The following is a 57671-nucleotide window of genomic DNA, read 5'->3' as shown; positions in this document are numbered from 1 at the left end:
ACCAGATCGCCCAGCGTCATCGTGCCCTGCACCACGCCATCGGCCGCCATCCACACCAGCGCAGTTACGCCCAGCGCAATAATCGAGGCTTGTCCGGCATTCAGAAACGACAGCGACACCTGATTTTTTACCGCGGCCGATTCCCACTTGGCCAGGCTGCGGTCATAACGCTCGGCTTCCCAGCGCTCGTTGCCAAAGTATTTCACCGTTTCGTAATTGATCAGGCTATCAATCGCCCGGGTGTTGGCCTTGGAATCCAGATCATTCATTTCGCGGCGAAAGTGCATCCGCCACTCGGTCACCCCCAAGGTAAAGCCGATGTAGAGCACGATGGTGCCAAAGGTGACCGCGGCGAAGGTCCAGTGATATTTGCCCAGCAAGATCGCCGCTACGAGGCCAATCTCCACCAGGGTGGGCAAAATATTAAACAGGGTGAAATTGAGCAAAAAGGCAATGCCTTTGGTGCCGCGATCAATATCGCGGCTCATGCCGCCGGTTTGCCGCTCAAGATGAAAGCGCAGCGAGAGACGATGCAAATGCTCGAAGACCTGCAGCGCAATTTTACGGATTGCGCCTTGGGTCACTTTGGCAAACACCGCATCGCGCATTTCGCCCAATACCGACGAGGCCAGCCGCAAGGCGCCATAGCCCAAAATCAGCGTCACCGGCAGCACCAGCGCCTGCTGCTCCGGGCCCAGCTGATCAACAATATCTTTCAGTACCAAAGGCACCGCCACATTGGCAAGCTTAGCCGCCACCAAAAGGCTCAGCGCCAAAATCACCCGCAATTTGTATTGCCACAGATAGGGCAATAAAGAGCGCAAAGTGGCCAATTGATTACGCTGCGTGGGGGCAGTCTGGGTTGGGGCGACATCCGCTGCCGCGGCACTAGCCGGCCGCATTAATGCAAAGTCCGTGGCATGGCCAACACAAATGAGGGGATTTCGGCCTCAAACTCGGTGCCGTCGGCGGCGATCATCTGATAAGTGCCGCGCATGGTGCCCACTGGTGTATTCAGCGTCACGCCGCTGGTGTATTCGAAAGTTTCACCGGGGGCGAGCTCAGGGTGCTCACCGACTACGCCCAGACCGCGCACTTCCTGCTGCTTGCCGCTGGCGTCTTCGATAATCCAGTGCCGGGCGATGAGTTTGGCGGTGATCGAGCCAGTGTTTTCGATGGTGATCTGATAAGCAAAGGTGTATTGCTCTTCTTTTTCATCCGACTGCTCGGCCAGATAAAACGGCCGGGCCAGTACTTTGATCTGATAACTGTGTTCCATGCGGTATCTCCAGCGCATTTGTTTTGTCAGACAGATGAGGGCAAGCTGGCATTTTGCCACTCCCTGCCCGGCTTTTTTTCGCAAATTTGCGCCGTATCAGGGCAGCGACCCGCCAGCGCGCTACACTGGGCGGCAAACTGGCATAATACCTGCAAGCTATTTACGGAGCTCGTCATGACTTATCGCATCGCCCCCAGCATCTTGTCTGCCGATTTCGCCCGTCTGGGTGAAGAGGTGAAAAACGTGATCGCCGCCGGTGCCGACATTGTGCACTTTGACGTGATGGATAATCACTACGTCCCCAATCTCACCATCGGCCCGCTAGTCTGTGATGCAATCCGCCCGTGCACCGACGCACCGATTGATGTGCACCTGATGGTTAAACCCGTAGATCGCATCATCCCTGATTTTGCCAAAGCTGGCGCCAATATCATCACCTTTCACCCTGAGGCTTCCGAGCACATCGACCGCTCGCTGGGCCTGATTAAAGACTGCGGCTGCAAAGCGGGCCTGGTGTTTAATCCCGCCACACCACTGCATTACCTTGATTACGTGATGGATAAAATCGACATGATTTTGCTGATGTCGGTAAACCCGGGCTTTGGCGGGCAGGCATTTATTCCGGCTACGCTAGATAAAGCCCGCCAGGCGCGCGCACTGATCGATGCCTACACCGCTCGCACCGGGCGCGAAATCTGGCTGGAAATCGATGGCGGGGTCAAAGTAGATAATATCGCGCAAATCGCAGCCGCAGGGGTCGATACCTTTGTGGCCGGTTCGGCCATTTACAGCCAGCCAGATTACAAAGCCGTGATTGACCAGATGCGCGCGGAGCTGGCCAAGGTAAAATAAGCGTTTCCCTGCTTTGGATACGCGCCATGCAACTACTGCACAATCCACGCTGCAGCAAAAGTCGTGAAGCCCTCGCCGCTCTGGAAGCGGCTGGGCAGCAACCGCAAGTGCGGCTGTACTTGCAAGAGCCGCTCAGTGCGGCAGAAATTGGCACTCTCTTAGCGCAACTGGGTCTGCCCGCCTTGGGGCTGGTTCGCCAGAAAGAAGCACTGTGGGCCGAGCTCACCCGCGACGGCGTACCTGATGAGGCGGGCATCATCGCCCTACTGGCCGCCCACCCCAAGCTGATTGAACGCCCGGTGCTAATTCACCGGGGCCGCGCCGCCATCGGCCGCCCCTTGGCGCAAATCCTGGCGCTGCTGGACTAAGCCGCGCGCAGGCCTTATTCAAGCACTCAAGCAGATACCCACTGCCGTATCATCCGCTAAGGCTTTATGATTAAGTCTTAGTGACACATACCCCTTTACTGGAGCCCCCCCATGACGATTCAAGCGTTGGCTTTTGATCTCGATGGCACCCTTGTCGATTCACTCCAAGATCTGGCCCGCGCCGCCAATGCCGTGCGCGGCGATCTGCAGCTGGCGCCACTAGCCGCCGCCGTGGTGGAAAGCTATGTCGGCGATGGCGCCGCCAGCCTGGTGGCCCGGGTACTGGCCGATGATCACGCCGCCGAATTCACCGGCAGCCCGCTGCAGCAGCAAGGGATGGAATTATTCAACCAGCACTATCGCGCTGGGCTGACACTGGCTACCCGCTTTTACCCCAAAGTGCAGGAAACCCTGCATGCATTGCACGAACGCGGCCTGCCGCTGGCGATAATTACCAATAAGCCCGAGCGCTTTACCCTGCCGCTACTGCGTGAGCTTGGGGTATTCGAGCATTTTGAAGTGATTGTCGCCGGCGATACCCTGCCCGAGCGTAAACCGTCGGCTCTGCCCCTGAACTACACCGCCGAACGGCTGGGCGTGGCGGTGGAACAGCTGCTGATGGTGGGCGACTCGAAAAACGATATCCTGGCCGCCCGCGCCGCCGGCGCCCCGAATATTCTGGTGAGCTATGGCTATGGCGATAATCTGGAGGGGATCGGCGCCGATGCCATCATTCATCGCTTTGATGAGCTGCTGGCGTTTCTGGATGAATAAAGCAAGGATTTAGCCACTGGCGAGCGCCAAGAAGTCTAGATCTTTCATCATGCTGCCATCGGCTTGTAGCAAAGCGCCGGTATTGTGCCGGCTGTTGTGCTGCTTGCCGGAAGATTTATGCTCACCACGTGGCTACGTGTTTTTTTTGAAGTCACCCGCCAAGGCGGCGTCATGGCTGCCGCCCGCCATCTGAATCTTAGTCAGCCCAGCATTACCAGCCAGCTGCGCAAGCTGGAAGAACACTACCAAATTGAGCTTTTCAGCCGCCGCAATGGGCGGCTGGTGCTCACCGATACCGCCATCCAGCTACTCCCCAAAGTAGAGCGCCTACTCCAGCAAGAAGCCGAGCTGGAATTTGAGCTGCGCCAGCAAAGCGAACGCCAAGCCGGCCAGCTGCGCATCGGTGCCACCGGGCCATTTTATCTGCTGCCGCTACTCGCCCGCCTGCGCACCGCTCAGCCAGCGCTGCAAGTGGATGTGCAGTTTGGCAATTCGGCGGTAATGCTCGAAGCCCTGCTGAATTATCAGGTTGATCTGGCCGTCACCTCGCAAACGCTGGACGATCCCCGTCTGATGTGTCGCCCGCTGGCCAGCAGCCCGCTGGTATTGCTGGTGCCCAGTAGCGATCCTCTCGCTCATCACAAGTCAGTGCTTTGCCAGCAATTACACGGCGCCACCCTGCTCACGCGGGAAGCCGGCTCGGTCACCCAGCAGGCCGTCGATACCTTGCTGGCCGATCATCAAATCCGCCTGCAACGCCGGCTGCAGCTCGGTAGCCGCGAAGCCGTGCGCGAAGGCGTAGCGCAGGGTCTGGGCTGGGCCTTGATGGCCGCCGGCGAGGTGGGCGAACATCCGCGCCTGCGCGCACTACAGCTCAGCGATAGTCAGGTGGCGGTGCATGAATATCTATATCTGCTCCGCCAGCGCGCCGAAATGCGCGCAATTCGCAGCTTTTTGCAGTTGCTCCCGCAGGGTGCGGTCACAGCGAAGGCCTGAAGCTGTGCCCACCTAGCCCCCCCAATTGGCGCTGCACAGCCCTAGCAGAACTCCCCAAAATTCGCCTAGCCCAATGGCACAGCCCACCCCCAGAAAAACAAACGCCGGGCATTGCCCGGCGTGGTGTACTGCAATGCCCATTTATGCCCACGGCAGTACCGTGGGCTCGGGCTTATTTGATTTTCACGCTGCCTGTCATACTCCACGGTGTCCAGTTCAGACCGCTATCGCGCACGCGCACGCGGTAGTACCAGGTTTCACCACTGGACAGCTGCAAGGCCGCTGGTTTGCTGGCGAAGCGATCATAGCTAGATACATGCGTACACTGCCCGCCACGTGGGCCGGTGAGTGTGGTGCAACTGGCGCCTTTGGAGAGCGACCAGCGCTCGAAGGCTTCATTGCCACCGTCTTGCAAGATCTCGCGCGCTTGCAGGGCATTCGCGAGTGAAAGCTCATTAATCGACTTACCGGCGCGGGTATTAGTGAAGCTGGCTTCAGTACTACCGGTGTAGAACCAGTTTTCTTTGCGCGTCTGGTTGCCCCAGATGTCAAAGGCATCGCTAAAGTCGGCATTTTTCGCCAGTTGCCAATGCGCTTCCAGCCCATCCAGCCCTGCTAGTGGCACAAATTGCAGCGTCAGCTCAGCCAACGCCACTTCGCCCAGATCACGTTGCGGCAGGCTTGGTGGCACCACCAGCGGCTGCTGGGTAATCTGCGCCTGATCGGTCACCGGGAAGGTGGTATTGGTGCCACTCACACCGCTGGAACGCCGTACCACGGCCAGGCTTTGCTGCGGCCCGAAGCGGAAAGTGAGCGTGTTGTAGCCAAATTCATCGCGGGTAATGGTGAAGATATCGAGATCTTTGCCATCACTCCCTTGATTACCGCCGCCTTCCAGACCGCCGCTGGCGCTGGCGGCATTCAGCCACAGGTGTTTGACATCCATCGAATGCCCGCGCGCATAGCTATGCACATGGCCGAACAGATTGCCGGTGATGGCCTGGGTGCGGCGGCTGTAGTCTTCCAGCTCGGACACAAACTCGCAGGTGGCCATCACTTCGCCATTGCGCCATTTTTCTGACAGACACGGGCCGTGGTTGATGCTGAAGACATACGGCTTGGCTTGCTGCTCGGCGCTGGCGATTTGCTGCTTGAACCAATCAAGCTGCGCCACACGGAATTGATCCCAATACATCGACATCGGGGTCCAGTTGCCATGGGCATGGCGGCCAGAAATCGGTGTGGTATCGAGGCTGATCAGTTTCAGGCCCAGATAATCGGTGCTGTACCAGAAGCCGCGATACAGCGCCGAGCCATTATCCGGCACGCCAGCAAAGTATTTGCGATAGCTTTGCATCGCCTTATTCAGATCTGGCTGGGTGACCTTGGCCGGGTTGCCCATCTCTTCGGCGAAATATTCATGATTACCCGGCGCCGGAATAATCGGCACATAGGGGCTGAGCGCCTGCATACGGCCAAAGAACTGATTACGCCACTGATCGCGCGAACCGCCACTGGCCACAATATCGCCATGGTGGATAATGCCGGCGATTTTCTCGCTACATTGCACTGGATCGGTGCTTTGACATTCGAGCGGAATCACGCCTTTGTTCACGATATCGGTAAAGATCGTGCCACGGCCATCCTGGGTATCGCTAAACAGCACAAACTTGGCCTGCTCCACGCCATCACCCGCTTTGGGCCAGGTTTTGAAAGCGTAGCGCTGTGATGTATAAGCTGTTAGGCCATCCGCGCTATGCGTTCGCACGTAATACTCGTACAGGGTATTTGATTTGAGCTCGGTGAGCGCCGCATGGTGCACGGTGGCGTCTTTGGGGTGAGGTACCGCAGCAAAGCGGCGGAAAACTTCGCCACTGCCAAATGGCCGCACCCAGACTTCGCCCTGCACTTGCGCGCTTTCAAACATCACCGTCATGCGATCGGGGCCGGGGCCTTGCAGTGATGGCGCGATGCTGAAGGTTGGCAAGCCGGCGCCGCTCGGTGGCTGCTGTGGATCGGGGCTTGGCGTGGCAGTAGGTTGCGGCGTAACGCTTGGCTGCGGGGTGGCCGTTGGGCTTGGGGTCACGCTCGGCGTTGGGCTTGGTGGCAAGGTGGTCGGCTGCGGTTTCAACACCGCCAGCGGCGCTTCGGCCTTGGCCAGACTTTGCACTTCGGCATCTGACAGTGCACGCTGCCACACCGCCAGCTCGTCGTATTCCAGCGCAAAACGCTCGGCCGGATAGCGGCTGTAATAATCACCGCGCGCATCTTCATTCAGCGCCCAGCGATTAAAGCTTGGCAAGATATTCCCCAGCGCCGCGAAATTAAGCTTGATGCGATTCACAAAGCCTTTGTCGTCGGTGGCGGCGGCAGTCAGCACTTTGGCCTGCTCATCGACGGTGAGCGCAATATAGGCCCAGCCTTTGCCGGCGCCCGGCAGATAGCCATCCAGCCGCTTGCTGCCATCGCCAATATTGATTTTCAGCCGGCCATCATTATTGCGGCCAATCGAAACCCCGGGGTTGAGGCCAGTTTCCCAGTCTTTATTGGTCAGGATGCTAGCCAGCTTATTGCCCATGTCTTCCGGCATGCGCAGCCAGAAACCGATGGTGTAAGTGCCACTCAAAGCGCGCGGCAAAAAGAGCGCTGCGCCCTGCTTGGCATCGAGCAACACACCATTGGCAAAGCGGCCAGTGCTACGCTGCTGCGGTCCAACCGCTTGCAAGGTAATGCCGGCGACGCTATCGCTTGCGCCCTGCTCCAGCGGGTAGTAATGCACCAAGCCTTGCGTGAGCGATGCCAGCGGTGGGGTCAGCGGCGGCAGGCTTGGCGTTGGGGCCGGGGTTGGGTTTGGCGTTACGACTGGTGTGGCAGTTGGCGTCGGTACGATGGTGGGGGCAGCCGTTGGGGCTACGGTTGGAACGGCGGTCGGAGTAGGAGTCGGAGTCGCCGTTGGCACCGGAGTCGCACTTGGTGCTGGCGTCGCGGTCGGCGCCAGCGTTGGGCTTGGCGTTAACGCTGGGGTGGCAGTCGGGTTCACCGTCGGGCTAGGCGTCGCGCAAGGCCCCAGCGCGCGCCACGGGCCCCATTGGCCACTGGTGGCCGGCTGATCGCCACGCGTCCACCACTTGGCTTCGTATACTTGCCCACCAACGACTACGCGCTGGCCAGCGGTATAAACGCTACTGGCAAGCCACGGAGCGGCACATTCACCCGCAGCCGGGGGCTGAGTGGGGCTCAGCGTCGGCTGCGTAGTCGGATTCAGGCTCGGCTGTGGGCTAGGCGGCAAGGTTGGCGTGCCGGCTTTGGTTTGCCACAGCACTGGCGTTGCGGCCGGATTCCAGTTCGCGCCATGAAATGCAGTGTGCGTCAGCAAAGCGGTGTATTCGCGGTTGCCGTACTGTACCGTGCTACCCGCCGGGTAAGTCACGCCTTCTTGCCAAGGCTCGGCCGCGAACACAGTGCCACTGCTGATGGCCAGGCACAGCGCCTGCAGCAGCAAAGTGGGGGTTTTAGGTTGCCACATCGGGTCTTGCTCCATCGATTTTTGGGGAAAATGCGCCCACATACGGGCGATGGAGCGGATGCTAACGCTGGGCATTTGCAGGCTGATGTCAGCTCACCGCAGTTTGCCGGGGTGGGCTATCAGCATTTACGGGTGATTTGTCATGCTTTTGTCATTTGTCGCAGAATTTGCGCCGACCCCAAAGCACACAGGCAGCTTAGCGCTGCCTGTGTTTGTGTACCCTACCGATGTATCAGCCTATATGGCTTTTAGATAAAAGCCGACAGGCCAATACCCCTATTTAATCTCTGCCAGAAAGTCACGCGCGGGCACAATAATCAGTCCTGCCCGCTGGCCGGGCGGTACATCGGGGTTGGGGAAAATAATCCGCGCCTGCGCCTCGTCAATCACAAAGGGCACCCCGGCATCGACGGCCAGTGTCATGCCTTGGGTCAATGGCGTGAAGTTATCGGTTTTGCCATCAATGGCAAAACTGAAATCATGGCTGGTTTTGGGGATTTCGCGCGACACGCGGAAAATCTGTACCTGCGGTGGCACCAGCTCAGGCTGGGGCAGCTCACCCGCAATCAGCGCGCTGAGGTAACCATCGAGTTTGGAGAGATCGATCCCCTGATTGTGCCCAAATGGCCGCGCGCTACCCAGCTCGACGGTGAAGGCTTCGGCATCGTATTTAAAGCTGGATGAATACGAGAACGTGCTGGAGCTGGTGGACTGCAGCAGCACGGTATCCACGCCAGCGAGGCTGAGGCGGGCAATGGCTTGCGCTTCAAAACGCTTACCCGGTTTAGGCAGCGGATAAATCGCGAATTTTTCGATCAGCGAGCCATGAATGGCGGTGTGCAAATCATAGTGCAGGCGTGGCGCGGTGGAATCGCTAAAAAAGCGGCCAACGTGCATTTCCAGCATCAGCGCGCGGCGTTTTTCCAGCCCGTCTTCCACTTGCGGGGCGCGGTTAAACAGGCGATTCATGTCTTCTTCAACAAAGCGTTTACCGCTGCGCAGCGCCGCCACATTGCCAAAGATAAATAACACCCGCGCTTTGACTTTCAGGCTGCCAGTCATAATGCGCTCGATCAGCGCTTCCACTAGCTCGACCGGCGCAGTTTCATTGCCATGAATACCGCAAGAAATCACCAGATCGAGCGGATTATGCGGCTGCTGGCTTGGCTCAAAGCGGATCACCCCTTCATCCAGCACCTGCACCGATGGCCCGTGGGGCAAACAATAGGGCAGAGCCAGTGCGGTTTCACCGGCCAGAGTTTTTTGCAAGAAGGTCGACATGGCGGGCCTCAATTCTCAAATACAGGGCACCTACTGATGATAGGTGACGCGGGAAAGCCCGCCAGTGTAGCAGGCTGCGCGGTGGCTTACATCCAAGCCAGCTTGGGCTGACCTGCCACGCAGCGCAAAAGCGACGCTCAGGCCGCCCCCCCACCGGTAGGTAACATCAGGTGGCGACAGGCAGCGACTCTGCTTCGCCCTACCCGCCGCAACCCCTATTCACCGGCAGCCGAGCGCTGTTTACAGATCAGAACCAGCGCGCTGGAATGGATAAATCGAGCCCAGCTGCAGGATTTGCGTCAGCTCATCCAGCGCCGTGCGCACTTCCACCACCAGCTGTGGATCGACCAAATCCGCCTCACCCAAGCGATCGCGGTAATGCTGCTGCACCCAGCCCGTTAAGCGGGCATACAGCGCATCGTTCATCCATAGGGCGGGGTTGACCGCGGCGATTTCAGCCTCGTTCAGCGACACGCGCAGGCGTAAGCACGCGGGGCCGCCGCCGTTTTGCATACTTTGCTTGAGATCGAACACCAGCACTTCATCAATCGCAGTATTACGGCTCAGCAGATCTTGGAGATACGCCCATACCGCCGGGGTATTACGGCACTCTTCCGGCACTACCAAACGCTGGCGACCAGCACCTTTGGCCAATAGCTGGCTATTAAACAGATACGATTTCACTGCCTCGGCCACGCTCACGGCGCTGCGGGGCACTTCGATAATCTGAAAATCAGGCCCGCATTTGGCGCGCAGCTCGGCATACACGCTGGCGCTATCCAAAAACGCATCCTGATGGGTAAACAGCACCTGCTGATTGCCGACCGAAATCACATCATTGTGAAATACGCCGGCATCGATCACCGCCGGATTTTGCTGGGCAAATACGGTGCCCGCGGCAGTCAGGCCATGCCGGCGCGCAACGGCCTGGCTCGCTTCCAGCGTATGGCGCGCGGGGAAACGGCTTGGCTCATGCCGGCCACCCCAGTGCTGACGACCATAAACAAAAAATTCGACCCCCGCGCCGGCATAGTCGCGGCAAAAGCGGGTGTGATTGGCCGCGCCCTCATCGCCCAGCGCCGCCAACATAGGCAAGGCTTCGTGCACTGCAAAGCGGTTACTATCGGGAAACATCGCGCGCAGCGTGCGGGCCGTTTGGCGGTGTTCGAGGGCGCGATGGAATTTATTCTGCAAATTGGCCACGGTGAAATGCACCCGGCCATCGGCGGTATCGCCCGATGGGCTCACGGTGGCGGCATTGGCCGTCCACATTGACGAAGCCGAACACATGGCCGACAGATACCCTGGCTGTGTATTGCCCACAGCAGCAATGATTTCGCTATCGCTACCGCCATACCCCAGTTCACGCAGCATCCACACGGCTGGGCGTTCTTGCGGCGCAAACACACCCTGCCGGTAGCCCAGATCGGCCAGCGCTTTCATTTTCGCCAGCCCCTGCAGGGCGGCTTCGCGAGGGTTCGCCAATTGCTTGGCATTGCCAGTGGAGGCGACATTACCAAAAGAATGGCCACCGTAATGGTGCGTGGGGCCGACCAGCCCGTCAAAATTGGCTTCAACGCCAGGCGCAGCCGCGCCGGCGAGGCGACTTGTTTGCTCGCTCATTTACAGGGTCATCCCAGGTGGTAGCTGACTTGGGCAGCTCAGTTGTTCGGCTTCGATCGAGGCGACCGGATAGGCGCAATAATCCGCAGCGTAATAGGCGCTGGCGCGGTGATTACCCGAAGCGCCCACGCCGCCAAATGGAGCAGCGCTGGAGGCACCGGTCAGCGGTTTATTCCAGTTCACGATGCCGGCACGGGCTTCGCGCCAGAAAAAATCATAATCAGCGCGCGCATCGCTCAATAGCCCGGCTGCCAGCCCAAAGCGGGTGGCATTGGCCAGAGTGATGGCCTGAGTGAATTCGCCATAACGTTGCACTTGCAGCAAGGGGCCGAAGTATTCTTCATCGGGCAACTCACGCACAGCGCTCACATCCAAAATCCCGGCCGACAGCAAGGCGGTATCCGCTTGCAAACGGCGCAGCGGTAGCAGCGTGGTCGCGCCCGCCGCCAACAGCCGCTCTTGCGCGCGCAAGAGTTGCTCGGCGGCCTGCAGCGATACCACCGCGCCCATAAACGGCTGCGGCTCGGCATCCCACGCGCCCACTTGCAGTGCATCGGCCACTTGCACCAGGCGTGCCAAGAAGGCATCGCCCCACTCGCCTACCGGCACCAAGAGGCGACGCGAGCAGGTGCAGCGCTGACCGGCGGAAATAAAGGCCGATTGAATCACATGATGCAAAGCGGCATTGATATCGGCCACTTCGCGCACAATCAGCGGATTATTGCCGCCCATTTCCAGCGCCAGGATTTTATCTGGCTGCCCGGCAAACTGCTGATGCAGCGCATAGCCCGTTGCCGCGCTGCCGGTGAAATACAGGCCATCAATTTGCGCATGCGCCGCCAGCGCCACGCCGGTGTCGCGCGCGCCTTGCACCACATTCAATACCCCGGCAGGTAGGCCAGCGGCCAGCCACAGCTCAGCGGTTTTTTGCGCGGTCAGTGGCGCCAGCTCCGAGGGCTTAAACACCACACAGTTGCCGGCGATCAGGGCCGGCACGATATGGCCGTTGGGCAAATGGCCGGGGAAGTTATACGGGCCAAACACTGCTACCACGCCGTGAGGGCGATGGCGCAGCACCGCCAGCGCATCGCCTTGCGGTGCTTCTTTGTAGCCGGTGCGCTCTTCATAGCTTTTGATCGAAATATCGATCTTATTCACCATGGTGGTGACTTCGGTTAGCGCTTCCCAGCGTGGCTTGCCGGTTTCGCGCCCGATGGTGGCCGCCAGCTCCGCCTGATTGGCTTTAAGTAGCTCGGCAAAATTGCGAATAATCGCTATCCGCGCGGCCAGATCCAGATCGCGCCAGCCCGCGAAAGCGCGACGGGCACTGGCAACCGCGGCATCGATATCCGCGGCAGTGGCCGCTTGCCCTTCCCAGACCGGCGCCTGGGTGACCGGATTGCGCGAAGTGAAAGCCGCGCCCTGCCCCGGTTGCCACTGACCATCAATCAGGTTGCCGTGAATCACATTCATGAATTACCCCTTTGCAGACAATGGAACGGCGCGCACGCTGGCGCCGTCGTCAAGATTCAATTGGGCCAGCACGGCACTGGTCAGCGGCAAGCTGTCTTCCAGTGGGCGGGTGATGGCGATGGTGGCGCGAAAATCGGCCAAGCCACCGTTACTGACTAGCCATGGCGTGCCATTTTTGGGTTCGGCCGCCACCGTGAGGGTTTGATAGATACGGCTTTCGCGTACCGCGCGGATATTGTCGCGCTGGCAGGCCAGACTTGGGCCGGCATCAAAAATATCGATATAGCCTTGGTAGGCAAAGCCTTCGCTTTCCAGCATGGCACGCGCGGGCGCAGTGGCCGGATGCACATGGCCAATCACTGCCTGCGCCTCATCCGAGAGCAAGCAGGTATAAATCGGGTATTTGGGCATTAATTCGGCAATAAACGATTTACTGCCCACGTAGGAAAGGAAATCGGCCTGCGCGAAATCCATCTTAAAGAAATGCCGGCCCAGGCTTTCCCAGAACGGCGAGCGGCCAGCTTCATCCGACACGCCGCGCATCTCAGCGATCACCTGCGGGCTAAAGCGCTGCGGGTGCTCCGCCATAAACAGAAAACGCGATTTGGACAGCAGCGCCCCATTGCCGTTTTTGCGGTATTCAGGATTCAGAAACAGCGTACACAGCTCACTGGCGCCGGTTAGATCGGAGGTTAGAAACAGCGTGGGTAGCTGTTTGTAGATATCCAGCTCGCGCGAAGCATGTACCGATAGGCCGACCCGGTAGTTGTACCAGGTGTCATCCATGCCCACGGCGCCTTCTATGCCGCAAATACCGGCCAGCGCCCCGGTGGTATCGTCTTCCAGCGCAAAGAGATAGCTGGCCTGCCCCAGCGGCAATTCGGCCGCCAAGCTATTGAGGCTGGCCTCAATCCGGCGGGTAAAGCGCGCCGGATCAGGTTGCAAAGTAGTAACCCCGACACCGGCCGAACTGGCCAGCGCCAGAATCGCCTCAAGATCGGCTAATCGGGTAGGACGAATCAACATTGGCCAAGCCTTTGCCCGCAGGGCAACAAACGACTTTTTCAATGTAGCAAAGGGTTATGGCAAAACGTATTGGGTCTATCCCCAGCCGCCGTGCGGTTTAGCGGCCGATCAGAGGCTTAGCGCGTGGCAAACAGCGAGCGACCACCTTCAAAACGGGTGGCGAAATAGGCTTTATCCAGCGATTCGATCCGCACTCGCCCTTTGCTGGACGGTGCATGGATAAATTGCCCATCCCCCAGATAAATGCCCACATGCGAAAACGGCGTGCCCAGGGTATTAAAAAACACCAGGTCACCGGCCTGTAGCTGCTGCCGGCTCACTGGCCGTGCGGCCTGCGCCATTTCGGCCGCGGTGCGGGGCAACAAGACATTCAGCGCATTTTGGTACACATAACGCACCAAGCCACTGCAATCGAGCCCGGCTTCGGGGTTGTTGCCGCCGAACTGGTAGCCGGTATCCAGTAAGCCCAGCGCCACCATCACCACTTCGCGAGCGTCGCCCGACACTTCAATTTTACTTAATGATGGTTTGGTGGGTATTGAGCCAGAAGGCTTATTGGCATTAGGTTTGGTTGAGGTACACCCACCTAGTATGGCGAGCATTGCAATGATGATGACCGCCGATTGGTGCGGGCGCAGCAACTTAAGCATCGGCCAACACCTTAATATGTTCGGTTACGCTACGGGCCAGCGCCGACAGCTCGTAGCCACCTTCCAGCATAGACACAATCCGCCCCTGCGCATGCGTGGCAGCTACTTTCATCAGCTGGCGCGTTACCCACGCATAATCGGCCTCGACCAGCCCCATTGAGCCCATATCGTCTTCTAAATGCGCATCAAAGCCGGCCGAGATAAAGATTAATTCGGGCGCAAAAGCATTCAAGGCCGGCAACCACTGCTCGGTCACGACTTCGCGAAACTCAGCCCCACGGCTGGCTCGCGGCATCGGCACATTCAGCATATTCGGGCCTTTGGGTACATCACCCGAATAGGGAAAAAACGGGTGCTGGAAGATACTTACCATCTGCACTCGCGGCTCATCAAAAAACGCGTCTTCGGTGCCATTGCCGTGGTGAACGTCAAAATCCACAATCGCCACTCGGCTCAGGCCGTAGTGCTCCAGCGCATGCCGGGCGGCGACGGCGATATTATTCAGAAAGCAAAACCCCATCCCGCGGCTGCGCTCGGCATGGTGGCCTGGCGGGCGCACCAGACAAAACACATTCCCCGCCCGCCCTTGCATCAGCATATCTACCGCCTGCACGCCAGCGCCGGCCGCATAATAGGCCGCATTGAGCGAATACGGATTCATGGCGGTGTCGGGCTCGAGGTGGACATGGCCTTGCGCCGGGCTCATCAGCGCCAGCTTGTCGAGGTATTCGGCTGGATGCACGCGCAATAATTGCTCGCGTTCGGCCGGCTGAGCCTGCACATGCAAAAGGTAATCCCAGATACCCGAGGCCATCAGCCGATCTTGAATCGCGGCAATCCGCTCCGGACACTCCGGATGCCCCTTGCCCATATCGTGCAAACTGCACGCTGGATGCCCAATTAATGCCGTTGCGCCGCTAGACCCGTACAATCGGTTTACCTATGATTGAAACTATTCTGTTGCAAAAGTTTACGCCTCAGCGCCAGCAAGGAAAAGAATGAGCCCGCAAAGTCGCGAATTATTACAACGGCTACACGCCGCCGAACAACAGCTCAATGGCATTATTCTGGGCAAAGCGCCTACCTTGCGGCTGGCACTGGTGTGCCTGCTGGCGCAAGGGCATTTGCTGATCGAAGACGTACCCGGCGTCGGCAAAACCACACTGGCCCATGCGCTGGCGACGGTGTTGGGGCTGAAATTTGCCCGGGTGCAATTTACCAGCGATCTGCTGCCGGCGGATTTGCTGGGTGTATCGGTGTATGAGCGGCAAACCGAGCAGTTTCGCTTTCACCCTGGCCCGATTTTTACCCAGCTGCTGCTCGCGGATGAAATCAACCGCGCTACCCCCAAAACCCAGTCGGCGCTGCTCGAAGCCATGGCCGAGCAGCAAGTGACGATTGATGGGCAAAGCAATCCACTGCCCAAGCCGTTTTTTGTCATCGCCACCCAGAACCCGCAAAACCAAATCGGCACGTTCGCCCTACCCGAATCGCAGCTGGATCGGTTTTTGCTGCGGCTGGAATTAGGCTATCCCGATGCGCGGGCCGAACGCGCCTTGCTCACCGGTCAAAGCCGCCGGGATCTGCTCGCCGGTTTGCAGCCTGCACTCACACCGGCGCAGCTGTTGGCCGCGCAGCGCACCATTGAAGACATCAAACTGGCCGAGCCGGTGCTCGATTATATTCAGGCCTTGATCGCGGCCACCCGCGAAGATCAACGCTTTAGCTGCGGGCTTTCGCCACGGGCGGCGCTGGGCTTGGTGCAAGCGTGCAAAGCCGCAGCATGGCTTGCCAACCGCAGCATGGTTATCCCGGAAGATGTGCAGCAGGTCTTCCCCGCTCTGGCCGGCCATCGCTTGTTGCTGCGGCAAAGCGGCCGCGCTGATCCGCATTGCGCCTTGCAATTACTGCGTGTGGTAGCCATTCCCTGATGTGGGCCAATCTAAAAGCCGCCCTGCTGGCTTACTGGCAGCGTTTTTTGAGCCGCCAGCACCCCGCACAGGCCGGCCGGCTGATCATTCGCCACCAGCGGCTGTATATCCTGCCCAGCGTGTATGGTGTGGGCTATGGGCTGGTGGCGCTGACCATGCTTGTGGGGGCGCTGAATTATCAATTGAGCTTGGGCTTTTTTTTCTGCTTTTTATTACTGGGCATTGCCCACGCTATTTTGCTGCGCAGCTATGCCAATTTGCTCGGCATGGCGATCAGCGCAGGTGAAGCGCAAGCGGTCTTTGCCGGCGAAGATGCGCTGTTTCCGATTTTGCTGCACAACGATAAAACCCAGCCGCGATTGGGCATTACCTTGCAGCTAGGCCAAGGTGAGCCGGTGCAGTGCGAGCTGCTGGCAGGCCAAAGTCATCAGCAACTCCTGTTACCGCTGGCCACGCACCAGCGAGGTTGGCTGAGCCTACCGCGCTTTACTATCGCCAGCAGCGCCCCGCTGGGCTTGTTTCGCTGCTGGACTTACGCTGAAGTCGCCAGCCAAGTGCTGGTCTACCCCCAACCGGAAGAAAACCCACCGCCACTACCCGTGGGTGGCCAGCAAGGTGACGGGCAACAGTTGGTCGCTGCCGGGCAGGATGATTTTGCCGGGCTACGTTCTTTTCAGCGCGGCGATGCGCTACATGACATCGCCTGGAAACAATCCGCCCGCAGTAATGAGCTGCTGATTCGCCAGTATCAAAGCCCGCAAAGCGAACAGCTATGGCTGTCGCTATCGGCGCTCACCCAGCTCCCGCTTGAGGGGCGGCTGTCCCGCCTGTGCGCCTGGGCCATGCAGGCGCATGCCGCCGGACGCAGCTATGGCCTAGAGCTCGGTAGCCAGCAAATCCCGCCCGGGCATGGGCACGCCCATTTGCATCAATGCCTGCGCGCGCTGGCCGAGTACGCAGGGTAAGCCATGGTCAAAGCCCACACCCTGCTCGCGTTGCAACACCAACAATGGCTGAGTATCACCCTCGCCATATGTAGCTTGCCGCATTTGGTGCAACAACCACCGTGGCTAGCAGCCTGTCTGGCGCTGGTGTTATTGGTGTTCAGCAGCCTCAGCCCCGATTGGCGCAGCCGCATTCCGCGCTGGAGCACCTGGCTACTGGCCGGGGTAGTGGCCACCTTGGTTTGGCAGGCGCACAACACGCTGGTGGGGCGCGAAGGCGGTGTGGCCGTGCTATTAGCATTGGCCATCGTCAAGCTCCTCGAGACCCGCACACGGCGCGATGCGCGGGCTTTATTGCTACTGATGTTTTTACTGACGGGGGTGGCTTTTTTGCACGGGCAAGAGCCGTGGCAAGCCGCCTATGCCCTGCTGGCCAGCGTGGCGATTATTGCCTGTGCGCAACACATTGAAAACCAGATACTTCCACTGGGTAACAACCTGAAAGCCTCAGGCAGAATACTATTGGAAGGCATACCCATTGCCATCCTATTGTTCGTATTATTTCCACGCCTGCCTTCCCCACTGTGGGCCGTACCGGATAGCCAGCAAGCGCGCACTGGCCTATCCGGCGAAGCAATGACCCCGGGCAATATTGCCAACCTGATTCAAGATGACAGCATTGCTTTCAGGGTGAGTTTTCAAGGCCCCGCCCCGGATAGTGCCGCCCTGTATTGGCGTGGCCCGGTTTTTGATGATTTTGATGGCGAACAGTGGAAACCCGCCTACGCCGAGACCGCCCCGCAGGCGGCGATTCGCTTTACCCAGGTGCCACAAATCAGCGGTGAAGGCCCCGGCATTCAGTACACCATTACGCTCGAGCCCAATCAGCAGCCATGGTTGCTCGCGCTGGATATGCCGGTGCAAATTCCTGCGGGCACGGCGCTGAGTAATCGCCTGCAGCTGATCAACCCAAGCCCAATCACCGAACGTAAGCGCTATACCGCTACCTCATTGTTGCGCTGGCAAACCCGGCACGATACTGACGAGCAAATCATGCGCAGCCTCACCTTGCCCGTGGCGGGTAACCCGCAAGCACGTGCGCTGGCCAGTCGCTGGGCCAGCTTACCACCCGCCGCGCGGGTGCAGGCCGGTTTGCAATGGCTGCAAACGCAGGGTTACCGCTACACGCTCAGCCCACCGCTGTTGCAAAGTCGCGACCGGGTGGATGAATTTTTATTTCAGAGCAAACTGGGGTTTTGCGAGCATTACGCCAGTGCTTTTGCCTTTTTAATGCGCGCCGCACAAGTACCAGCACGGGTGGTGACCGGTTATCAGGGCGGCAAAGCCAATGGTGATTACTGGATTGTGCGCCAAGCCGAAGCCCATGCCTGGGTGGAAGTATGGCTAGCCGAGCAAGGCTGGCAGCGGGTCGACCCCACGTTTGTCGTGGCGCCTAGCCGGATAAACGAGGGGCTGGCCAATGCCGTTAATACCGCCGAGCTGCCGTTTATGCTGCGCAATGACAATGCCTGGCTACGGCTAGCCCGCTTGCGGCTGGATGTGCTGGTTAATCACTGGAATCAATGGGTGGTCGGCTTTGATCAGCAAAAGCAGCAAGATTTGCTGAAAAAACTGGGGATTGAGGATTTTCTGTCGCTCAGTTTTCTCGCCTGGCTATTTGGCGGATTGCTACTGACCTTGGGTGGCTTTGCCGGCTGGTTACTCTACAAACACCGCCCGGCACGACTTGATGCCCCTAGCCGCGCCTTGCGCCAGCTCGAGCGCAAACTGCAACTACCCCGCGAGCCCAGCGAAACCGTCAGCGACTATTTGGCCCGTGCCAGCAGCCAGCGGCCCAGCCTAGCGCGCCGGCTGCAGCAAATCGGCGCGCTGTATCTGGCTTGCCGCTATGCCGAGCAGGCCGAGAAACTGGGCGCACTCCGCCGCGCCATAGCTGCATTGCCAGCCCGTAGCCGCCGCTGAGCGCGGGAACCTTTTTCGCGCCAAGCGACTCAGACGCGGTTCGCCTTTATCACAAATCAAGCCCACATCACTTCGGACGGACAAAAGGCGGCCGGCTGGTAGATTTTCGCTGGCTCAAAGGCTAGAATGATCCGCCTTTGTTGGGCTTTACACACGGAAACGAAATAAACCTATGTTTATCACTCCTGCATACGCCGCAGCTGCGCCGGCAGAACCAAGCGCTTTCATGTCATTCTTGCCAATGATCGTGATCTTCGTGATTTTCTGGTTCCTGATGATCCGCCCTCAGCAGAAAAAGGCCAAAGAGCACCAAGCGATGCTCACCGCCCTGCAAAAAGGCGATGAAGTTGTGACCAATGGCGGGATTGTTGGCCGCATCGTCAAAATCAAAGAACAAGAGCAATACCTCAGCATCGAAATCGCTGACGGCGTTGAGATTGTGATTCAACGTGCTGCCATCGCCTTGCGCGTGGAAAAAGGCACGCTGAAAAACAGCAAGTAATACCGAAAAACAATAATACCAACCAACGCGGCAGCGCCCTGCTGCCGCGCAGGGGCACAGCATGAATCGCTATCCGCTCTGGAAGTATATCCTCCTCGTCGTTACGCTTATTGCCGCAACGCTCTATACCCTCCCCAACTTCTTTGGTGAAAGCCCTGCCGTACAGGTCTCTAGCGCCCGCGTGACCGTCAAAGTCACCGACGCGATGATTCAGCAGGCTACCGAGATCGCCACCGCCGCCGGGGTTAAACCGATCGATGCCTACTTTGAAGCTGGCTCGGTCAAGTTGCGCTTTAAAGACACCGACAGCCAGATCAAGGCCAAGGATGCGATTCAAGCCAAACTGGGCAACGATTATGTGATTGCGCTCAATCTGGTATCGGACACTCCGGCCTGGCTGAGCAAACTGCACGCTAAACCGATGGTGCTCGGTCTGGACTTACGCGGTGGGGTGCACTTCCTGCTGGAAGTGGACATGAAAGCCGCCGTGGATAAAGCACTGGAAAAAACCGCCGGCGATGTGCGCCGCGAATTGAAAGACAAGAAAATCCGCTACGGCAAAATCAGCAAAGAGCGTGATCGGGTGGAAGTACAATTGCGCGACGCCGAAACGCTGGTGGCCGCAAATAAAGCGCTGACGCCGGTATTGGCCAATCTGACCGTGAGCCCGGTCAGCGCCGATGGCAATTACAAGCTGGTGATTAGCTATCCAGCTGCGACCCTGCTGCAACTGAAAAACGACGCGGTTAAACAAAATATCACCACCCTGCACAATCGGGTGAATGAGCTGGGCGTAGCTGAGCCAGTGATCCAACAGCAAGGTGAAGGCCGGATCGTGGTGCAGCTGCCGGGCGTGCAAGACACCGCCAAGGCCAAAGACATTCTCGGCCGCACCGCCACACTGGAAGTGCGTCTAGTGGAAGACGACCAAGCCAAGCTGACCGAAGCCCTGAATGGCAATGTACCTGCCGGTTTCGAGCTGATGACCGAGCGTCGTGGCGAAGGCAAAAGCACCCCAATCCTGGTGCGCAAAGAAGTTGAGCTGACTGGTGAAAACATCAATGACGCGCAAGCCGGCTTTGATGAAAACAACGGCGCTGCTGTGCACTTGAATCTGGATTCAACCGGCGCTCGCATCTTTAAAGACCTGACTCGTGAAAACGTGAACAAACGCATCGCGATGATCTTGGTAGAAAAAGGCGTGGGTGAAGTGGTTACTGCGCCAGTAGTGCGCGGTGAGATTGGTGGTGGTCGCGTACAGATTTCTGGCTCGATGAATACCGCGGAAGCCAACGATACCGCCCTGCTGCTGCGCGCGGGTTCACTGGCTGCACCAATGAATATCGTTGAAGAGCGCACCATCGGCCCATCACTGGGTAAAGAAAACATCAGCAAAGGTTTTAACTCCACGCTGTATGGTTTCCTGGCGATTGCCGTCTTTATGGTGATCTACTACCGCGTATTTGGGGTGGTGTCGGTACTGGCGCTGGGCGCGAACTTGTTGTTCCTGATTGCGTTGCTGTCACTGCTGGGCGTAACGCTCACCTTGCCAGGGATTGCCGCGATTGCACTGACCCTCGGGATGGCAATTGACTCGAACGTACTGATTAACGAACGGGTCCGTGAAGAATTGCGCGATGGCCAAAGCCCACAAGCGGCAATCACCAACGGTTACAAACACGCTTGGGATACGATTCTGGATTCCAATATCACCACGCTGATCGCCGGCCTTGCCTTGCTGATCTTCGGTTCGGGCGCGGTGCGCGGCTTTGCCTGGGTGCATTGCCTGGGGATTCTGACTTCCATGTTTAGTGCCGTATTTGTATCACGCGCACTGGTGAATCTGATTTATGGTTATCGTCGCCGCCTGGCTACGCTGGCTGTGTAAGGACGGGAAAGCATCATGATTGAATTTTTCCATGTAAAACGCGACATCCCGTTTATGAGCTATGGCAAGCTCACCACGGCGATTTCTCTGGCGACTTTTGTAGTGGCGGTGTTCTTTTTGATCACCAAGGGTCTGAATTTCGGGGTGGAATTCACCGGCGGCACGGTGATGGAGCTGCGCTATCAGCAATCCGTTGAGATCCAGCAAGTACGCCATGGGGTTGAAGCGCTGAAATACGGTGAAGTGCAAGTGCAATCGCTGGGCACCACCAAAGACGTGATGGTCCGTATCCCCAATATCAAAGACAAATCCAGCGCTCAGCTTTCAAACGAAGTACTTAATTCCTTGAAAAAAGAGCGCCCAGATGTCGAGCTACGCAAAGTCGAGTTTATCGGCCCATCAGTGGGTGACGAGCTGTTTAGTCACGGTCTGACCGCGCTGGCGCTGGTGTGTGTGGGCATTATTGCCTATCTGATGATCCGCTTTGAATGGCGCTTTGCCTTCTCGGCCATCATCGCCAATATGCACGACGTGGTGATTATTCTGGGCGTGTTTGCCTTCTTCCAGTGGGAATTCAGCCTGACCGTACTGGCCGGGATTCTGGCGGTATTGGGCTACTCGGTGAATGAGTCGGTGGTGGTGTTTGACCGGATTCGCGAGAATTTCCGCAAACCGAATCTGCGCGGCAAAACCGTACCTGAGATCATCGACAACGCCATTACCGCTACCATGAGCCGGACGATCATCACCCACGGCTCAACCGAGGCCATGGTATTGGCAATGCTGCTGTTTGGTGGCGCTGCGCTGCATGGCTTTGCAATGGCCCTGACCATTGGTATCGTCTTCGGGATTTATTCATCCGTACTGGTGGCCTCGCCTCTGCTGCTGATGTTTGGCGTAACCCGCGATAGCATGGTCAAGCCAGTGACCGTAAAAGAAGAAGCAGTCGTTTAATCTGCAGCTGATTAAATAGACCGAACGCCGGCTGTGGTCGGCGTTTTGTTTATGTATCGCACAAGGATCAATGATGGAACACTTTATCGATATCTTCCTGCATCTGGATGTGTACCTAGCCCAGCTGGCCCAGCAATACGGCCCTTGGATTTACGCCATTCTGTTTGCGGTGATTTTCTGCGAAACCGGCTTAGTGGTCACACCATTTCTGCCCGGCGATTCACTGCTGTTTGTGGCCGGAATGCTGGCCGGCACTGGCGCCATGAATATTCACTTTATGGTTGTGTTGCTGTTTATCGCCGCAGTACTCGGTGATGCACTCAACTACACCATTGGCCGCTACTTCGGGCATAAATTATTCGCCCGGCCAAACTCGAAGATTTTCCGGCAGGAATACCTGCACAAAACGCATGAATTCTTTGAAAAATATGGCGGCAAAACCATTATCATTGCCCGCTTTGTGCCGATCGTGCGCACCTTTGCCCCATTTGTAGCCGGTATGGCAGAGATGACCTACCGCAAGTTCTTTGCCTACAACGTGATTGGGGCGGCACTGTGGGTGGGCTCGCTCAGCTACGCGGGGTATTTGCTGGGCAGCATTCAGTTCATCCAAAAAAATCTGACCATCATCATCTTGGGGATTATTTTCATCTCCATCTTGCCGGGTCTGATTGAAATCGCAAAACACAAGCTGGGTAAAGCCCAAGCTTGACGAGAACTATGGCTGAAGACTTTTACACCGACAAGGCGGCCGTGCGCGCCGCCTTTGACAAAGCTGCGGCCACCTATGACGCGGCCGCCGTATTGCAGCGTGAAGTGGTTGAACGCATGCTGGAGCGGCTGGCGCTGATCCGCTTGCAACCCAACATCGTCGTGGATGCCGGCTGCGGCACGGGGTATGCCCTTACAGGCCTTAAGCAGCAATATCCTCAAGCCCATACCCTGGCTCTGGATCTTGCTCCCGCCATGGTGCGCACGGCGCTGAACAAACACAGCCAGACGGGCCTGAGTAGCCTGTTTGGCCTTTTGGATAAACAGCGGCCATGGCCGCTCTGCGCCGATATCGAACGACTGCCTTTGGCCGATAATTCGGTCGATCTGATCTGGTCTAGCCTCACGCTGCAATGGTGCAATACACCGGATCAGGCCTTTGCCGAATTTCAACGCGTACTCAAACCCGGTGGCCTGCTGATGTTTGCCACGCTGGGCCCCGATACGCTCAAAGAGTTGCGCACTGCCTTTGCCGGCATTGATGGCCATGAACATGTGAATCGCTTTATCGATATGCATGATTTGGGCGATGCGCTGGTGCAGCAAGGCTTTGCCACCCCGGTGATGGATATGGAATACCTCACCCTCACCTACCAAGACGCCAAATCGGTGATGCAAGACCTCAAAAGCATCGGCGCCAGCAATCACATGCTAGGCCGGCGTAGCGGCCTGCTGGGCAAAACCGCCTGGCAGCGCGTACAAGCGCAGTACGAGCCGCTGCGCCGCGATGGCAAACTGCCTTGCACTTATGAGGTGGTTTACGGTCATGCCTGGAAAAACGAACGCCAACGGCCACAAGGTCAGCGCGCCGACGGCAGCCAAATCATCGAATTTCGTCCTCGCCCGCCGCGCTAAACGGCGCTCGGGTTTATTACTTGCCCACACCATCGATCATGGCTATTGCTCCTCGCTATTTCATCACCGGCACCGACACCGAAGTGGGTAAAACCGTGGCCACCGCGCAGCTCTTGCGCGCACTCAATCAAGCCAATATACCCGCAGTGGGTATGAAGCCAGTTGCCTCAGGCTGTGTGCTCCAGGGCGACATACTGGTCAATGAAGATGTAGAACTGCACCGCGCCGCCAGCCCTATTGCAGCGCCTCCAGAGCTCAGCAACCCCTATCGTTTTGTGCCACCGATTTCGCCGCATTTGGCGGCGGCAGAAGCCGGCGTGAACATCGATCTAGCTCATCTATTGGCCTGCGCTGAGCAACTGCAAACCTACGCCCACACGGTACTGATTGAAGGTGCGGGGGGCTGGTTTGCGCCGCTGAACACTCAGGCGCGCATCGCTGATCTGGCCGTGGCCCTCGAGGCGCCGGTGATTCTGGTGGTGGGTATGCGGCTGGGATGTATTAATCATGCCCTGCTCAGTCAAGCCGCGATTGCGGCCAGCGGTTTGTCGCTGGCCGGCTGGATTGCCAATCGGGTCGATCCAAACATGCAGCGCTATAGCGACAATCTGGCCTATTTGCAGGTGAACATCGCCGCCCCGCTGCTGGCCGAAATCGAGCACAGCCCAATGGCGGCGCAGGCTTGTCTCAATCCACAAGCAATCGACCGACTAAAATTGCACAAGCTGTAAAGCTCGCTTACCATCAATTTAACGCCTTACCGATGACTGTTTACATGCGCTGTTTGTTGTCTCTGTTTTCCTTGCTGGCTGCGGCTTTGCTGCTCAGCGCCTGTGCTAAAAAACTCACCTTTCAGGGGAGTGACATAAGCGACTCGCAAATCGGCCAAAATTTTACCCTGCAAGATCAGCACGGCAAGCCGCGCCAACTGAGCGACTTTCAAGGCAAAGTGGTGGTGCTGTTTTTTGGCTATACCTCCTGCCCTGATGTCTGCCCCACCACACTGGCCGAGCTGCGCACCAGCATGCAGCAACTGGGTGATGCCGCCAAAGAGGTCCAGGTCTTGTTTGTGAGCGTTGACCCCGAGCGCGATACGCCGCAACTGCTGGCGCAATATGTGCCGGCATTTAATCCCAGTTTTATTGGTTTAACCGGCAGCAAGGCGCAGATTGATGAGACCGTCAAAGCCTTTCGTGCGGTCTATCAAAAACAAGGTAACGGCCCGCATTACACTGTGGACCATACCGCCGGCACTTATCTGATCGACCGCAATGGCCAAACGCGTGTGTTGGTCAATTATGGTGCGGGAGCCGCCGTCTTTACCCACGATATCCGCCAGCTGCTGGAACAGTAAGCCATGAGCGAACAAGAACCCATCGTCCATCAGCCGATTAGCGACAAAGAAGACATCGCCCAGTTTCTGTTGCGCACGCCGCTGGAAATTGCGCATGTATTCCGCGCCCTGATTCAAGCCAAAACCAATGTTGGCCTGTATTTCAATGCCGGGCGCGACATGATGATTAGCCGTGTGCTGCAAGTTGATGTAAAAGAGAAAGTCTTCATCATTGATATTGGCAGCCACGATCCGACCAATCAGGCTTTGCTAGGCACCACCAAAGTGCTGTTTGTTACCGACCTGGATGGAGTAAAAATCCAATTCAGCACCGATACCCCGCGCAGGGTGAATTTTGAAGGCAAACCCGCTCTGCAGCTGCATTTCCCGGCCGACATGATCAAACTGCAGCGGCGCGAGTATTTCCGTCTCACCACGCCGATTACTAGCCCGTATACCGTGAGCCTTAATCGGGCCGGCAATGCCCTCACACTTGAGCTGCACGATATCTCACTGGGTGGGATGGGTATCTGGCTAAAAGATGATCAGGTAGGGCTATTTGAAACCGGGCAGATTTTGCAGCAGGCCAGTATCGACCTAGGCCCCACTGGCCGCTTCCCAGCTGATCTGCTGGTGCGCAATCTGCACCCGGTGCAATTACGCCAAGGCGCGCCACGCTGGATGCTCGGCGTGAGCTTTATGGAATTAAGCCGCGGACAGGAATCGGCCTTGCAACGGCTAATGGTCCAGCTGGAACGAGAGAAAAAAGCCCTGCTCGGTTAATGAGTGCAACTTAATATTATCGCGCCCCAACTACCGATCAATGCAGAAGGTATAGCGCTGCAAGCCATATTATCCAATGCTTGCAGCCCAATACCCCAAACTAAGCCACTAAATTACCAGCGAATCCGGGGTGTTAGCACCGCGATGAGCAGCGCTGCCACGCCAACCACCGCCATACCCCACGCCATGCTGGAATGATGAGCCACAAAACCAATCACTGGCGGCCCCATCAGCGCACCAATCGAGCCCATCGTCGTCACAGCAGCGAGAGATACCGCCCCTTGTTGCGCGGCAGCGGCGTACACACACGGCGAAACGGCCGCCATGCCGATGCCGACTAATGCAAAGCCCAGCAGCGCGGGCACCATGCCACCGATCAACAGCGCCACTAATAAGCCGCCGCCGGCCAATGAGCCTCCCCAGAGCAACAGTCGGGCCGCACCAAATTGCGTCCGCCACTGATCACCAAACCAGCGGGCAATAAACATCGTGACCGAGAAAAAGGCGATGCCCAATGGCGCCCATTGGGCCGATGCTCCGGTTTCTTCTTTCAGATACAAGGCCGACCAATCTGACATCGACCCCTCCACGATGGTGCCAAACAGCGCCATCAAACCGAGCCATAGTGCAATTCCGGTGGGTAAGGCAAAACGCTTGCCACCTTGCTGCGCTTGCGCTTGATCTGCATGCAGATGCGGAATCGATACCGCTACGGCCGCCCATAAAATCAGCGCCCCAGCCAGAAAATGGGGCCACACCCCAGCGCCAAATTTACTCAGACCACTGGCAAACAGTGCCGCCAGCAAACCACCGAGGCTAAACACCGCATGCAGCCGCGACATAATCGCTTGCTTGCCAGTGGCTTCCAGCAGCACGCCTTGCGCATTCATACCGACATTCAGCAAGCTTGCCAACACGCCTTCTACCGCCATCACGGCAATCGCCAAGGAGTAGCTTGGCGCCGCCGCTAAACCCAGCAACACCAATGGAATCAGAGTGCAGCTAATCAGGCAGGCGGTTTTCGCACCATAGCGTTGCAAAATTTTGGCTGTCAGCGGAAAGGAAAACACCGCTCCTAAGCCACTGGCCAGCAGCAAAAAGCCGACTTCGGCCGTGGTGAGGCCCAATTGCAATTTCAGATCGGGAATCCGCGAGGCCCAAGTACCAAAGTTGAAACCCAACACCAGGAATAAGGTAGCGACAGCCAGCTGGCTACGACGAAGATTGCCGCTGTGTGCAGCGAGAGGGGAATGAGTCACGAAAGATCCGTTGATTGAGATGCGGCCCCAGCCGCAGGCGGCTCGGGCTGGTTTTGCTCAGCTAAATAGCTAAAATCTGGCGGCAGGATGTCTTCACCCCGCTCCAGCATGTAAATAAAAGCCAGTAATTCTGCCACAGCCCGATACAGTTGCGGAGGAATCTGGCTATCCAGATCCACCTGCATCAGTAGCGCCACCATTTCTGGCGAATCATGCACAAATACACCGGCCTCTTTGGCCTTAGCGATGATACGCTCGGCCAATAGCCCATTGCCCTTGGCCACCACACGCGGGGCGCTCTGCCCTTCGCGATACGCCAGGGCCACTGCGCGCGCCAATCGTTCAGGAGGCTTGTTCATTGCTCGCCTCCGATGCCTGATATTGGGCCGCCGCCAAACTTAAGCCCGCCGCGGCAAAACGGCGCATCACTTCCGGTTGCTGTGCACGGAGTAATTGCAAAGTTGCAGGGTTTTCCGCCTGAAAGCGCAAATTAAACTGACCATCTTGCAATTGTGCGATAACCGTTACACTGCCAAGGCGTGGTAAATCCAGTTGCAGACGGGTTTGCCATTGCCGGCTAGCTGCCTCGGCGCCTTGCGCTTCTTTGTCGTTTGCCAGCTCCAGCTCCCAACGTAACGGCTGACCGGGCCAAGCCGCGCCTTGCCAAATCAAAGGCTTGTTTTCGACTAGCTCGAGCTGCTGCCGTACGAGTTGCTGCAAATTCGCTTCCGCGACCTTATCGCTTGGTGAACCAGCACTCGCGGCCATGGCCTCGGGTCTGGATTGGGGGTTGCTGGCCGTAGGTGCGGTCAGCGTTTCTTTAGGCGCAACGGGCTGGGCTGGGTCCGCTGAGGCCATGCTGTGCAGCCGCGCTTGGGGCTCCGCCAAGATCTGCGGCAAAGCACGCTCACCATTCACCCATTGCGCCTGATGTGATTCATAAAACAAACCGCTTGTTGCTAAGCGCTGCGCCAGTTGCCCTGCCAGGGCTTTGGGATCGGGCGCCTGTGTAAACAAAGGGTCCGCACCTTCAATCAATGCGGCCGCTTGCGCTCCGCCCCCAGACTGCGCAAATAGGCTACTGATCAGCGTGGCCCCTTTGCTGAGCGCTACATTAGCGGGCTGCTCTAATATCGGCTTGGCTAATTGCTGGGCTTCAAGCCGAAAAGTCAGCTCGGGGCTCTTTGCTAGCACCGTGAGTTCAAACTGCTGGCCGGGTTGGGTATTGCGGGGAAGATTCAGATCGAGCAACTGATTTTTAATCAGCACAGCAAAACGGCCATTATTGAGCTGATTGGTGACTAGGGCCTGCACTTTTTCGCCGACGCTGAGGCGAATATCATCCGGTGCGACCTGAACGGACTCCAGCACCCCCTGCTGAGCACGGAGATAATTGCCAACCAGAGTTGAGGCTGCGTTAGCCGGGAACATAATCAGCCCTTATAAACGCCTCGGTAAATGGCCACAATTAAATCTGCCTCGGCCCGTGATAGTTGGCATTCAACCATCAAGGCATCAGCATCTGCGCCAAGCTGGGCCATGCGGATTGCCTGGTTGTAACTCGACTCCGCCTGAGCGGTGGGTGCAGGAGCAAGCTCAGGTTCTGCAAGCGGCTGTGCGGCGGCCTGCATGGCACTCAAGCGGACTTTAAGAAACTGCACTTCTTCTTGCAGTTCTTGCACATGGCCAGCCAGCTCTTGCCAGCTAGTTTGGCGGCGCAACTTCCACCAAAACCACAGCACCTCTGCCGTATACACCAGAACCACTAACAGGAGTAATAGTGCCGCACTGGGCAGATCAAGAGTGATAGTGGTCATGACAGCCTCAGAATCGGACTTGATAAGCGTTGTGGACTTTTTGTTCCGTGTTCAGATTAGACAGTAGACGAGCTAATTCGGTTTGCCAATTTTGCAAGACGGGCTGTAGAGCTTGAATAAGCTCGTCGGTCCGTTGGATGCTGACAGCTAGCTGTTGCTGTTGCGTAGGGTTGAGTCCACCCAATGCTGCCGGCAGGGATTGCATTTGCGCCACGAGTGCAGGCAAGCGCTCATGCAGCTCATCCCATTGCTCAGTACGTGCCAAGGCTAAGGTTTGCTCCAACTGCTGCTGCAGTGCGTAGTGGGCGGCGATGGTTTGTTCAAACACGGCCATATTGCACATCAGGCGTGGTAGTTTGCTGGTTTAAAGCTGGGTCGTTGCCAATTTTTTCCCATGACTCTTTCAAATCACTGAGTAGCTGGGCTGACAGATCGAGTTTTTCTACGTCATTGTGCAAATTGGCTTCGAGCAAACTGTAGGCGATGAACTCGTAGAGTGCATCTAAATTAGCCGCCATTTCGCCACCCGCTTCGCGATCCAAACTAAGGCGCAGGCCATCTTCGATAATGGCGATGGCTTTGGAGATCGATGCGCCTTTGGCGGCAATGTCTTTATTATTCAGATGCAGTTTCGCCAAATGAATTGCTTTGATGGCCCCTTCAAATAACAGCACGATGAGGCGATGCGGCGAGGCCGTATTCACATCCGCATCCAAGCTTTGACTGCCATAGGCCATCATGGCCCGGCGCATATTGGCACTCATGCAAGGCCTCCTGCTTTAACTAAACTTTGGCAAATTGGCCAATTGTTGGGCCAGCGAGCTACTGGTTTGCTGCATTTGAGTCAGCATGGTATCCAGCGCTACATATTGTGCCCGATAACGCGCCTCAATAGCAGTCATGCGTCGCTCAAAATCTACTTTTTGAGTCTGCACCTCTTTGACTGATTTATTCAAAGCGTCGAGCTTAGTGCCAATAGTGCCTTTGCCATCTAGCATTTTGGTCACTGCTTGGCTTAACTGGGCAGCAAAACCTTGCGAAATTGATAAGGAGCCACGCTCACCGATTGCACCACCCAGCACGGTGAGCTTAAAACCATCATCGTTATACAGCTTTTGGCCATCCCCTTTCAGCACAACCCCATTTACGGTACCAGCGACATCCGTACCTTGGGTACTCGCACCTGTGGCTAGCCCCAGATCACTACTAGCCGTCGTCACTAGTACTTTCGAGCTTTGGCCATAGCGGTTGGACGTAATGCTAAGCTGATTACTCGCATCCATCGAGACCACCACCGAAGCACTGGCCGCTTTTAAAGTCGCATCAGAGTTAATCCGCGTCTGGATTTCTGCCTGCAATTGTGCAGCAGTATAGGTACCTTCTGCCAAATCGACGCTAACCGACTTATCATCAACTTGCAGCGAAATGGATTTATTCGCACTGGTAATCGCAATGGATCCAGCGGTAAGATTCACTGGGCTAGCACCCACAAACTTGCCCTGAGTCGCAAGGCTAGTGATTTTCAGGTCGTAATTACCAGCGGCATATTTGCCCAGTGAGTCTACTTTAATCTGGCTATCTGACAAGCGCCCATTGGTAGCAAACAGGCTAGTCACCCCTTCCGGATCATCTGCCATGGCTTTATTTAGCTTGGTTTCATCCAGCTGCATCACCCCATTTTTGTCGATTGAAATCCCAACCTGACTCAGGCGCTTCATATCACCGCCAGTGAATTCCAAGACTTGATTCATCACCTCACGCAATTCCATCTCGATAAGGCGTGGAGTAGATTCACCATTGAGCACTTGGGCGTTATTCGACTGCCCGACTTGAGTCTTCGAGGTATCAGCTTTGGTCAAATCCCGCATGGTCTTGATGAGATCATTGTAAGACTTAACCATCTCTTTCAGCGGTGCGCTGATTGAGGCTGCGGATTTATTCACTTCTAGCCGGACTGGCGCGGTGGTTACTTTTTGCAGCGTGAGGGTGATGCCATCAATGGCATCAGTAATACTATTGCCAGGCTTGGTGATGGTAATGCCATCGAGCTTAAAAATCGAATCTTTAGCCGCCTGATTTTGCGTCATATTATTGACTGGCACAGTGGCGGCTGGGTTGTAGGCTAGCGCGGATAAGCCCGTAGCATCCGTATTGGTGGGAGCACCACCCGCTTCAGCCACGGTAATGCGCATACTATTTGCCGAACCACTTTCGTTACTTGATAAAGCCAAGCGATAGCCGGTGCCATCATTAACGATACTGGCTGTAACACCGCCTTTGGCCTTATTGATCGCATCACGCACCCCTTCGAGGGTGTTATTGGTAGCGTCGATGGTCACCGAAAAAGAGGTGCGTTTAGTATTTGGTGAGAAACCACTGCTATACGAGCCAAAATCAAAGGTCAAAACGCCTTCGCCCACCACATCGGTAGCTTTACCGTAAATTTGGCTAGCTAGCTTTTGCGAAGTTGCCAGTTGGCTAACTTCAATATCATATTTACTCGCTTGAGCAGTGTTACCCGCCGAAATCTTAACCGATGCATCATCCGATGAACTAGCGGAGGTCGAGCCAGTGTAGGAGGCAATATTATTCAGCTTGCCAAGCGAAGTTTGAAAGCTGGAAAGAGAACCTTTAATGGTGCCATAAGCACTCAGTTTTGCTTGCAGGCCGACCTCTTTGACTGTCATTTTCTGCAGCGGCTGCCGCTCGATCGACATCAACTGACTCACAAGTCCGTTGATATCAATCCCGCTCATACCACCCGTGGTAATAGCCATGATTTAGTCTCCTGCTGAGCTGGTTTGCATTAGGCTTTATCGCGAACTAATAAACCCTGCAAACGATCAATTGCTTTGGCAATATTTAAAACTTCTTCAGACGGAATTTGCCGCAGAATTTCTTTCGAGGCAATGTCAATAATTTTGACCGTCCGCATCTTGGTTGCTTCGTCGGTTGAGAATTCCAAGCCAACATCGCGATTCATTGAGCTGATCGTCTCATTGATTTTTTTGACCGCGTCATCCAGTTGCTTGGCTTGTTGCTTAGGATCTAGGGCTTGCACCGCATCGGAAGCGACTGCAACTGCAGGTGCGGCAGACTCCGAGCGTAGTCCAGATACAGCCACCTGGCGCTGACCTTCGTCTTTAAGCATTCCGGGTGTTTGGCTTAAGCCGTTCACAGAATTGATTTGCATGATCATCACTCCTTATGCGGATATGCCCCGAGACCGAAATCCCGGGGCACGCAGCGTACTACTTCACAGCATACTCAGGGCTGATTAGCCACGCAGCAAGCTCAGCACCTGGTTCGGCAAGGCATTTGCCTGTGCCAGCATTGCAGTACCGGCCTGTTGCAGCACCTGAGCACGAGTCAGATTGGCGGTCTCATTCGCGAAGTCGGTATCACGAATCCGGCTGCGAGATGCTGACAAGTTTTCAGAAGTAGTCTGCAGGTTTTTGATGGTAGTTTCAAAGCGAGACTGGGCTGCACCGTAGGTGGCACGACTACTATTGATCGTCTGAATCGCCGCATCGACAATCCGGATCGCGCTAGTCGCTTTTTCTGCGGTAGAGATATCCAGTGTATTCACTTTGTTCGTTTGATCCGCAACACCGGTACCAAAGATGCCGGTCGCAGCATCAGTGATACTGAAGCCGTTTGCTGAATCCAGTGCCACATAACCCATAGCTTTCAGACCTGCGGTACCTGAAGTACCTGCTGCAATCGATGCTGAAGCGCCTTTCTGATAGGTACCATCGTTTTGAATGCGGTCAGCTGAGAACACAAGACCAGACGCACTGCTTGCTTTGCTACCAATCTGCAGATTAGCACCAGTAGAGTTTTCCAGACGAATCTCAGTACCATCTTCAGAAACTTTTGCGGTCACGCCAGTTTGTGAAGAAACTTTATTGATTTCAGAAACCGCTTGCGCCAAACCTTCAGAAGTATTGGTATTGCTCACAGAGAACGACACAGTTACTGCTGAAGTATTGCTTGAAGTTACTTCCAAGCTGTAAGCACCGGAGGCACTAAAATCCAGAGTCGCCAAGGTACGAGCCGATGCACTAACGCCGGTTTCACCATTCACTGCGTTGATTTTGTCAGCCAGTGTTTTAGCTGTATCAGTTGCAGTAACGGCAACGTCTTTAGATTTGATACCACCGACGGTGACAGTGCCCGAAGTATAGGCTGTGGCACTTGTTGGTGCAGCTGCAGAAGCAGAGGCAAAAGTACTCAGACCGTATTTATCGGTACGAACGTCAGCAGTGCCCACGTTGATGGTTTGATTGGCATTGGCACCCACTTGGAATGACATTGAGCCAAAAGAGCCATTCAACAGTTTCAAGCCGTTGAACTCAGTGGTATTAGAAATACGATCCAGCTCGGTAACCAGCTGAGACACCTCAGAATTCAACGCCTGACGGTCTGAACCCGAGTTCGAACCATTCACAGACTGAACAGCCAGCTCACGAATACGTTGCAGGATGTCGCCTGATGATTGCAGCGCGCCCTCGGCAGTTTGCGAGAGTGAGATACCATCATTGGCATTACGACGGGCTTGGTCCAGACCTTTGATCTGGCTCGTCATCCGTTCTGAAATCGCCAGACCAGCAGCATCATCTTTAGCAGAGTTAATGCGCAGACCTGAAGACAGGCGAGTCAGCGAGGTTGAAAGCGCAGTACCAGTTTGCGCCAGATTACGCTGCGAATTGAGCGACGGTACGTTGGTGTTGATTACTTGCATGATTGTTCTCCTTGGAGAGCGTTATTGCTTTCGCTTACGGACGCACCGCCGCGTCCTTGTAGCATCTATCGTCCCTGCTCCGGATAACTTTAGGAAAAAAATGAAAAATTATTGTCCAAACCAAGCACGACACCATGCCGCAGCGGCAGCCTGATCCAACATCCAGTTGGAGCGCACTTCAGCCTGCAAGCGTTGCGCCATATCCAAGCGCAAATCGTGATTCGCCAGCATCAAGCGGATCGCATCCACCCAGTCTTTGAAGCGATTTTTCACTCGCACTACTGGCATATCACCTTGATAAGGACCAAAGTCCGTACAGACCACTGGATATCCGCACGCACCGTACTCCAGTAGCTTCAGATTGCTCTTACAGCGGTTGAATAAATTCTCTTCTAGTGGCGCAATCGCCAGATCCAGATTCAGCGCAGCGAGCTTGGCCGGATATTGAGTAATTTCAACCCCAGGGTGAAACTCTTTCACATATGGCTGCAGCGCCTCGGGACAATGGCCGAAGAAAACCCAATCCACTTCGTTGGCCAGCTCTGCCACCACATCCGCCACTAAGAGCAAATCACCCGTATGCCCCACACCACCAGCCCAACCCACGCGCGGTTTACCCTCGCCCGGCGATTTGGGCGTTGCCGCAAAACTCCACCAGCTAGGCGGCAATCGATTGGTTGCCACCCGGATGTCAGAATGAAAACCTTGCAAGGCCTCAGCCAGCGGCGGCGTACTTACCACCAAGAGATCACAATACGACAGTGCTTTGCGCAAACTTGCGGCCATGCCTTGCGGCATTTCATCCCGATGCAGACTCTTCACCGGTAAGTTGAGAATGTAATCATCCAGCTCGAATACAATCGGGCAATTGGCCCAGGCTTTATAGCGCGCCAGACTAGCAATCTGCTCGGGCGAGATTTGGCGCTGCACCAGTATTAGATCGGGCTTGATCCGTTGCAGATCACAGACCGAAAAGTGCTCAAAACCGACGCCACCACGAATAAAGCCCGCCTGCTCCATCACATGATAGGGATGAATCAAGCGATAGTAGCCGCAGCCAAACTCATCGGCCGGAAAGACCAAGACCTTCGGCAAGCGACTCCAGGCCAATAAATCAGGCCCAGCCAAACGATTACGCTCAAGCAGGAATTGCCCAGTGCGCTGAAAGTTCGGACTATAGAATGGATCGTTAGCGAATAAATCGCGATAGCGCGGAATGAGTGACGCAACATCATTCAGCTCTAGTGCAAAGGGTATATCCGTAGAAGCCATGGCCACCGGCTCCCACAGGGCTATACCCCCATTAGTAAAACTTGCCATTTGCAATTCAATCAACTGCAAGGACCAGCCTGCCGCACCACTGAGCACATCCGCAAACAACACGTCGCGGTGCATTAACACGCAACGCGGATCGAGCAGCAGTGATTGTTGCAAAGCTTGATTACGCTGCTGATAACCTACTTCAGCCACTGGCAGAGCTTGCAGTGGCGATTTGATACCGTCATCAAATCCCGCCACCAGCGGGGCACCCGTATTCCGCCCCTGCCCATCTACCAGCCGAGGCGCGACCCACTGCGCATCATTCATTGCCATGGTCGAGAGTAACATCGGCATGCATTCTGGCTGATTGATACACACGTCACCGGCAATATAGGCCAGCCACTCAACCTGGCTCGCCATGCTGCGCAACCACGTTAAGACATCAAATTCAGCCGGACACGATAAAATTTGCAGCTGCGGATGGGCAATATCGCTCAAGGCCTGCACTGCCGGCGCCAGCGCATCAGCCCCCCGATCCAGCACCACTACAACTGCGGGCAAGCCAGCGATACCAGTTAATAGATTTTCAATGCTAGTGAGCAAGCGTTCAGACTCAAGCCCAGCTTCGATCGCAATCAAGGTCTGACTATCAAGCGACTTCGCCACCATGCGCTGCACGCCATTGTGATTCAACGGCTGGCCGGGTTTATTGCGCAGCTGATAATAGTCTTGCTGCAATAACTGGCTGTAGTCCGCATCTGCCTCTAGCGCGCGTGCTTGGTGATGCAGCACAAATGGCAAGTGGGCAATCGCCTGCGCCCCATGCTGTAAAAAGACCGACAACACCACCAACTGCCACCAGCCAAGGTGCGGGGCCTGTAACAGCTGCGTATCTAGCGCCAGGCTTTGCAAGACGTCGCTTGGCACAATCAATGAGCGGCCAAGATACGCCGTACCGAGCTGCAATACTGCATCAAATTGCGCCCGGAACTGCGGCGAATGGCAACGGCCCGTCGCGTCAATTTGGTCAGCATCGAAAGTCAGCAGCGATTTGGATTGCGTGAGGTGCTGATGCGCCAGCAACAGCAAGGCGTGCTGCTCAAATGTATCGCCTGCAGTAAACACCCCTACCAGCCCAACCGCAGGTAGCGCCGCGATGGCTGCATCGAGCTCAGCCCATTTCAGCCAACGGATTTGCTCAGAATTAGCTGGCGTAGCATCGCGCGCACTCACCACCCAAACTTGATGCTGCTGATAGTACTGCGCCGCAATCGATTTCAAACTTGCGACCAAGGCCTGATCATTTAACTCACTATCCGTAATCACGATCGTAAACTGCGGCAGTGCATAGCCGCGCAAGCTATCAGCATAGGCATCAAGCTCAGCCTGATTTAGCTTACGCTTACTGAGAAACTCTCGATAGACTTCCTCTACAGTCGGCTGTGGCGGCACCTCTAAAGCAGCAAGCTGAGCTTCTCGTTGCGCCTTGATTTCTGCTTGTTCTACCGGATAGCGACCATAAATCCGCCGATACAAGAGTGGGAATTTGGCCCGGTTTTGACTCGTCATCTGATCGGACGAGCGCTGACGACGCTGCCGCACTTCAGCAGTTACTTGCTCGATGTGTACGACTTCCGTGCGCTCAGTGAGCCGCAATAACATATCCCAATCTTCAAACGAAGGCAGCGAGACATCAAATCCGCCCACTTGCGAAATCAATTCAGCTGGATGGCTCCAGGTATTAACCGGGATATAGTTATGCACCAAGAGACGTTCGCGCGAAAATCCTTGATGGGCATATAGATTTTGACCACCCAGTGGATAGCGAACCCCATCAATCAAATCTTCCTGGACCGTAATCGAATCGGTATACACCAAAGCCTGCGGTGTCTTTTCAAACTGCTGCCGCAATAATGCCAGATGATCTGGTAGATAAAAATCGTCATCATCCAAATAGGTAATGTAGCGCCCACGAGCAATCATCAAGCCCGCATTTCGCGCAGCAGAGAGGCCACTATTTTTTGCTAAGCGCAGATATGCAATAGTTAAGCTCGGAAAATCTGCCAGAACATCTTCAACGAACGAGCCGCAGTCATTAACCAAGACCACCTCAAAGTCAGCCATGGTTTGTTGCGCCAAACTTTGCAATGTATCGCGCAGCATGGCCGGACGATTGTAGGTGGTTAAAACAACCGAGAAAAATGGTTGCTTCTCATTGTTGGTTTTAACCAATGAAGCCCATCCAGCAATCGGCTCAAAATCAAATAATAGCTTTCTGACTCTATCAATTCTACAATTATATTTTTCTTTAACTTCATCGCTGTATACCGATAACCGCTTATCAAATAAGTCCCAAATTGGAACAGCAGCTTTTCGTAACCTCGAAAGCGTTGATTGATGCGCGCAATTAAGCTCTAAAATTTCTAAGTGTTCCGCCAAAGGCCTCTCTGATGCATAAAAACTCCGCGAAACTTGTCCTCCATGAATGCGATACCCCACCGTTGCCTGGCGTAGAAATACGAAATTTGGATAGGTCCGAGCTATTCGTGTCCATAATTCCCAATCTCCCGCGATAAGTTCTGCCCTGTGCAGTTCGCCATGCGTAAGTTTAACTGTCTGAAGAAATGATCTGCGTAACATAACCGCAGAGGGCGTTATATAGTTATCAAAACGAAGTAGATCAACTACTTCATCCCTATGCCCAAAATAAGAATGTGGGAGGTGACCTTGATGTTCTGCATAGCATATTAAATGGCCATGCTCGTCGATCCAATTGCACTGTGAATACGCGAGGGCAGATCCAGGGTGCAATTCGAGAGAAGCAAATAATGATGCCAAATGCCCTGGATAAATTAAATCATCCGAGCCTAAAACTACCACATAAGGCGCACTTCCTGACTCGACACAGCGGTTGTAATTGCCCATCATGCCGAGGTTTTTCGGGTTTACTTCGTAGCGAAAACCAGGACGGCCAACAAAACTATCCAGTACTTTTAAAGTATCGTCACTGGACTGATCATCGAACACAATCAATTCGACATTTACGCCTTCCTGCGTCAGTACGGATTCAATCGTTTGGCCAATATAACGGGCATTGTTATAAGACATCACCGCAACGGTAACGTCAGGAATTGCGCCAGGCGTCATTGAAAGTGACTCCATTCAGAAATGGTGATGAATTGTCGGCCATGAAGATACTGGGCCGTCATTGGCAAGCAGGTGAATTGCGTGCTCGGCAAAAAAGGTCTCGCTAGAGCCTTGGTTAAATAGCAGCCATTCCCGGAAATCGGTAATTTGCTGCTGCAGAAAAGCGGCATGGCGGTGCGCCAATCTCAACTTTACGATCAATTCATCTAGTGAACGAACAACCAAGCCTATATTTTCGCGCCGCTCGAACTGAATACCACGCATGCCAGCTTCTTCGGATGGATTAGGGGCAAAAAACAACGCGGGGCGACCAAAAGTAAACGCATAAGTAAAACCAGTGCCAGAAATATCGGTCAGCATCAGGTGTGTTTGCGCGTAGGTATCGAAGTAATTGCCCGAGCGATCCAAGGTAAAGCATGGATGACTACCAAAGCGCGTAACGATACGCTCGACCACCGGCTTGTCCTGATCGCGCCATGACTCCATATGCGGACGGAATACGACACGGATCTTTTCGGCCAGCATGGCTTCGATCAACTGTTCGCCGTAACGATGCAGAATCGAAAAACCCTGATTGATGTAGTAAGCATGTGTCGGTGCAAAAACTACGGTCAACTCGTGCGGTGGCGTCAAGCTGGATGACGCCAATTGGCGACGTTGACCATCCAGCTTGGGGTAGCCCAGCGGCATCAGCAATTTGTTTTGCCAGCGGCGCTCATTACCTAGCGCAATAAAATCATCGACGTGGTGACGACCAGCACAGGCAATCACGTCATAGTGATCGAACATGGCTCGGTCATACACGCCATCCAGCCCTGTCAGCGACACCAAAAAGTGGACCCGGCGTGCGCGGCGCGGAAAATGTGCACTCTGCCCGACAAATGGCGTAAGGTAAAAATCAGCCTCCTGCTGACCTATCGCCTCCAACGGCACCTCGAATGCATATTCAACGCCTGGCGCCGGTTTCAACGGAAATGAAGCGGCAGGAAAAGCATTGAACCAGCGAACCCGCCAGCCACGCTCAGCCAGTAAAGCGGGAATTTGCCCCAGATTGAGGACATGCGAGACGTGGTAGCAATAACATAGAACTTCGCGAGTCATCGGAGCTTATCCTGTTCACTAACCAAAGCAAGAAATGCGGAATAATCGCGGACATAGTCATCCGCATCGTAGGCATGTGATGCGAACACCAGCAGAACAGCATCCGCGCTATAGGCATACTGGCTAGCCCAAGTCATAGCCGGTAGATACAAGCCGCGCTGAGGACCATCGAGCAAGAACTCCTGTCGTGCCTTGCCGTCATCGGCCACTACACGTACTCTCCCGCGCACGCAAATCAGAAATTGCTCGCAGATCTTGTGTGCATGTTCGCCACGCACGTCCTTGCTGGGCACTGCAAAGACCATGAAGTAGCGATTAGGGGCAAATGGTACTTCGCCGGCAAAGTTGCCGACCGTCAGCGCTCCGCGCATGTCTTCGAAAATCGGAAATTCGCGAAGCTGTACGCCACGTACACCAGTCACCGTACTACTTCCCATGTGCGGCGCATGCGGCTCGGGCGTGACAGCGGCATGATTAGTGGCATAACCAACAATGCGACCCGGGTTGCCCACGACGATCGCGTAAGGCGGCACCGAATGTGTGACCACACTCCCCGCGCCCACCATTGCATACTGGCCAATAGTCAGTCCCGGCAGTATGGTTGCATTCGCGCCTATCGAAGCGTGATGCTCGATGCGTGTAACAGAAAAAGCTTCCGGATACTGTTTGCTGCGAGGAAAGCGGTCGTTGGTAAATGTGGCATTCGGCCCGATGAACACATCGTCGCCCACGCGCAAGCCATCCCAAAGTTGCACGCCACACTTCACAGTTACCCGATCGCCCAGAATCACATCGTTTTCAATGAAAACATGATCACAGATATTGCAATCTGTTCCGATCCGCGCGCCAGGCAGGACGTGAGCAAAGGCCCAAATACGCGTTCCCTCGCCGACTGTTTCACTTTCACACAAGCCGGATGGATGAACGAAATAATTCATGAGTGCTCTCCTTTGACGGCCTGCCAGCAAGCAGCAATCACAGTATCAATTTCGGCATCGCTTAGCTCGGGAAAACAAGGCAACGTCAGCAGTTCGACTGCGGCAGCTTCGGTAACTGGCAAACTGATTGCGACCGGGAATGCCGCCTGTTGATGATCCGGTACCGGATAGTGCACATCACTGGCAATTTCCAAAGCTGCAAGGGTCGTCCTCACCGCATCACGCTGCGGCGTGCGAACCACGTAAAGATGACCCACGTCGGATTCGTCCGGTTCAGGGGGCAACTGCCAGCCTAACCCGGCCAAACCCGTGTTATATCGGGCGATGATAGCGCGGCGACGTGAATTCCAAGCATCAAGATGGGGTAATTTGCAGCGCAGGATAGCGGCCTGAATTTCATCCAGTCGGCTATTGCGCCCACCAGTCATGCCTACGTGGTATTTGCTGGTCCAACCGTATTGGCGCAATCCACGCAATCTGGCCAACAGCGCAGGATTGTTGGAAACCACTGCACCGCCATCCCCCAATGCACCAAGATTCTTGGTTGGATAGAAGCTGAACGCAGCCAGGTCCCCCAGAGTGCCGGCCAGTTGGCAATTGCGGCGAGCACCGTGCGCTTGCGCGCAATCTTCAATTACAGCAATACCGCGTGGTTTGGCAAATGCCACAACAGCCTCTATATCGGCCATCCTCCCATACAGATGGGTAACGACGATAGCACGCGTTCTTTCATTGACTGCAGCTGGCAGCAAACCGACATCCAGCAACATGCGATGGGGTTCAATATCGACCCAACTAGGTTTAGCCCCAACAGCGCGGATTGCTGTGCTTGCATACATCCCGGCATTGGCCACTGTGATTACCTCATCACCTGAGCCAATGTCTAACGCCTTTAGCGCAAGCTCCAACGCATCCGTGCCATTACCAACGGCCACAGAATCAGTCGCTCCCAGATATGCAGCAAATTCAGCCTCAAAAGCCTGATTTTCTGGGCCCAAAATATAATATCCGCGTTGCAATACTCGGTTGATAGCGGCACGAATGTCGCTATCCAATGGCCTGTTGTGTCGTGCCAGATCGTTAATCGGCAACATGGCTGAAATCCACCTCTGCGTATGCCGCTAGATCACTGGCGAAATCGATCTCGCCCCAAGGCCCGACCACCGGTACGGTCGCGATATGCCAGCCTGTTTCTAGCCCATGGCGTAGCAAAGACGTCATATCGAGTTTGTCTGCCGCCGCCCCACGTTCGTCCAATAATGCGGCTACGCGTTGCCATGCAGGCGGCGTGAACTTGAGTAACCCCATATATTGCCCTTCGATCGCATCCACGCTGTCACTGCGAGCACCGATTTCGGCAAGACTTCCATCTGGATGGCGTCGAAAGGTTTCGGCATCCGCGAGTGGATCAGCAAAACGCTTCTGCCACACCTCCAGCCAGTTGGGGTCATAAGAAATTGCCAGTTCCGCCGCACATGCAACAAGCGCACGTACCGTGGCAGCAGAATAAAAAATGTCGCTATAACTGACGATACAATCATCTGCCTCCAGCCAGCTGTGTGCTGCAGCCAATGTACGCACCATATTGGTTTGGGCCCAACGTGGGTTGTCAAAGTACTGTACCGGCTCGGTAAAACTGCCTGCGTTATAGCCACGGACAATGGCTATCTGACTAATCCCAGCGGCACGTAAAGCGAGCAACTGCCAATCCAGCAAACGGCGATCATGCAAGCGCGTAAAACACTTAGGCTGCTCAGCAGTCAACTCGCCCATACGGCTACCGCGGCCAGCGGCAAGAATAATGGCTCGGGTCATATCGGGTAACTCAGTTGGTCTAGTGCCACATGCGGTGCTGCGGCGATGAAATGAGGGTTACGCAGGGTTACTGTGTTGTAGGTCATGGGTTTCAGTCCAGGCAATGCCCGCAATTGGCACCCGCAAGCTTGCAGCAAAGCATCGCCTGCGGCGGTATCCCATTCGCTACTACCGGTAAAACGCGGGTAAATATCGACCTGCCCGGCCACTAGCCGCCCGAACTTGAGCGCAGACCCAATGGCAACGGCAGGCGGATTGCCGTTGAGTGCAGCAAATTCAGCCGCCTGCGGCACGTCGTGGTGGCGGCTTTGTGCCAGCGTGCGTCGCCCCCATGTTTGGGGCAAGTCAGTTCGCACACCACGCACCTCGCACCAGGCATTCGTGCCAACTGCCCCATAATAAAGTTCGTCAATGGCCGGGGCATGGATCACGCCGTGACTGGCTTTGCCACGTTCGATCAGCGCAATATTGACAGTAAATTCACCATTGCGTTCCAGAAAATCTTTCGTGCCATCCAATGGATCAACCAGCCAAAATGTTGTCCAATTTTGTCGTTGTGCGTATTCGATAGGAGTTTCCTCGGATAGCACTGGCCACGGGAATGCTTGTTGCAGTTCACGCAAAATTATATGGTTGGCGGCCAGATCGGCTTGAGTCAGTGGTGAACCATCGTCTTTGGTTTCTACCCTCAAACCCGCTTGCGCATAAATAGCCAGGATGGCTTCGCCAGCCAGACGAGCAATGCGTATCAGCTCGGATTCGATGAAGGAACGATTACAAGAGGCATTCATATCAGACGAATTGCTGTTCAATCAGCTTGCGATCCAGCCCGCTCAAGCTAGGTTCACGCTCCGGATGCCACATGATACCGAGCACACGATGACCATGATGACCAGCAGCCTCCACACTCCCATCGGCTGCGTGTGCTAGCGGTTGTAATATCTCGCCTAATTCAGCAATGCCCCAGTCGTGATAGCTGTTTACGTCGCTATCAAATCTCTGATTACCGACCAATCCATTGACTTGATGTCGTGTTCCCGTATGACCGTTCAGCCGATGCAATTTGCCACCCAAATAATGCACCAGCATTTGGAAACCACGACAAATCCCCAGCACCGGCAGGTGTTCAGCAAGAGCCAACTCCAGCAAGATTGACTCTGTTTTGTCACGCTCCAAGCTGCTGCCACCATAATGGCTCAGGTCATTCCCGCCGGACAGCACCACGCCTTGCGGGCGCACGGCATTCCAAAGTTCAGCAACCCGCTCGGGCCGATTGGGCACAGGGATGGCCAGCAAACCACATTCGGCAAGTACGTCTATCAATCGCTGATCAAGCGCATCCCGACGTTCGTTACGTTCTGCAATCACATCGACTCGTTGGCTCACCAACACGGGCTTCAATTCAGCACCTCTACACGGCGATTGGCACAATCAATATTCAAGCGGCGTGCAGTGGACCATTTTCCATAGAGCACTTCACCCGAACCGATTACCGCCGGCAAGCCTAGTTCATTGGCACGAATGGCCATGTGCGAATTCACACCACCGTAAGCAGTGATAAAGCCAGCAATATCGTGCGAAAAAAGCCAATCGAATCCTGGGTCGGCACTAGGGATCGAGACAATCGCGCCTGCCAAATGCTCCCTATCTTTGTACGATACGACCGGTGCAGTAACCTGCCGCTGAGTAATGAAATTGGGCTCTGTTGCTGGCATTTCAAAGGCAAAAGCATCTTCAGCGCTGGTCAACAACGGTGGCAAAACGATCTGGCAGGTTTCGCCATAGCGCTTGCGCCCCCGCGCAATACTCTCACCGATCAATGCAACGGGATCGACACCAGCAGCATATAGCTCGTATACACACTGAATATCTGCATAAGCCATATCTTCGAGCGAGAAACCATAGTGTCGTCCCAGCTCACGGAACAGAGACATCGCGTCGGATAGATTGCGGCAGAACACAAATTTGGCATATTCGCGCAGCTCAATGCCAGCCTGAAGAAAATCGAATAGACCAACGACATCATGCGTCAGACCATGCTCGGCCAGCAATTTACTGATGGCACGCATCTGTGCAAGCGACAAGGCAAAAGGCGATGCAGGAGTATGGTCAGCAGCAGTACGCTCCCAATCGAAATAAAGATCAGGAGCTTCATCGTAACGCGGAGATAACAGATCGTAGGTACCGGGCCTTAGGTGGCCATATTTGGCTAAGAAAGTAGTGCGATCCAGCTGAAGCAGATCCCGTGACATTTGTCCACTAACGGTATCCAGCCCATTCATAAATGCATCGTAATCGGCGCGATCCAACACCCCCACCGACACCAGTGAACGCAACATTTGTACCGCAATAAATCCTGCTCTAGCCAAGCCGGCAAACGGCAACGTGCCATAGCGCTTGCAGTCTTCCAGCAACCAGTAAATACGCGATACGCGATCTATATCAGCAGCAAGAATTTCGTCGCGTCTCGCTGCCAATACTGCCAGTTTGTCGCGATCGGAGCGCCACAGACCGGTTTCGTTATCGACGATGCGATTGGTCAGATTGCGCAGACTATCAGCCAGCCGTTGACGCTCAGCTTCGCTAAAACCAGCTTCGGCCAACTGCTCTAATCGCTTCGGCAGATCCAGCGTGTAGCACGAAAACACGATCTCGAACTCGACCTTATCATGCAGATTGGGCGCGTCCATCAGTCGATCAATGTAATAGTTCACCAGTTTATCGGCAAGCGATCCATCAATATCACGCGGAACAAAAGAGTTAAAGCTGACGCGTACATCAATATAGGGCAGGCCATGAAAATGCAGCATGAGCGGGAAACTGCGCAGATTGCGGTAACCGTAATTATGGCGCTGATAGGCCCAGATACTGTCGGTCACCAACTCCCGATACAACGACAATGACAAAGGCTTGGGTCGTATCCCAATAATCTCAGCAGGATTCCAGTCGGGCATAACCCCATAGACGGTACGCCTTCCATGTAAGAAAGGCTGCGGATACACGCCTTGTCCAATTTTGGCGCTGATGTGTTCCAGCATGCGGTAATGAGCAGCTGGCTCGACTGGAGCGGCAGAAAGCACCAAAGGCCGGACCTGTAGTAAGACAAGCTCACCTGCATCAGTCACCGCGAACTCAACATCAAGCGCAGCAGAGCCAAAGAGGCCACTCAGCTCGGCGAGCATCGTTACCACAGTAGCCAGAGGCTCAGGTTGTGGGGGCGCCAAATGATGAATGTAATAGGTACGCAGTTGATTGGACAGCCCAGCCGTCACACTGTCGGTGCGGCGACTGCTGTCATCGTAATTGAGTACATAATATGGCGCACCGGTTGCTGGATCGAGCCCAAAAGCGACGCCTGCCATCTGTACTTGCTCGATCATGGGCTGAACAAACACTTCGTTGGCCCAATTGATACTGCCATCGGCTTCCTGCATCGACGCCAGCACAGATTCGATCGCCTGTGGCAAATTCTCGTTCGCCACGTGCAGAACCGATTCAAAGCGGCCAGCGAGCGAGCCTGCAGCACTATCTTCGGCTACGGCACTACTACGCACAGCCATCACAGGCCAGCCTGCGGCGCGAATTTCCTTAAGCAAAGCTACGCTGTCCTCTTGCCAACGAGCGACATCGAAACGCAATTGCGGCAATAAACGCGCGCTACGCAGATGAGGCTGCAGCGCTTCGAGTGTACGTGCCTTACTCAGGAACTGCATGCGTTCAGTCCTTCAATCGTGCGGCCCACAAATTGGTAACGTAAGGAATCTGAATGCTGTCCACGCCCAGGCCACGCAGATAAGCGGCGATGGCCTCGATAACCTCAGCAAAACGATCGCCAGCCTGTCTCTGTAAGGTAGCGTGCGAACGCCAAGCTTCAATGCAATCTTCGATACTCTGTTGATGCAATACTTTGCCCTCAATGCGGTGCACCGGACCAAACAGATCACTGGCATTGATGACATCGGTTTGATCTTCGCGGCGAGTACCGTAACCATAACCGTCAACATGTTCGCGGATAATGCTCTCGATACGCGACTGAATCGGGTCATCCAGATCACGATGATTCCACATGCAGGCGAACCAGCCATGCGATTTCAAAATACGCTGAGTTTCCTTCAATGCAGCAGGTCGATCAGTGACGTTGAACGACGAACCAAAAGTTACCAAAGCATAAGTATGATCCGGCTGGCCGGTGTGCTCACCCGTGCCTTCATGCCAGCTGACATTACCCAACGCTTCGGTCCGTTTGATGCCGTTTGCGCGCATGGCGTCATTGGGCTCCACCGCGACCACTTGCAAATTTCTTGCGGCCAGCGGCAGGGTCAAATGCGCTACGCCCGCCCCAACATCGCACACCAAATCACCCGCCTTGACCCCAGCTAAATTGAGCAAATCGTCAATAGCGTTTTCTGCATAATCCGGCCGCTGCAAATAAGCATCGGCGAGTGCTGTGTAGTCCCATTCGGTTTTCAAGACAAAACTCCAAAGATTGATAATTAATTGCGCTAAAGAAAATAAATCACGCTCTTGCCTGCGGTGATCTAGCAAATAATTCATTTAAAAGTTGCTGCACCAACTGCTCCGGAGGAGTTCGAGCATCATTATGAATAATGACATCAGGGTTAGTAGGCAGCTCATAGCCTGATTTCAATCCCACCACATGATGTGTAGCTTGTGGGTCTTTATAAAATGCACGGCGCTCATGTAGATGCTCTTCGGGTGCAACAATATAAATTTCACGATATCCGGGAATATTCTCACGATTCCACGCTCGTACATCAGCAAACATCGAAACCGTTGCACAAACTACATCACAGCCTTGATCGGCGAGCATTTTGCACATTCGGGCATAACACATAGCAAGGTGTCTCCTCTCCTCAATGCTATACCCAAACTGGCCACCAAACACTTCGCGCAAACGGTCCCCATCCAGAAAAACGCCCCTACGCCCCAAATCTAAAAGCTGTGCATGTAAGGCAGACCCAATAGTGGTTTTCCCTGCCCCAGCCAACCCAGTAATCCAATAAACGAAGCCTGAAGACATATAGATTTACTCATGGAGCACTTTAACTGGACTACCAATAATAGGTTACAGGCAACTGCATCAACAAAACAGTTTAATGAGTTGTTGCCTAACAACAATTGAAAAAACCCACAACCTTCGCTTACCCTCCTATTGCCTAACTATTCTAGCAACACTTGACGCAGTACTAACCAATCCAGCATCATATGGGCATGAACACGAACATCCGCACCTTTTCATTTGCGTATTACTACTGGTGGCGCCCTTAGGCGGCACTAGTTTTGTTCGTCCAGACAAAACCTGCCGCCGGAAACGGTGACAGGTTTTTTGTTTTCTACCCCACCCTCTTCCGGCGGCTCAGCAAAATCCAGGAGCTGCATCATGACTACCCCCCAATCGACCGTTGTGGTCACCGGTGATCGCACCACCGGTCCTTTGCATTTAGGCCACTTTGCCGGCTCATTGCAAACTCGCTTGCAACTGCAAGATCAGCACCAGCAATTTATCCTGTTGGCCGACACTCAGGCACTGGCCGATCATCAGGGCGATTACCATGGTGTGCGCCAGGCTGTGATTGATATTGCGCTGGATTATCTTGCCGTGGGCATTGATCCACAAAAATCTACCATCCTGATCCAATCAATGGTGCCCGAGCTGGCCGAGCTCTCGTTTTACCTGATGAATCTGGTCACGGTGGCGCGGTTGGAGCGTAACCCTACGGTTAAAAACGAACTTCGCCATAAAGGGCAAGAACGCGATGTAGCAGCCGGTTTTCTCACCTACCCGATCAGCCAGGCCGCCGATATCACCGCCTTGCGTGGCACCTTAATTCCGGTGGGCGAAGATCAGCTGCCGATGATTGAGCAAACCAATGAAATCGTGCGCCGCTTTAATCGCATGGTTGGCGAACCGATTTTGCGCGAATGCAAAGCGCTGTTGTCGAACACCACCCGCCTGCCGGGGCTGGATGGCAAAGGCAAAATGAGCCGTGCGGCGGGCAACCATCTATCGCTCTCGGCCAGCGCCGATGAGATCACCGCGGCCGTCAATCGCATGTACACCGATGCGCAGCATCTCACCGTGGGCAGCCCCGGGCAGGTCGAGGGCAATGTGGTATTTAGCTTCCTCGATGCTTTTTACCCGGATAACGCCAAAGTGGCCGAGCTCAAAGCGCATTATCAACATGGTGGGCTGGCCGATAGCGTGGTGAAGGCTCGCTTGAATGAGGTACTGCAAGCCCTGCTGGCGCCGATACGCGCCCGCCGCCAAGAGCTTGCCAAAGAGCCGGATGCGATTTTGTCGATGCTACTGTGCGGCTCGGCCAAGGCGCGGCAAACCGCAGTGTTGACACTGCATAAAGTTAAAACAGCCATGGGCATGTACTACTTTTAATTGCTGAGTAGCATGTTGTGGCAAGAATAGCTTTTGTGCAGATACCCATGCCGGTATCTGCCAGCAGATCATACAAATAATAGGCTTTCAGCCCATACACCAAGGCAAAGAGATGAGCACACACTTTATTCATGCGGCGTTCGCCCACAAAGCGGCTGCCACCCAAGAATTATTGGCGCAATTGCAACAGCATGGCGAGCAACTGCCGCCCAAAAATCTGCACCTTGCTACGCGGCTACTCAATCATCTGGCGGTGATCGATCAGATTTTCTTGGCGCATTTGCACGGCGAGGAACATGGATTTACCGCCACCAACACCCCCGCAACACCAACCTTAGCCGAACTCATCGCTCTACAAACCCAGCTGGATCAAGCCTGGCTCGCGCTACTGGCCCAGCCCGCCTGCCAAGATCTCAGCCGGGTGATTGAATTTGTCTTCACCGACGGCAAGCCGGCGCGGATGACGGTGGGCGACATCTTGCTGCATGTTCTGACCCACGCCAGCTACCACCGCGGGCAAATTGGGCGGATCATCAGTGAAGGTGGCAAATCACCGGTCAAAATCACCCCAGACATTCTCACCGGCTATTTGCATCGCACGACCTAAGCTCAGCTGGATTCACGGCCGCTCTGCCGTGAATTGCTGCGCTGCGAAATAAAGCATTTCGGCAATACGCTCATCCCTCACTGCGTCTAGAATGAAGCCATCACCACTCAGGGGCGCAGGTGCAGCATGGATGAAGAACTTCGTAAAAAAGCACTCGAATACCACCGCTTTCCCAAGCCGGGCAAGATTCAGGTGATGCCCACCAAGGCGCTCTCCAGCCAGCGTGATCTGGCGCTCGCCTACTCGCCCGGTGTAGCGGCGGCGTGCGACGCTATTGTGGCCGATCCAAGCGAGGCCCGTAATTTAACCTCCCGCGGCAATCTGGTGGCCGTGGTCACCAACGGCACCGCCGTGCTCGGGCTGGGGGATATTGGCCCGCTGGCCGGCAAGCCCGTGATGGAAGGGAAAGGGGTACTGTTTAAAAAATTTGCTGGGATTGATGTGTTTGATATCGAAATCGAACAAAAAGACCCGGACAAACTGGTAGAAATTATCGCCGCGCTAGAGCCCACCTTTGGCGGTATCAATCTGGAAGACATCAAAGCGCCCGAGTGTTTTTATGTTGAGCGCAAATTGCGCGAGCGCATGAATATTCCGGTTTTCCATGATGATCAGCACGGCACGGCCATTATTGTCGGTGCGGCAGTTAAAAACGCCTTGAGCCTGATTGGCAAACAGCTGGGCGAAGTGCGCCTGGTGGCCTCGGGCGCAGGCGCGGCCGCAATTGCCTGCCTAGATCTGTTGGTGTCGCTCGGGGTGAAACGCGAGCACATTATGGTGTGCGATTCCAAAGGCGTGATTCACACTGCGCGCGGGCCGCTGGATGAAACCAAACAGCGCTACGCCCGCGATACCGATTTACGCACCTTGGCCCAAGCACTCGAGGGCGCGGATATTTTCCTCGGCCTTTCTGGCCCGGGCGTAGTCACCGGCGAGATGCTGCAAAGCATGAATGCCAATCCCTTGGTATTGGCGCTGGCCAATCCCACCCCGGAAATCACCCCGCAAGAAGCGCAGGCCGCGCGCAGCGATGTGATTGTGTGCACAGGCCGTTCGGACTACCCGAATCAAGTTAATAATGTGCTGTGCTTCCCGTTTATGTTCCGTGGTGCGCTGGATGTTGGCGCCACCACCATTAACGAAGCCATGAAACACGCCGCGGTAGATGCCATCGCTGAGCTCGCGCACGCCGAACAGTCCGATGTGGTGGCCGATGCCTACAGCGGCCAAGAGCTTTCCTTCGGGCCGGAATACCTGATCCCGAAACCCTTTGATCCTCGCCTGATTGTCAAAATCGCCCCGGCTGTTGCCAAAGCGGCGATGGATACTGGCGTGGCCACCCGCCCGATCACCGATTTTGCCGCCTATATCGATGAGCTAACGCAGTTTGTTTACAAAACCAATCTGTTTATGCGCCCGGTATTCGCTGCCGCGAAAAAGGCGCAAAAGCGCGTGGTGTTCTGCGAAGGGGAAGACGAGCGGGTGCTGCATGCGGTACAGGAAATTCTGGCCATGCAGCTGTGTGTGCCCATTCTGGTCGGCCGCCCGCAAGTACTGCAAAGCCGGATCGAAAAATTGGGCCTGACCATCCGCCCCGGCATTGATTTTGAAGTGTGTAACCCGGAAAGCGATCCGCGCTACCGCGAATATTGGCAGCTGTACTACAGCCTGATGATGCGCAAGGGCGTCTCTGAAAACCTAGCTAAAGCCGAGGTGCGGCGTAAAACCACGCTAATTGGCGCGCTCATGGTGAAACGTGGCGAAGCCGATGCGCTGATTTGCGGCACCTATGGGCTGTATCAAAACCACCATCATCACCTGATGAATGTACTGGGCCCACGGCTGGCGACCCAAACCACGGCGGCGATGAATATCTTGCTGCTGCAAACCGGCAATATGTTTATTTGCGATACCTATGTGAATCAGGATCCAAGCGCCGAGGAGCTGGCCGACATCACCCTGATGGCCGCCGAAGCGGTGCGCAAATTTGGCATCGTGCCCAAAGTGGCGCTGCTAAGCCATTCCAGCTTTGGCACATTTGATACCCCATCGGCACGCAAAATGCAGCGCACGCTGGAACTCGTCACCCAGCGCGCACCAGAGCTGGAAATCGATGGCGAAATGCATGGTGATGCAGCGCTATCGAGCGCCATTCGCCAGCAAGTGTTCCCGCATTCGCGCCTCAAAGGCGAAGCCAATGTGCTGGTGATGCCCAATCTGGATGCGGCCAATATCTCGTTTAATCTGCTGAAAACCACCTCAGTCGAAGGCGTGACCATCGGCCCGATCCTGATGGGGCTGGCGCAACCGGCCCATATTCTGACCCCGACCGCGTCGGTTCGGCGTATTATCAATATGGCCGCGCTGGCCGCGGTTGAGGCCGCCACCCTTTCCAGTGGAGATGCTGCATGAGCGAATTCAATCCTGCCGATCCCTTCAGTTTTTTTAGTCAAATGATGAAGCCGGGCAGCAACCCTTTTCTGCCGCCGCTGTCAGAGGAAGAAATCGAGCGCAAGATCGCCGAATGCCGCACGGTCGAGCAATGGCTCAGCCTGCAGGTTGGTATGCTGCAAATGACGATCAAAACGCTGGAAATGCAAAAAGCCGGGCTGGCCGCTTTTAAACAAGGGCTAGAGCCCAAACCGCCGGAACCCCACCTCTGAGAATGCAATGAAATTCACCGCTTTACCGTTCACAGCCAGCTTGCTGGCTGTTTTTCTTGCTGGCTGCGCCAGCACCGGGCCCAGTGCACCGAGTGTAGCCACCGCTAGCAATACCCCCAGCAGTACCTCTACCAAGCCCAGTACCAATAAGCCCTCAGAGGCTATACCCGCTGCGCCGCGTTATCAGGCCCGCAGCTGGCAAGATCTGCCTAATTGGGCCGACGATGCCTTGGTGCCTGGCTGGCAAGCCTGGCTCAAAGGCTGCGCCAAACCGCGCACGCCATGGCTGGCCGTGTGTCAGGCCGCCCGCACTGTCCCGCTAGAGCGGGCGGCGATCCGGCAATTTATCGAGCGCGAGCTGGTGCCCTATCAGCTGGCCAACACCGATGGCAGCACCAGCGGGCTGATCACCGGCTACTACGAGCCGGTGTACCCCGGCAGCCTGAGCCGCAACGCGCAAGCCAACCAGCCGGTGTATGGCCCGCCCAGCGATATGATTACCGTGGCGCTGGATGAGGTTTACCCCGAGCTCAAAGGCAAACGCCTGCGCGGCCGGCTGGTGGGCAATAAACTCCTGCCCTACCCGGATCGCGCCGAAATCGTGGCCAAAGGCCTGAAAGCGCCGGTATTGGCCTGGTTGCAAGACCCGCTGGATGTGCAGTTTTTGCAGATTCAAGGCTCAGGCCGGGTACAGCTACCCGATGGACGCATGCTGCGCCTGGGCTATGCCGATCAGAATGGCCGGCCGTATAAGCCGGTGGGCCGCTGGCTGGTGGAGCAAGGCTTGCTGCCCGCCAGTGAAGTCTCGATGCAGAGCATTCGCGCCTGGGCCAAGGCCAATCCGGCACGGGTGGATGAGCTGCTCAATAGTAATCCGAGTTATGTGTTCTTCCGCGAGCTGCGCGAAAGCGATGGGCTCAAAGCCGATGATGGCCCGCTGGGCAGCCTGAATGTGCCGCTCACCGCCGGCTACAGCATCGCGGTTGACCCGGGCACGGTGCCATTGGGCAGTTTGGCCTTTATTGCCACCACCCGCCCCGATACAGCCGGCGGCCTGCATCGCCTGGTGGCGGCGCAAGACACTGGTGGCGCGATTCGAGGCAGTGTGCGAGCCGACTTTTTCTGGGGCACCGGCGCGGCCGCCGGTGAACTGGCCGGCACGATGAAACAAAGCGGGCAATTATGGCTACTGTGGCCCAAAGGCATTGCTCTGCCGCAATAAAGCGGCCGAGTGCTTAGCCATAAAACAGGGGTATTACTCACTAAGATAATTATGCTTTGGCCTAGCGAGCAATACCCCTCTATGCATTGAAACTAACTCAGCGACGCCGGCGATACGTGACAAAGGCGTAGTCGATGCCTTTGGCGCTGGTGTGCACTTCGCGCGCGGTTTCCTGCCATTGCGCGGGGCTAAATTCGGGGAAGTAGGCGTCGCCATCGGGGCTTAGCGCCACTTCGGTCAGATACAGGGTGTCGACCAGATCCATGGCCTGCCGATAAATCTCGCCGCCGCCAATCACAAATACCCGTGGCAACTCGGCGCAAGCGGCAATGGCCGCGGCCAGGCTCGGAAACACTTCGGCGCCCGGCGCCGACCAGGCCGGATTGCGGCTAATCACCAAATGCCGCCGGCCGGGTAATAAGCCCGGCAGCGATTCAAAGGTTTTACGCCCCATCAGCATCGGGCTGCCCATGGTGAGCTGCTTAAAATACTGCAAATCTTCCGGCAGGCGCCATGGCAAGCGATTATCGATACCGATCACCCGATTGGCGCCCACCGCCGAAATAATGGCGACTTCACTCATGGATTGTCCTCATTCATTGTTTGCGCCGCCACTGGGCGCAGTTGCCACCACGCTGCAGCACCCACCAGGCAACCGCTGAGCGCCACGCCCAGCGCCCACAGCCAGGCGCGGCCGCCGGCGGGGGCCAGTGGCCACGTCAGCATGCCCGCCGTGACTTGGCAGGCGAGCAAAAGCCAGAAAACCATATACACACCCGGTGGCCAGATCCCCCCGGCAAAATGGTGCAATACCAGCCCTAAAGCCAGCAGCAACAGCGCGTGCCCCAGCACGGCCACGCCCAGTAAATGGGCAATCAAATGGGCAGGCATACGCGCTCCACCAAATTCATTTAGCAATAAAAAGGTACCCCGTTGGCCAGCACTGGCCAGCCACACTGGGCGCTCAGGATACCCGCCTAGGTATGGCCCGACAATCAAATCTTGGCAAGTACTGCAGCCCAATACCCAACGGAAAAAAGGCTAGCGGGCTGGCAATTGCTCCAGCGGGTTAACCGGCTTGCCATTAATCCGCACTTCAAAATGCAACTTCACCCGATCGGTACCAGTGCGGCCCATGCGTGCAATCGGCTGGCCCTGTTTCACTTGCGTGCCTTCGGTGACCAAAAGGGTTTGATTATGAGCGTAGGTGGTGAGCAGATCGCCAGCGTGGCGAATGATGATCATATGACCATAGGCGCGGATGCCATCGCCGGCGTAGACCACTTTGCCATCGGCCGCGGCCAAAATCGGTTCGCCCTCATTGCCAGCCAGATCAATGCCTTTATTGCGCGGCGGGGCGTAATTGGCGATGACATTGCCACTGTGCGGCCAGCGTAAATTCAGCACTGGGCGTGGCGTGGCGGCCGGCGCCGGGGTGGCAGTCAACACCGGCCGGCTACTCGTGCCGGGGCGGCTGGTGGACTCGCCCCCCGTTACCTTCAGCAACTGGCCCACCTCGATATCGTTATTGCTGAGCTGATTCAGGCGTTTGAGCTGGTCTACCGACAGGCCATGATTTTTGGCGATGCGAAACAAGGTGTCGCCGCCTTGCACGCGGTAAAACCCTTTTGGCGTGGGCCCAGTGCTAATAGGCGCGCTGCTTGTGCCGCAAGCCAGCAGTATGCTCGTCAATACCAAGAGCACCAAGCGCTGCAGACCGATACCCCAGCTCCAGCGCCGCATTATTGTTCCTGGCCAGCGCGCGAAGCCGACAAGCCCAAGGCCAACCAGCCAGCGAGGCCAATTTTTTCCAGCGTGGCAATATTGCGCTCGAAAATCGCCGCAGGCTCAGGAAAGGCCGCCACCGCGCGGGCGATGCTGTCTTCGCGCAGCAGATGCAAGGTGGGATATGGCGCGCGATTGGTGTAATTGCTGATGTCATCGACCTCGGTATCGGCAAACTGAAAATCCGGGTGAAAACTCGCCACCTGCAGTATGCCTTCCAGCGCGTGCTCTTCTACCGCTTCGTCGGCGATTTCCAGTACTTCATTAAACACCGCAAAATCGGGGAATAGCGTGGGGTGAATCAGCAAAGTGGTATCTACCTGCTCGGGGTCGGCGGCAGCGAGAAAATCCAGCTCGCGGTCGAGATCTTCCAGAAAACCATCCAGATGCTTGGCCTCTGACACCACAATGCGCACTTGGTCTTTGACATACACCGCTTTGGCGAACGGGCATAAATTGAGCCCAATCACCGCTTGCTCCAGCCAATGGCGGGTAGCGGCGATGACGGTTGCTGCGGTGGGTGCTGTCAAATCAGACATGGTATTCCTGCTTTAATGGCAAACTGGCTGGATTTTACCGTGCCGGCCGCGGCACTAAAACCCGCGCGGCGGAAAAAAATACCGGCTGTGTAGAACTACCAAACCGCACGGCCTGCCCTCACCGCAGGATTTACGCTTACCGATTGCCGACCATCACCGCAGGAACCCGCCATGCCCAACACCAATGCCAATGCCAATACCAATGCCAATACCAATGCCAATACCAATGCCAATGCCAATGCCAATGCCAATACCAATGCCAATACCAATGCCAACGATACGCTGTCAGCCGCTATGCAAACCGCGTTGATTGCCGCTATTCGCCAGCATCTGCAACTGAATCCGCACGCAGCCGACACCACCGAGGGCGTCACCCTGTTCTGGTTGAGTGATCTGCCGCTGCCACCTAGTGCGGCGCATGTGGCAGATGCTTTGGCGGCACTGCTCGCCAGCGGCGAAGTAGAGGCGCTGACCCTGGCTGGGCGGACAGTGTGGCGCCGAGCACGCGCAGTGTGAGCCTTATACTTCCCCCTGCCGTCATTTACAGGCAAGCTAGCACACTGATTCCCGCCCACTCGTGGAGAACAGCGTGCAAACCACTATTGCCCAGATGATTGCCCTCACTAGCTGGGGCAATGCCCTGCTGCAAGGCCGCATCGCACAGTCCAGCGACTTTTATCCGGGCAATAGCACGTTTCAGTTTTGTGCCGAGGTGGCGTTTTATGCTCTCGATCCGGCGACGGGCAGCTGGCCAAGCCAGCCACTGGCGCGCGATCCATTGGCCTGGCTGCAGCAGCAGGCCGATGCGGGCGTTGAGAAATTCAGCCTCAGCTACTGGCCATCGGGCCATACCGCCGAACACACGACCAGCGACCGGATGGCTGTTGGCTTTGTTGGCGGAGGTGGACGCTGGTTGCTGCTGGCGCACTTCGCCGATGGCGTTGATGTGTGGGAAGCCCGCTGGGAAGTGGGCGAACGTCAGCGGGCTGACCGTAAAATCTGGCAGGTGCGCTATGGGCAGATCGCCCGCCGGGTGAGCGCACCGGCGAGCGAAGTGCTGGCGCTGCCCAAACTACGGGCCCTGCTGGCCAATCAGCTCACCGCCCTCACCACCTTCGCCAGCGAACAAAAAGAGCTGGGCTTTGCCAAAACCTTTGCCCGCGCCTTGGATGATCTGAATACCGCAGCGGCACGGCTAGAAAGCAGCGATCTCACCCCACCCGGTGCGCTGAATCTGTCAGCCCAGCAATTATTAGCCGCTACCGAAACGGCGTGGGTCTTTGGTGGGATGGGCTCGTGGAATGATGTAGGCTTTGCCGGCGCTGAATACGATAGCTATAGCCAGCTATCGGATGAACTGTTTGTGCTCCTGACTCAGGCCTTGGTGCTGGTCGCCAATCACAATGCCGATTTTCCGCGCAAGGCGCAAAAAGCTTGGTGGCAATTCTGGAAAAGCGCGGCGCCTACGCCGGCGTAGCGCGCAACAGCTCAGGCGTGCGCACGATTTCGCGCATGACCACATTGGCCATGTCGCGCAGCATATCCAGCTCGGCTGCGCTCAGCGATTTGGGCTGAGGGTCAATCAGGCACAAAGTACCGATATGGCTGCCATTGGGCGCGATCAGCGGCGCACCCGCATAAAAGCGAATATGGGGCGCCCCAGTCACCAGCGGATTATCGGCAAAGCGCGCATCCAGCAACGCATTTTCGATCACCAGTACGTCATCTTGCAAGATGGCATGCCCACAGAAGGAAATATCGCGTGGGGTTTCTTTGGCATCCAGCCCGCAAATCGACTTAAACCATTGCCGATTGACATCGACCAGACTCACTACCGCAATTTGCACACGAAAAAAACTGGCCGCAGCGCGGGTAAGATTATCAAAACGCTCCTCGGGCGGCGTATCCAGAATCAAAAACTGGCGCAGGGTTTCAATGCGGAGGGCTTCATTGTCGGCCAGGGCTGGGGTTTGCATGGGCTCAATCCTGAGAAAGCCGGTAAGTTACCGGCGAGTAGATAGCCCGATTATAGCGCCTGTGCTGCAACGCGCCATGCGCTAGACCAAAAACTGTGCCGACCGCCACGCTGTGGCGACGGTCGGCATGCCGCTTAATGGCAGTGGCAAGCGCCGCCCGCTGACGCCGTCGCTGGTGCCGGCGTTGGGCTCACCACCGACAGCGGCAAACCTTGCGCCAGTGCCGCGCGCGCCTGCTGCGTTGCGGCCAGCATATTACGCAGTGCTGCTTCGGTTTCGGGCCAGCCGCGGGTTTTCAAGCCGCAATCCGGGTTGATCCACAAACGCTCAGCCGGAATCACCGCCAGCGCCTTGCCGATCAGGCGCAACATTTCTGCCACCTGTGGCACCCGCGGGCTATGAATGTCATACACCCCGGGGCCAATTTCATTCGGGTAGGCAAATTCGCCAAAGGCCTCGAGTAATTCCATATCCGAGCGGCTGGTTTCGATGGTGATCACATCGGCATCCATCGCGGCAATGGCCGGCAAAATATCGTTGAATTCGGCATAGCACATATGAGTGTGAATCTGCGTAGCGTTGCCAACCACGGCG

56 protein-coding genes and 1 pseudogene (2 of these 57 cut by a window edge) are annotated in these 57671 nt (G+C 55.8%); 22 read left to right on the top strand and 35 right to left on the bottom strand.

Annotation, left to right across the window (positions count from 1 at the left end):
- Positions 1 to 902: the start of an ABCB family ABC transporter ATP-binding protein/permease gene (locus G482_RS0103870; RefSeq protein WP_028448928.1), read on the bottom strand. Its footprint begins 904 nt before the window's first position; only the first 902 of its 1806 coding nucleotides appear in the window; it begins with the start codon at positions 900 to 902; the stop codon falls past the left edge of the window.
- Entirely contained in the window at positions 902 to 1279 is a 378-nt protein-coding gene (gene apaG, locus G482_RS0103865; protein ID WP_028448927.1) for a Co2+/Mg2+ efflux facilitator ApaG/CorD, read from the bottom strand. The genes G482_RS0103870 and apaG overlap by 1 nt, the downstream gene beginning before the upstream one ends.
- Before the next feature lie 174 nt (positions 1280 to 1453).
- Here apaG and rpe point away from each other — a divergent pair, with 174 nt between their 5' ends.
- The 4 genes from rpe (at position 1454) to G482_RS17190 (ending at position 4269) form a co-directional block, all read left to right on the top strand.
- Positions 1454 to 2131 carry a ribulose-phosphate 3-epimerase gene (gene rpe, locus G482_RS0103860; RefSeq protein ID WP_028448926.1) on the top strand — a complete coding sequence of 226 codons (678 nt, stop codon included), beginning with the start codon at positions 1454 to 1456 and terminating at the stop codon, positions 2129 to 2131.
- Positions 2132 to 2157: 26 nt separating this feature from the next.
- Complete coding sequence (locus G482_RS0103855; RefSeq protein WP_028448925.1) at positions 2158 to 2499, top strand: ArsC/Spx/MgsR family protein; 342 nt, start codon at positions 2158 to 2160, stop codon at positions 2497 to 2499.
- A 111-nt stretch (positions 2500 to 2610) separates the two neighbouring features.
- The gene (locus G482_RS0103850; RefSeq protein ID WP_028448924.1) at positions 2611 to 3273 is read left to right on the top strand and encodes a phosphoglycolate phosphatase; all 663 of its coding nucleotides are present in this window, start codon (positions 2611 to 2613) and stop codon (positions 3271 to 3273) included.
- Positions 3274 to 3390: 117 nt separating this feature from the next.
- Positions 3391 to 4269 carry a LysR family transcriptional regulator gene (locus G482_RS17190; RefSeq protein ID WP_034618694.1) on the top strand — a complete coding sequence of 293 codons (879 nt, stop codon included), beginning with the start codon at positions 3391 to 3393 and terminating at the stop codon, positions 4267 to 4269.
- Positions 4270 to 4441: 172 nt separating this feature from the next.
- Here the strand turns inward: G482_RS17190 and G482_RS20800 are convergent, their stop codons facing one another.
- From G482_RS20800 to G482_RS0103810, 7 genes are all read right to left on the bottom strand, one after another.
- On the bottom strand, positions 4442 to 7870 hold the full coding sequence (locus tag G482_RS20800) for a carbohydrate-binding protein (protein WP_084414446.1): 3429 nt from the start codon (positions 7868 to 7870) through the stop codon (positions 4442 to 4444).
- Positions 7871 to 8071: 201 nt separating this feature from the next.
- Entirely contained in the window at positions 8072 to 9076 is a 1005-nt protein-coding gene (astE, locus tag G482_RS17175; RefSeq protein ID WP_051258694.1) for a succinylglutamate desuccinylase, read from the bottom strand.
- Between the two features lie 240 nt (positions 9077 to 9316).
- Entirely contained in the window at positions 9317 to 10699 is a 1383-nt protein-coding gene (astB, locus tag G482_RS0103830) for an N-succinylarginine dihydrolase (protein ID WP_051258693.1), read from the bottom strand.
- Positions 10700 to 12172, bottom strand: coding sequence for a succinylglutamate-semialdehyde dehydrogenase (gene astD, locus G482_RS0103825; RefSeq protein ID WP_034618693.1), 1473 nt, complete (start codon positions 12170 to 12172; stop codon positions 10700 to 10702). It abuts the gene before it with no gap.
- A gap of 3 nt (positions 12173 to 12175) precedes the next feature.
- Complete coding sequence (astA, locus tag G482_RS0103820) at positions 12176 to 13198, bottom strand: arginine N-succinyltransferase (RefSeq protein ID WP_028448921.1); 1023 nt, start codon at positions 13196 to 13198, stop codon at positions 12176 to 12178.
- Between the two features lie 116 nt (positions 13199 to 13314).
- A complete protein-coding gene (locus G482_RS0103815; protein WP_034618690.1) occupies positions 13315 to 13848 on the bottom strand; it encodes a C40 family peptidase in 534 nt (177 codons plus the stop codon).
- A complete protein-coding gene (locus tag G482_RS0103810) occupies positions 13841 to 14719 on the bottom strand; it encodes a histone deacetylase family protein (protein ID WP_034618689.1) in 879 nt (292 codons plus the stop codon). Before G482_RS0103810 ends, G482_RS0103815 begins: the two co-directional genes overlap by 8 nt.
- 127 nt (positions 14720 to 14846) lie before the next feature.
- On the opposite strand from G482_RS0103810, the gene G482_RS0103805 reads away from it, so the two are divergent.
- The 11 genes from G482_RS0103805 (at position 14847) to G482_RS0103755 (ending at position 25792) form a co-directional block, all read left to right on the top strand.
- Positions 14847 to 15779 (top strand): AAA family ATPase, encoded by a 933-nt coding sequence (locus G482_RS0103805; RefSeq protein WP_028448918.1) that lies wholly within the window; start codon positions 14847 to 14849, stop codon positions 15777 to 15779.
- The gene (locus tag G482_RS17170; protein ID WP_051258692.1) at positions 15779 to 16744 is read left to right on the top strand and encodes a DUF58 domain-containing protein; all 966 of its coding nucleotides are present in this window, start codon (positions 15779 to 15781) and stop codon (positions 16742 to 16744) included. The genes G482_RS0103805 and G482_RS17170 overlap by 1 nt, the downstream gene beginning before the upstream one ends.
- 3 nt (positions 16745 to 16747) lie before the next feature.
- Positions 16748 to 18706: a transglutaminase TgpA family protein gene (locus G482_RS17165; RefSeq protein ID WP_051258691.1), complete on the top strand. Its 1959-nt coding sequence runs from the start codon at positions 16748 to 16750 to the stop codon at positions 18704 to 18706.
- Positions 18707 to 18932: 226 nt separating this feature from the next.
- A complete protein-coding gene (yajC, locus tag G482_RS0103790) occupies positions 18933 to 19208 on the top strand; it encodes a preprotein translocase subunit YajC (RefSeq protein ID WP_373277555.1) in 276 nt (91 codons plus the stop codon).
- Positions 19209 to 19269: 61 nt separating this feature from the next.
- Entirely contained in the window at positions 19270 to 21096 is a 1827-nt protein-coding gene (gene secD / locus G482_RS0103785; protein WP_028448916.1) for a protein translocase subunit SecD, read from the top strand.
- Between the two features lie 18 nt (positions 21097 to 21114).
- Entirely contained in the window at positions 21115 to 22050 is a 936-nt protein-coding gene (secF, locus tag G482_RS0103780) for a protein translocase subunit SecF (RefSeq protein WP_028448915.1), read from the top strand.
- 70 nt (positions 22051 to 22120) lie between these two features.
- Positions 22121 to 22762 carry a DedA family protein gene (locus tag G482_RS0103775; protein ID WP_034618688.1) on the top strand — a complete coding sequence of 214 codons (642 nt, stop codon included), beginning with the start codon at positions 22121 to 22123 and terminating at the stop codon, positions 22760 to 22762.
- 8 nt (positions 22763 to 22770) lie between these two features.
- Positions 22771 to 23676: a malonyl-ACP O-methyltransferase BioC gene (gene bioC / locus G482_RS0103770; protein WP_028448913.1), complete on the top strand. Its 906-nt coding sequence runs from the start codon at positions 22771 to 22773 to the stop codon at positions 23674 to 23676.
- A 38-nt stretch (positions 23677 to 23714) separates the two neighbouring features.
- Positions 23715 to 24407 (top strand): dethiobiotin synthase, encoded by a 693-nt coding sequence (gene bioD, locus G482_RS0103765; RefSeq protein WP_028448912.1) that lies wholly within the window; start codon positions 23715 to 23717, stop codon positions 24405 to 24407.
- A gap of 44 nt (positions 24408 to 24451) precedes the next feature.
- Positions 24452 to 25030: an SCO family protein gene (locus tag G482_RS0103760; protein WP_245575237.1), complete on the top strand. Its 579-nt coding sequence runs from the start codon at positions 24452 to 24454 to the stop codon at positions 25028 to 25030.
- Between the two features lie 3 nt (positions 25031 to 25033).
- Positions 25034 to 25792, top strand: coding sequence for a flagellar brake protein (locus tag G482_RS0103755; RefSeq protein ID WP_028448910.1), 759 nt, complete (start codon positions 25034 to 25036; stop codon positions 25790 to 25792).
- Positions 25793 to 25905: 113 nt separating this feature from the next.
- On the opposite strand, the gene G482_RS0103750 is transcribed toward G482_RS0103755, so the two are convergent.
- The 20 genes and pseudogenes from G482_RS0103750 to G482_RS19995 form a co-directional block, all read right to left on the bottom strand.
- On the bottom strand, positions 25906 to 27051 hold the full coding sequence (locus G482_RS0103750; protein ID WP_028448909.1) for an MFS transporter: 1146 nt from the start codon (positions 27049 to 27051) through the stop codon (positions 25906 to 25908).
- Positions 27048 to 27410, bottom strand: a complete 363-nt coding sequence (locus tag G482_RS0103745) for an EscU/YscU/HrcU family type III secretion system export apparatus switch protein (protein ID WP_028448908.1) — start codon at positions 27408 to 27410, stop codon at positions 27048 to 27050. The genes G482_RS0103750 and G482_RS0103745 overlap by 4 nt, the downstream gene beginning before the upstream one ends.
- Positions 27394 to 28482 carry a flagellar hook-length control protein FliK gene (gene fliK, locus G482_RS0103740; RefSeq protein ID WP_028448907.1) on the bottom strand — a complete coding sequence of 363 codons (1089 nt, stop codon included), beginning with the start codon at positions 28480 to 28482 and terminating at the stop codon, positions 27394 to 27396. Before fliK ends, G482_RS0103745 begins: the two co-directional genes overlap by 17 nt.
- 2 nt (positions 28483 to 28484) lie before the next feature.
- Positions 28485 to 28868, bottom strand: coding sequence for a DUF2802 domain-containing protein (locus G482_RS19395; protein WP_028448906.1), 384 nt, complete (start codon positions 28866 to 28868; stop codon positions 28485 to 28487).
- A 7-nt stretch (positions 28869 to 28875) separates the two neighbouring features.
- On the bottom strand, positions 28876 to 29196 hold the full coding sequence (locus tag G482_RS0103730; RefSeq protein WP_169721048.1) for a flagellar protein FliT: 321 nt from the start codon (positions 29194 to 29196) through the stop codon (positions 28876 to 28878).
- Positions 29189 to 29632 (bottom strand): flagellar export chaperone FliS, encoded by a 444-nt coding sequence (gene fliS / locus G482_RS0103725; protein ID WP_028448904.1) that lies wholly within the window; start codon positions 29630 to 29632, stop codon positions 29189 to 29191. The genes G482_RS0103730 and fliS overlap by 8 nt, the downstream gene beginning before the upstream one ends.
- A 15-nt stretch (positions 29633 to 29647) precedes the next feature.
- Positions 29648 to 31645: a flagellar filament capping protein FliD gene (gene fliD / locus G482_RS0103720; protein WP_028448903.1), complete on the bottom strand. Its 1998-nt coding sequence runs from the start codon at positions 31643 to 31645 to the stop codon at positions 29648 to 29650.
- A gap of 29 nt (positions 31646 to 31674) precedes the next feature.
- Complete coding sequence (locus tag G482_RS0103715; RefSeq protein ID WP_028448902.1) at positions 31675 to 32061, bottom strand: flagellar protein FlaG; 387 nt, start codon at positions 32059 to 32061, stop codon at positions 31675 to 31677.
- An 84-nt stretch (positions 32062 to 32145) separates the two neighbouring features.
- The gene (locus G482_RS0103710; protein WP_034618684.1) at positions 32146 to 33612 is read right to left on the bottom strand and encodes a flagellin N-terminal helical domain-containing protein; all 1467 of its coding nucleotides are present in this window, start codon (positions 33610 to 33612) and stop codon (positions 32146 to 32148) included.
- Between the two features lie 108 nt (positions 33613 to 33720).
- Entirely contained in the window at positions 33721 to 37104 is a 3384-nt protein-coding gene (locus G482_RS19390; RefSeq protein ID WP_051258689.1) for a glycosyltransferase, read from the bottom strand.
- Positions 37105 to 37350: 246 nt separating this feature from the next.
- Positions 37351 to 38019, bottom strand: a pseudogene (locus tag G482_RS20890) (glycosyltransferase); the annotation flags it as partial.
- A 15-nt stretch (positions 38020 to 38034) separates the two neighbouring features.
- Positions 38035 to 39120, bottom strand: a complete 1086-nt coding sequence (locus G482_RS0103700; RefSeq protein ID WP_028448900.1) for a CDP-glycerol glycerophosphotransferase family protein — start codon at positions 39118 to 39120, stop codon at positions 38035 to 38037.
- A complete protein-coding gene (locus G482_RS20795; RefSeq protein WP_028448899.1) occupies positions 39117 to 40058 on the bottom strand; it encodes a WxcM-like domain-containing protein in 942 nt (313 codons plus the stop codon). Before G482_RS20795 ends, G482_RS0103700 begins: the two co-directional genes overlap by 4 nt.
- Positions 40055 to 41152: a DegT/DnrJ/EryC1/StrS family aminotransferase gene (locus G482_RS0103690; protein WP_156905339.1), complete on the bottom strand. Its 1098-nt coding sequence runs from the start codon at positions 41150 to 41152 to the stop codon at positions 40055 to 40057. The genes G482_RS20795 and G482_RS0103690 overlap by 4 nt, the downstream gene beginning before the upstream one ends.
- A complete protein-coding gene (locus G482_RS0103685; RefSeq protein WP_028448897.1) occupies positions 41139 to 41873 on the bottom strand; it encodes a phosphocholine cytidylyltransferase family protein in 735 nt (244 codons plus the stop codon). The genes G482_RS0103690 and G482_RS0103685 overlap by 14 nt, the downstream gene beginning before the upstream one ends.
- Positions 41870 to 42664: a 3'(2'),5'-bisphosphate nucleotidase CysQ gene (gene cysQ, locus G482_RS17150; RefSeq protein WP_034618678.1), complete on the bottom strand. Its 795-nt coding sequence runs from the start codon at positions 42662 to 42664 to the stop codon at positions 41870 to 41872. The genes G482_RS0103685 and cysQ overlap by 4 nt, the downstream gene beginning before the upstream one ends.
- 1 nt (position 42665) lies before the next feature.
- On the bottom strand, positions 42666 to 43241 hold the full coding sequence (locus G482_RS0103675; RefSeq protein ID WP_245575236.1) for a gamma-glutamyl-gamma-aminobutyrate hydrolase family protein: 576 nt from the start codon (positions 43239 to 43241) through the stop codon (positions 42666 to 42668).
- 29 nt (positions 43242 to 43270) lie between these two features.
- On the bottom strand, positions 43271 to 45586 hold the full coding sequence (locus G482_RS0103670; protein WP_028448895.1) for a PEP/pyruvate-binding domain-containing protein: 2316 nt from the start codon (positions 45584 to 45586) through the stop codon (positions 43271 to 43273).
- Positions 45587 to 45590: 4 nt separating this feature from the next.
- A complete protein-coding gene (locus G482_RS0103665) occupies positions 45591 to 46427 on the bottom strand; it encodes a class I SAM-dependent methyltransferase (protein WP_245575235.1) in 837 nt (278 codons plus the stop codon).
- Positions 46390 to 46914, bottom strand: a complete 525-nt coding sequence (locus G482_RS19995) for an adenylyl-sulfate kinase (protein WP_084414443.1) — start codon at positions 46912 to 46914, stop codon at positions 46390 to 46392. The genes G482_RS0103665 and G482_RS19995 overlap by 38 nt, the downstream gene beginning before the upstream one ends.
- A 360-nt stretch (positions 46915 to 47274) precedes the next feature.
- Between G482_RS19995 and trpS the strand changes: the two genes are divergently transcribed.
- From trpS to mltA, 5 genes are all read left to right on the top strand, one after another.
- Positions 47275 to 48285 carry a tryptophan--tRNA ligase gene (gene trpS, locus G482_RS0103650; protein WP_028448893.1) on the top strand — a complete coding sequence of 337 codons (1011 nt, stop codon included), beginning with the start codon at positions 47275 to 47277 and terminating at the stop codon, positions 48283 to 48285.
- Between the two features lie 112 nt (positions 48286 to 48397).
- Positions 48398 to 48892, top strand: a complete 495-nt coding sequence (locus G482_RS0103645; protein ID WP_028448892.1) for a DinB family protein — start codon at positions 48398 to 48400, stop codon at positions 48890 to 48892.
- 126 nt (positions 48893 to 49018) lie between these two features.
- Positions 49019 to 51304 (top strand): NADP-dependent malic enzyme, encoded by a 2286-nt coding sequence (locus G482_RS0103640; protein ID WP_028448891.1) that lies wholly within the window; start codon positions 49019 to 49021, stop codon positions 51302 to 51304.
- Entirely contained in the window at positions 51301 to 51555 is a 255-nt protein-coding gene (locus tag G482_RS0103635; RefSeq protein ID WP_028448890.1) for a PhaM family polyhydroxyalkanoate granule multifunctional regulatory protein, read from the top strand. The genes G482_RS0103640 and G482_RS0103635 overlap by 4 nt, the downstream gene beginning before the upstream one ends.
- A 7-nt stretch (positions 51556 to 51562) precedes the next feature.
- Positions 51563 to 52777, top strand: coding sequence for a murein transglycosylase A (gene mltA / locus G482_RS0103630; protein WP_051258688.1), 1215 nt, complete (start codon positions 51563 to 51565; stop codon positions 52775 to 52777).
- A gap of 97 nt (positions 52778 to 52874) precedes the next feature.
- On the opposite strand, the gene G482_RS0103625 is transcribed toward mltA, so the two are convergent.
- From G482_RS0103625 to G482_RS0103610, 4 genes are all read right to left on the bottom strand, one after another.
- Complete coding sequence (locus G482_RS0103625; protein WP_028448888.1) at positions 52875 to 53360, bottom strand: dihydrofolate reductase; 486 nt, start codon at positions 53358 to 53360, stop codon at positions 52875 to 52877.
- Entirely contained in the window at positions 53357 to 53668 is a 312-nt protein-coding gene (locus G482_RS0103620) for a hypothetical protein (protein ID WP_156905338.1), read from the bottom strand. Before G482_RS0103620 ends, G482_RS0103625 begins: the two co-directional genes overlap by 4 nt.
- A gap of 150 nt (positions 53669 to 53818) precedes the next feature.
- Positions 53819 to 54520, bottom strand: coding sequence for a peptidoglycan DD-metalloendopeptidase family protein (locus G482_RS0103615; protein ID WP_028448886.1), 702 nt, complete (start codon positions 54518 to 54520; stop codon positions 53819 to 53821).
- A complete protein-coding gene (locus G482_RS0103610; RefSeq protein WP_034618675.1) occupies positions 54520 to 55101 on the bottom strand; it encodes a DUF1415 domain-containing protein in 582 nt (193 codons plus the stop codon). Before G482_RS0103610 ends, G482_RS0103615 begins: the two co-directional genes overlap by 1 nt.
- 171 nt (positions 55102 to 55272) lie before the next feature.
- On the opposite strand from G482_RS0103610, the gene G482_RS20465 reads away from it, so the two are divergent.
- Both G482_RS20465 and G482_RS0103600 read left to right on the top strand, forming a co-directional pair.
- Positions 55273 to 55617, top strand: a complete 345-nt coding sequence (locus tag G482_RS20465) for a hypothetical protein (RefSeq protein WP_034618674.1) — start codon at positions 55273 to 55275, stop codon at positions 55615 to 55617.
- Positions 55618 to 55690: 73 nt separating this feature from the next.
- Positions 55691 to 56578, top strand: coding sequence for a hypothetical protein (locus G482_RS0103600; protein ID WP_034618672.1), 888 nt, complete (start codon positions 55691 to 55693; stop codon positions 56576 to 56578).
- On the opposite strand, the gene G482_RS17140 is transcribed toward G482_RS0103600, so the two are convergent.
- Together G482_RS17140 and metE are read right to left on the bottom strand one after the other, a co-directional pair.
- A complete protein-coding gene (locus tag G482_RS17140) occupies positions 56565 to 57077 on the bottom strand; it encodes a GAF domain-containing protein (protein ID WP_051258687.1) in 513 nt (170 codons plus the stop codon). The genes G482_RS0103600 and G482_RS17140 overlap by 14 nt on opposite strands.
- Before the next feature lie 134 nt (positions 57078 to 57211).
- Positions 57212 to 57671, bottom strand: the 3' portion of a protein-coding gene (gene metE, locus G482_RS17135; RefSeq protein WP_051258726.1) for a 5-methyltetrahydropteroyltriglutamate--homocysteine S-methyltransferase. It continues 1937 nt past the right edge of the window; only the last 460 of its 2397 coding nucleotides appear in the window; its start codon lies off the right edge, out of view; it ends in the stop codon at positions 57212 to 57214.

It is taken from the genome of Chitinibacter tainanensis DSM 15459, from assembly GCF_000429785.1.
In the GTDB taxonomy this organism is placed as follows: Bacteria; Pseudomonadota; Gammaproteobacteria; order Burkholderiales; family Chitinibacteraceae; genus Chitinibacter; species Chitinibacter tainanensis.
This window is presented reverse-complemented; position numbering and strand designations above follow the sequence as displayed.

What these genes read in the sequence shown, in the direction of transcription:
- G482_RS17190 (WP_034618694.1), top strand. Translation starts at nt 3,391, where the DNA reads ATGCTCACCACGTGGCTACGTGTTTTTTTTGAAGTCACCCGCCAAGGC.
- G482_RS0103775 (WP_034618688.1), top strand. Translation starts at nt 22,121, where the DNA reads ATGATGGAACACTTTATCGATATCTTCCTGCATCTGGATGTGTACCTA.
- astA (WP_028448921.1), bottom strand. Translation starts at nt 13,198, where the DNA reads ATGTTGATTCGTCCTACCCGATTAGCCGATCTTGAGGCGATTCTGGCG.
- G482_RS0103645 (WP_028448892.1), top strand. Translation starts at nt 48,398, where the DNA reads ATGAGCACACACTTTATTCATGCGGCGTTCGCCCACAAAGCGGCTGCC.
- G482_RS0103745 (WP_028448908.1), bottom strand. Translation starts at nt 27,410, where the DNA reads ATGAACAAGCCTCCTGAACGATTGGCGCGCGCAGTGGCCCTGGCGTAT.
- G482_RS0103755 (WP_028448910.1), top strand. Translation starts at nt 25,034, where the DNA reads ATGAGCGAACAAGAACCCATCGTCCATCAGCCGATTAGCGACAAAGAA.
- fliK (WP_028448907.1), bottom strand. Translation starts at nt 28,482, where the DNA reads ATGTTCCCGGCTAACGCAGCCTCAACTCTGGTTGGCAATTATCTCCGT.
- yajC (WP_373277555.1), top strand. Translation starts at nt 18,933, where the DNA reads ATGTCATTCTTGCCAATGATCGTGATCTTCGTGATTTTCTGGTTCCTG.
- G482_RS0103805 (WP_028448918.1), top strand. Translation starts at nt 14,847, where the DNA reads ATGAGCCCGCAAAGTCGCGAATTATTACAACGGCTACACGCCGCCGAA.
- G482_RS0103715 (WP_028448902.1), bottom strand. Translation starts at nt 32,061, where the DNA reads ATGCAAATCAATTCTGTGAACGGCTTAAGCCAAACACCCGGAATGCTT.
- G482_RS19395 (WP_028448906.1), bottom strand. Translation starts at nt 28,868, where the DNA reads ATGACCACTATCACTCTTGATCTGCCCAGTGCGGCACTATTACTCCTG.
- G482_RS17165 (WP_051258691.1), top strand. Translation starts at nt 16,748, where the DNA reads ATGGTCAAAGCCCACACCCTGCTCGCGTTGCAACACCAACAATGGCTG.
- bioC (WP_028448913.1), top strand. Translation starts at nt 22,771, where the DNA reads ATGGCTGAAGACTTTTACACCGACAAGGCGGCCGTGCGCGCCGCCTTT.
- G482_RS0103685 (WP_028448897.1), bottom strand. Translation starts at nt 41,873, where the DNA reads ATGACCCGAGCCATTATTCTTGCCGCTGGCCGCGGTAGCCGTATGGGC.
- G482_RS17170 (WP_051258692.1), top strand. Translation starts at nt 15,779, where the DNA reads ATGTGGGCCAATCTAAAAGCCGCCCTGCTGGCTTACTGGCAGCGTTTT.
- G482_RS0103610 (WP_034618675.1), bottom strand. Translation starts at nt 55,101, where the DNA reads ATGTCTGATTTGACAGCACCCACCGCAGCAACCGTCATCGCCGCTACC.
- fliD (WP_028448903.1), bottom strand. Translation starts at nt 31,645, where the DNA reads ATGGCTATTACCACGGGTGGTATGAGCGGGATTGATATCAACGGACTT.
- fliS (WP_028448904.1), bottom strand. Translation starts at nt 29,632, where the DNA reads ATGAGTGCCAATATGCGCCGGGCCATGATGGCCTATGGCAGTCAAAGC.
- G482_RS0103810 (WP_034618689.1), bottom strand. Translation starts at nt 14,719, where the DNA reads ATGGGCAAGGGGCATCCGGAGTGTCCGGAGCGGATTGCCGCGATTCAA.
- G482_RS0103855 (WP_028448925.1), top strand. Translation starts at nt 2,158, where the DNA reads ATGCAACTACTGCACAATCCACGCTGCAGCAAAAGTCGTGAAGCCCTC.
- mltA (WP_051258688.1), top strand. Translation starts at nt 51,563, where the DNA reads ATGAAATTCACCGCTTTACCGTTCACAGCCAGCTTGCTGGCTGTTTTT.
- G482_RS0103640 (WP_028448891.1), top strand. Translation starts at nt 49,019, where the DNA reads ATGGATGAAGAACTTCGTAAAAAAGCACTCGAATACCACCGCTTTCCC.
- G482_RS0103635 (WP_028448890.1), top strand. Translation starts at nt 51,301, where the DNA reads ATGAGCGAATTCAATCCTGCCGATCCCTTCAGTTTTTTTAGTCAAATG.
- G482_RS0103710 (WP_034618684.1), bottom strand. Translation starts at nt 33,612, where the DNA reads ATGCAAGTAATCAACACCAACGTACCGTCGCTCAATTCGCAGCGTAAT.
- G482_RS0103760 (WP_245575237.1), top strand. Translation starts at nt 24,452, where the DNA reads ATGCGCTGTTTGTTGTCTCTGTTTTCCTTGCTGGCTGCGGCTTTGCTG.
- G482_RS20465 (WP_034618674.1), top strand. Translation starts at nt 55,273, where the DNA reads ATGCCCAACACCAATGCCAATGCCAATACCAATGCCAATACCAATGCC.
- cysQ (WP_034618678.1), bottom strand. Translation starts at nt 42,664, where the DNA reads ATGAATGCCTCTTGTAATCGTTCCTTCATCGAATCCGAGCTGATACGC.
- G482_RS0103815 (WP_034618690.1), bottom strand. Translation starts at nt 13,848, where the DNA reads ATGCTTAAGTTGCTGCGCCCGCACCAATCGGCGGTCATCATCATTGCA.
- G482_RS17140 (WP_051258687.1), bottom strand. Translation starts at nt 57,077, where the DNA reads ATGCAAACCCCAGCCCTGGCCGACAATGAAGCCCTCCGCATTGAAACC.
- G482_RS0103625 (WP_028448888.1), bottom strand. Translation starts at nt 53,360, where the DNA reads ATGAGTGAAGTCGCCATTATTTCGGCGGTGGGCGCCAATCGGGTGATC.
- G482_RS0103690 (WP_156905339.1), bottom strand. Translation starts at nt 41,152, where the DNA reads ATGTTGCCGATTAACGATCTGGCACGACACAACAGGCCATTGGATAGC.
- G482_RS0103850 (WP_028448924.1), top strand. Translation starts at nt 2,611, where the DNA reads ATGACGATTCAAGCGTTGGCTTTTGATCTCGATGGCACCCTTGTCGAT.
- bioD (WP_028448912.1), top strand. Translation starts at nt 23,715, where the DNA reads ATGGCTATTGCTCCTCGCTATTTCATCACCGGCACCGACACCGAAGTG.
- G482_RS0103670 (WP_028448895.1), bottom strand. Translation starts at nt 45,586, where the DNA reads ATGCAGTTCCTGAGTAAGGCACGTACACTCGAAGCGCTGCAGCCTCAT.
- G482_RS19995 (WP_084414443.1), bottom strand. Translation starts at nt 46,914, where the DNA reads ATGTCTTCAGGCTTCGTTTATTGGATTACTGGGTTGGCTGGGGCAGGG.
- astD (WP_034618693.1), bottom strand. Translation starts at nt 12,172, where the DNA reads ATGAATGTGATTCACGGCAACCTGATTGATGGTCAGTGGCAACCGGGG.
- G482_RS0103620 (WP_156905338.1), bottom strand. Translation starts at nt 53,668, where the DNA reads ATGCCTGCCCATTTGATTGCCCATTTACTGGGCGTGGCCGTGCTGGGG.
- G482_RS20795 (WP_028448899.1), bottom strand. Translation starts at nt 40,058, where the DNA reads ATGAATTATTTCGTTCATCCATCCGGCTTGTGTGAAAGTGAAACAGTC.
- G482_RS0103615 (WP_028448886.1), bottom strand. Translation starts at nt 54,520, where the DNA reads ATGCGGCGCTGGAGCTGGGGTATCGGTCTGCAGCGCTTGGTGCTCTTG.
- astB (WP_051258693.1), bottom strand. Translation starts at nt 10,699, where the DNA reads ATGAGCGAGCAAACAAGTCGCCTCGCCGGCGCGGCTGCGCCTGGCGTT.
- apaG (WP_028448927.1), bottom strand. Translation starts at nt 1,279, where the DNA reads ATGGAACACAGTTATCAGATCAAAGTACTGGCCCGGCCGTTTTATCTG.
- trpS (WP_028448893.1), top strand. Translation starts at nt 47,275, where the DNA reads ATGACTACCCCCCAATCGACCGTTGTGGTCACCGGTGATCGCACCACC.
- secD (WP_028448916.1), top strand. Translation starts at nt 19,270, where the DNA reads ATGAATCGCTATCCGCTCTGGAAGTATATCCTCCTCGTCGTTACGCTT.
- G482_RS0103700 (WP_028448900.1), bottom strand. Translation starts at nt 39,120, where the DNA reads ATGACTCGCGAAGTTCTATGTTATTGCTACCACGTCTCGCATGTCCTC.
- rpe (WP_028448926.1), top strand. Translation starts at nt 1,454, where the DNA reads ATGACTTATCGCATCGCCCCCAGCATCTTGTCTGCCGATTTCGCCCGT.
- G482_RS0103665 (WP_245575235.1), bottom strand. Translation starts at nt 46,427, where the DNA reads ATGAATTATTTGCTAGATCACCGCAGGCAAGAGCGTGATTTATTTTCT.
- astE (WP_051258694.1), bottom strand. Translation starts at nt 9,076, where the DNA reads ATGTCGACCTTCTTGCAAAAAACTCTGGCCGGTGAAACCGCACTGGCT.
- G482_RS20800 (WP_084414446.1), bottom strand. Translation starts at nt 7,870, where the DNA reads ATGCCCAGCGTTAGCATCCGCTCCATCGCCCGTATGTGGGCGCATTTT.